Origin of the sequence: Burkholderia sp. Ac-20344, assembly GCF_017104975.1 — a bacterium.
Classification (GTDB): Bacteria; Pseudomonadota; Gammaproteobacteria; order Burkholderiales; family Burkholderiaceae; genus Burkholderia.
The window spans coordinates 1-42,754 of the sequence record NZ_JAAGPP010000076.1; the positions used below are offsets into that span (position 1 = coordinate 1).

The window sequence follows — 42,754 nt, forward strand, 5'->3', positions numbered from 1 at the left end:
CGGGCTTCACGCCCGCACGCTCCAGCACCGCGCGGATCACCGTCGCGCCCAGCTCGGGCGCCGCAATCTTCGCAAGCGAACCGCCGAATTTGCCGACCGCGGTCCGCGCGGCCGATACGATCACTACGTCCGTCATTTCCCTTTCCTCCAGGCCCGCACGACACGGCGCATCGCTACCGGCCCTGTTAAAAAAACTGCGGTGCATCGGACAGCGTGCGCCGCTGTCCGGTTTTCGTCAATCGCGCTGCAACACGTAGCGCCCCGGCGCCGGTTCGATCACCGGGAACTGCGCGGTGCCGGGCTGCGCCGGCGGCGCCACCTTGCGGCCGCCGTACTGGTCGAGCCATTCGACCCAGGTCGTCCACCAGCTTCCCGGCTGCTCGGTTGCACCGGCGAACCAGTCGTCCGCCGATTCGGGCAGGTCGCTGTCGTTGACCCAGTAGCTGCGCTTCTTCTTCGCCGGCGGATTGATCACGCCCGCGATGTGTCCCGACGCGCCGAGCACGAACTTCAGCGGGCCCGACAGGATCGACGTCGACGCATAGGCCGTCTGCCACGGCACGATGTGATCCTCGCGCGAGCCGTAGATGAAGGTCGGCACGTCGATCAGCGTCAGGTCGACCGATTCGCCGCACACGGTCAGCGCGCCCGGCTCGCGCAGCTTGTTCTCGAGATAGGTATTGCGCAGGTACCACGCGTACATCGGCCCCGGCAGGCTCGTCGAATCGCTGTTCCAGTACAGCAGGTCGAACGGTGCCGGCGTGCGGCCCTTCAGGTAGTTGTCGACGACGTAGTTCCACACGAGGTCGTTCGGCCGCAGGAACGAGAACGTGTTCGCGAACTCGACGCCGCGCATCAGCCCCGGTTGCGTGCCGTTCTTGCCGCCGATGGTCTGCTCGCGCATCTGCACGTGCGCCTCGTCGACGAACACATCGAGAATGCCGGTGTCGGAGAAGTCGAGCATCGCGGTGAGCAGCGTCATCGACGCAGCCGGATGTTCGCCGCGCGCGGCGAGCACCGCGAGCGCGGTCGCGAGCATCGTGCCGCCGACGCAGAAGCCGAGCGTGTTGATCTGCTCGCGGCCGCTGACCTGCTGCACGGCGTCGATCGCCGCGAGCAGTCCTTCGTTCATGTAGTCGTCCCACGTCTTGTGCGCAACCGATGCGTCCGCGTTGCGCCACGACACGAGGAATACCTGATGGCCGTTCGACAGCGCGTGCGCGACGAGCGAATTCTCGGGCTGCAGGTCGAGGATGTAGAACTTGTTGATGCAGGGCGGCACGATCAGCAGCGGCCGCTCGAACACCTTGTCCGTCTTCGGCGTGTACTGGATCAGCTGGATCAGGTCGTTCTCGTACACGACCGCACCTTCAGTACACCCGAGGTTCTTGCCGACCACGAACTGCGATTCGTCGGTCTGCGAAATCTTGCCGCGCTGCAGGTCGCCGAGCAGGTTCATCATCCCTTGCCGCAGGCTTTCGCCTTGCGTCTCGAGGATCGATTTCTGTGCATCGGGATTGAGTGCGAGGAAGTTGCTCGGCGCGGCCGCGGCCGTCCATTGCTGGACCGTGAAACGAATGCGCTCGCGCGTCTTCGGATCGGTCTGCAGCGCGTCGGCCAGTTCCTGCAGATAGCGCGCGTTGAGCAGATACCAGGCCGCCGCGAATGCATGCGCCGGCGACGCCTTCCACGCATCGCCGCTGAAGCGACGGTCCTTCAGTTCGGGCGACTCGAGCTTCGCGGCGGCCGCCTGCTGCATCAGCGCCATGCAATCGCGCGCGTAGTCGGCCTGCAAAGCCTGCAGCCGCTCCGGAGGAATCGCGGCGGCCGGCAGCTTCAGCCCGGCGAACGGCGACGCCATCGCGCCGAAATCGGGCATCGACGGCATCTGGAACGGAAACGATGTCGGAAACTGGAATGTCGCGAACGGATTCACGGTGGCCGACGCAGTCGCGGCGCGTGCCGGATCTGCAAAACCGCGCCACGCGTTCAACCACGACTCGAACATCTGCTGCATCGGCTGGGCGGCCGGATCGAAACCAATGCTGCCCGTGGAAGTGCCCGCCTGAGCGGACGTCGACGATTTTTTCGATGCTGTCATTACCTGCCTTACCGGTGATTCGTGAGCGTCTATCGTGAAATCCTGCTCGCGCGCGGCATGCCGGTTGCGAGCCGGGCCGTCATGCTCTGGAGAGGCGTCTCCAGATTCTGCCGCAGTGCGGTATTTTTATCATTATCGTTTTCCCCATGTGAAGCGCCATGTCAAACCACTGAACATTTCCGCTCGAAGATAATCCTTGCGCAACAGACGGGACAAGGGTTCCGGCGAAACATAAAACACTTTGTTTGACTTGACTTCACGATTTTTCATTCAATCGCGCATGCAGCGCGGCATGGCCGCCGAAATATCGAGATAACCCGATTTTGCGACGCAGAAACTCACGCGCATGCGCATCCCGTCAGTCGGCCAGCCAGATCGCCGCCGCCATGCGGCCCGTCACGCGGTCGCGCCGGTACGAATAGAAGCGCGCCTGCTCGGTAACCGTGCAGGCCGTCCCGCCGCTCACATGCGCAACACCCGCACGCGCGAGACGCAGGCGCGCGAGCGCATAGAGATCGGCGAGAAACTTGGCCGGCACGCCATCGATCGCGACGAACGCAAGCCGGGTTTCATCATGCTCCGACTGCGGGGCCGTGTCGAGAAACGCGTCACGCACGTCGGCGCCAACCTCGAACGCCCGCGGGCCGATCGCCGGCCCGAGGTACGCATGAAGCGCGTCCGTCGCGCCGCCCGCGAGTGCCGCGACACGCGCCGCGGTCTGCTCGACGATACCGGCCGCCAGCCCGCGCCAGCCCGCATGCGCGGCGCCGACCGCGCGGCCCTGCGTGTCGCACAGCAGCACGGGCAGGCAATCCGCGACCATCACGACGCAGACGGCGCCCGCCCGGTCGGTGACACTCGCATCGGCCTGCACCGGCGCCGCAGCCGCGGGCGCCGCCGCGATCACCTCGTCCGCACGCACGATCTGCGCGCCGTGAACCTGCTCGAGCCAGGCCGCGTTCGACTGGCCTGCCAGCGCGAGCAAGCGCGCGCGATTCCCCGCGACATGGGCCGGGTCGTCACCGGTATGCAGGCCGAGATTCATCCCGCCCGGCAGCGCGTCGCCGCCCTGCCAGCGCCCGTACGGGCCTTCGCTCACCCCGCCGTCACGCGTCGTGATCAGCGCGCGCACGCGCGGCGACACCTGCCAGTCGGGCTGCACGCAGTCCTGCCACGTCAACGGCGCCAGGTTCGTCATCGGCACTCACTCCTCCTCGTCGTCCAGGTACGGCTCGTCATCGTGATACTCGCCGCCGAAATCGTCATCGTCGTAGACACCGTCATCGTCGTCGAATTCCTCGTCGCCCTGCCCGAAGCCGAGCGCCGCGACGAGTGCGTTCATGTCGTCCGGCAGCGGGCAGCGCCATTGCATCGCCTTGCCCGTGACCGGATGCACGAGGCCGAGCCGCCATGCATGCAGCGCCTGTCGCGCGAACCCGTCCGGCAGCGGCGTGACCGAGCGCTTGCCGCGCGCGCGCCCGTACACGGGATCGCCGAGCAGCGGGTGCCCGGCGTGCGCGCAGTGCACGCGGATCTGGTGCGTGCGACCGGTCTCGAGATCGCACTGGATCGCCGAAACCGGCTGACGTTGCCACAGGCATGTGTCAACCGTGCGGAAATGCGTGCGCGCGGGCTTGCCCGATGCGCCGGTGACGACGGCCATGCGCGTGCGTTCACGCGGATCGCGGCCGATCGGCGCGTCGATCGTGCCTTCCTCGGGCATCGTGCCCCACACGAGCGCGAAATAGCGGCGCTTCACCGTGCGGGCCTGCAACTGGCGCACGAGGTCCGTCTGCGCGGCCAGCGTGCGCGCGACCACCATCAGGCCCGACGTCTCCTTGTCGAGCCGGTGGACGATCCCCGCGCGCGGCAGGCCGGCCGCCGCGTCGCCATAGCGATGCAGCAGCCCGTTGAGGATCGTGCCGCTCCAGTTGCCGGCGGCCGGATGCACGACGAGGCCGGCCGGCTTGTTGATGACGACGAGCGCGTCGTCCTCGTAGATCACGTCGAGCGGCACGGGCTCCGGCGTGAAGGCGAGCTGCTCGGGGAGCAGGTCGGGCACGAGCTCGATCTTCGCACCGAGCGGCACCGGCTGGCGGATCTTCGCCGGCGCGCCGTCGACGAGCACGCGCTGCGCCTCGATCCAGCTCTGCAGGCGGCTGCGCGAGAATTCGGGGAACAGTTGGGCGAGCGCCTTGTCGAGGCGTTCGCCCGCGAGCGACAGCGGCACTTCGACGACGCGCGGCGCGTCATCGACCGCCGCGGACGGCACGACGGGCGGCTGCATCGCGTCGCCGGCCAGATCGTCATCGAGGGAATCCCCCGAGGCAGCGTCGGCGGGCCGATCGCTTGGGCTATAATCTTCGCGATTTGGTGTGCCCGGCTGGGCATTCTGCGAACTTGAACGGGTCATTTAGACTGGGTCACCGAGACTTGAAGCTAGGACATGCGAGCATGATGAATTCGACCAAACGCACGGCCAGAACCGTCGCCGCCCGGGCTGCGGCGGTAGCGGCCGCGGCCCTCATCGCCGGCTGCCACGGCTTGCCGCAGAAGCAGGACGAGACGGCTACCTGGTCGAACAACAAATTATACTCAGAGGCCCAGGACGCATTGTCCGGCGGCGACTGGGGCAAGTGCGCGAAATATTTCGAATCGCTGCAAGGTCGCGATCCGTTCGGCCACTTCGCGCAACAGGCGCAGATCAACGTTGCATACTGCAACTGGAAGGATAACGAAGCGGCCGCCGCCGACCAGGCCGTCGATCGCTTCATCCAGCTCCACCCCGATCACCCCGATATCCCGTACGCGTACTACCTGAAGGGGATGATCCACTTCAACGACGATCTCGGCCTGTTCGGGCGCTTCTCCGGCCAGGACATGAGCGAGCGCGATCCGCAGGCACTGCGCGAATCGTACGATGCGTTCAAGGTCGTCGTCGACCGCTTCCCGAAGAGCAAGTACGCGCCCGACGCCGCCGCGCGGATGCGCTACATCGTCAACGCGCTCGCATCGCACGAAGTGCACGCGGCCGACTACTACTACCGGCGCGGCGCCTACGTCGCGGCGATCAACCGTGCGCAGCTCGCGATCAAGGACTACAAGGGCGCGCCGGCGATCGAGGACGCACTGCACATCATGATCCTGTCGTACGGCAAGCTGAACCAGCCGGAACTCGCCGAGGACACGAAGCGCGTGCTCGCGGGCACGTTCCCCGACAGCCCGTACGTCACGGGTCACTCGCGCCCCGGTGCGAAGAAGTCGTGGTGGCAGTTCTGACGCAAACACCATGCAGCGCCCGCTGCACGAACAAAAAACCCGGCCATCGAGCCGGGTTTTTTATTGGCGCCGCATTCAGGCGACGCCGGTGCGATCGCGCGGCGACCGCCGCGCGCGCCGTTACGTGCGCTTTGCCGAACGGTGCTCGTCGAAGAAGTCCTGGACGACCGCAATCTCGCGGGTTCGCTTGAACGGCGGCAGGCTCTGCCAGATCCGGCGCCCGTAGGGCTTGTCGACGAGCCGCGTGTCGCAGATCATCAGCACGCCGCGATCCGTCTCCGCGCGAATCAGCCGGCCCGCGCCCTGCTTCAGCGTGATCACGGCCTGCGGCAACTGGTGCACGGCGAACGGGCTCAGCCCCTTCTTCGTCAGCGCGTCGAGCCGCGCGGCCAGCACCGGATCGTCCGGCGGCGCGAACGGCAGCTTGTCGATCACGACGAGCGACAGCGCGTCGCCGCGCACGTCGACGCCTTCCCAGAAACTCTGGCTGCCGACCAGGATCGCATTGCCGTACGCACGGAAACGGTCGAGCAGTTCGGTGCGGCTCGCATCGCCCTGCACGAGCAGCGGCGTGTTCCAGCCGCGCGATTCGATCACGTCGCGCAGCTTCGATGCGATCCGGTCGACCGCGCGCAGCGTCGTGCACAGCATGAACACGCCGCCACCGGACGCCTCGATCGCCGGCAGCGCGGCATCGAAGACGGCATCGGTAAACGCGGGCGAAGACGGTTGCGGCAGGTTGCGCGGCACGTACAGCAGCCCTTGCGACTGGTAGTCGAACGGGCTTGCGAGCGTCATCGAGCGACGCGAGCTGAGGCCCATCTGCGCCGCGTAGTGCGTGAAATCGCCGCGCACCGACAGCGTGGCCGACGTGAACACCCATGCGCGCGGCACACCCGCGCGCTGCTTGGCGAAGATCGGCGCGACCGACAGCGGCGTTTCGTGCAGCTGGACGGTGTGCGCGAACACTTCGACCCAGCGCACCTTCTCGTTCGGATCGCCGTCGGATGCCGCCTTGTCGCCGGCCGCCGCCGCGTCGGCCTTCGCGGCCGCTTCCGTCGCGCCGGGCGCGACCCAGCCGGCCAGCAGGTCCTGCAGCTCGCGTGCGCGCCGCAGGCACGCGCCGAGCGATTCCGCCCGTTCGGCCTGGCTGGCAAGCGCCGACGCCAGCGCGTCGAGCGCGGCCTCGAGCGCGTCGAGCGCACCGAACATCGGGTGATCGTCGCCGAGCTGGGCGAGCGACATGCGGACGATCTGGTCGTTCGCGAACGCAAGGCGCAAGTCGCGCGCCGCGCGCTCGAGATCGCCGCCGAGCTTCACCCACTCGACCGCGTCGCGTGCATGGCTCAGGCCTTCCGCCACCGTGTCGCGTGCGAGCTCGAGAATCTGCGTCGTCGACAGCGTCTCGCCGAAGAACAGCGTCGCCGTTTCCGGCAACTGGTGCGCTTCGTCGAAGATGACCGTGTTCGCGTTCGGCAGCAGCTCGGCCATCCCCGTATCGCGCAACATGATGTCCGCGAAGAACAGGTGATGGTTGACGACGACGACATCGGCCTGCTGCGCCTCGCGCCGGGCCTGCATCACGAAGCATTCCTTGTAATGCGGGCACTCCTGGCCGAGGCAGTTGTCGCGCGTCGACGTGACCATCGACCACACGGGCGCCGTCTCCGGCACGCTCGCGAGCTCGGCCTTGTCGCCGCTCTTCGTGATCTTCGCGAAACGGACGATTTCCTGCAGATAGGCCGTATCCTGCCGCGACGGCAACCGGCCGTTGTCGGCCGTGCGTTGCAGGTAGTAGTGGCACAGGTAGTTTGCGCGGCCCTTCAGCATCGCGACCGACACCGGCACCGCGAGCGCGTTGCGCACGGTCGGGATGTCGCGCTGGAACAGCTGGTCCTGCAGGTGTTTCGTGCCGGTCGACACGATCACCTTGCCGCCCCACAGCATCGCGGGCACGAGGTACGCATAGGTCTTGCCGGTACCCGTGCCGGCCTCCACGATCAACGTGTTGTCGCCGGCATCGCCGTCGGGCTCGGCCGCTGCTGCGTCCGCGCCCGGTTCGGCCGTTTTGTCGCCGTCGCCGAGGCGACGCGCCGGCCGCTTGCGGGTTTCGAAGATCTCGGGCTCGGGCATCCGGCGCGCGGACGCTTCCATCGCGGACGCGACGGCGCGCGCCATCTCGATCTGCGATGTACGCGGCCGATAGCCGTCGAGCGCACGTGCCAGCAGTCCGCCTTCGCCGAAGATCGTGTCGAGTTCGTCGACGCGCTTGCGGCTCAGTTCAAAGGTGCCTTCGGGCGCACGTGCGCGCCCGGCGGACGACACGTCGCGCCGGGCATCGGGGGTGGCTTCAAGCGGTGAATTCAAGGCAAGCGTTCCTGTGTCCAGCGCCCGGGCGGCGCCGGCGCTTGCCAGGCCGCGCTCAGGCGCGCTTATCCGGTTCCAGCTGCGATTGCAGCAAAATGATTTTGTCCTTGGCCGCCAGCTTTTCCTTCTTCAGCCGGTGCAGCGTGATGTCGTCGATGTCGGAGTGTCCTTCCTTCAGCTCGATCTCCCGAGCGAGCTGCTGGTGCTGCTCCTGCAAGGCAGCCAAACGGTTGTGCAATTCCTGCTGCTGTTCCGTGGGACGGTTTTGCATACTTGCCTCCTCATCGAAGCAGCGCGCCGGCTGGCGTGCCAGCGCGCGAGACTGATTCCGGATCAATCCAACACGTTACTGCCCCTGCTGTTGCTTCTGCTGCGCCTTCTCCGTGGCTTCCTTCTGCCGCCGCTCGACATCCGCCTTGTGCTGCACGGCTTCCTTCTGTTTCTGCTCGTAGCGCGCGGCGTTGTCCGCCCGCTCCTGCGCCTTCTGCGCGGCCTGCTGGTGCGCCTGGTCGAGCTTGCGCTGGAAGTCGCCCTGCTTCTCGTCGTATGCCTGCTTGCTCGCCGCGCGCTGGGGCCCTTCCGCGCCGCGCTGCGCCTGCTTCAGCGCATTCTGCTCCTGCTTGTCGCGGAACGCAGCGGCGTTTGCCGCGTCGTTCGCTGCGCGCTGCGGCGCTTCCGCCGCATCCTGCGCCTGCTTCAGCGCCTGCTGCTGGTCGCGCTGCTGCGCGCGCACCGCGCGCTGCTCGTCGTTGAGCGCGAGCTGCTCCTGGCGGATGCTCGCCCGCTCGTCGCGCATCTGGTCGCGCGCCTTGCCGAGACAGTGATTGACAAAGAACTTGCTGTAGCAATCGTGCTCGGCCACCGCATAACGATAATCGTTTTCCGCGGAGCGTTGATTGAGCACTTTTTGACGGGCGTCGAAATCCGGTGCGGCCGTGGCCGTCACGGGTGCGGTCGCGGCGGCGGCCGGCGCGGTAGCGCCCGAAGCTTGCGCGAACGCGCCGGAAGGCCCGGCAGACAAAGCCGCGGCGAGCGCTGCGCCGAGCGCGACGAGAGAAATTCGGGAAGTTGGCAACGTCGTAGGAAAGCTGCGGGACATGTGTCAAATTCTATCACCCCCGGCTGGGCGCTCCGCCATTTATGGCAAAATGCCCCGCTTCACTCACCCGCGGCATCTGGCCCGTCGGGCCCGCCACGCAGCCCGTCGCTTCGGGCCTGCCGGCCCGCGCCGCGATTTCAGCAGGCAGATCATCCACGACATGACGGAAACCGTAGCACTCAAGATCGTACAGCGCATCGCCACCGAACTGTCCGTCCAGCCGCGCCAGGTCGCGGCGGCAGTGCAACTTCTCGACGAAGGCTCGACCGTTCCGTTCATTGCCCGGTACCGCAAGGAAGTGACCGGCAACCTGGACGACACGCAGCTGCGCCAGCTCGAGGAACGCCTCCTGTATCTGCGCGAGCTCGAGGATCGCCGCGCGGCGATCCTGTCGAGCATCGACGAGCAGGGCAAGCTGACCGACGAACTGCGCGCCGCGATCGACGCGGCCGACAGCAAGCAGGTGCTCGAAGACCTTTATCTGCCGTACAAGCCGAAGCGCCGCACGCGTGCGCAGATCGCCCGCGAGGCCGGCCTCGAGCCGCTCGCCCAGGCGCTCCTCGCGAACCCGCTGCTCGACCCGCAGGCCGAGGCAGCCGCGTACGTCGACGCCGACAAGGGTGTCGCCGACGTGAAGGCCGCGCTCGACGGCGCGCGCGACATCCTGTCCGAACAGTTCGGCGAGACGGCCGAGCTGCTCGGCAAGCTGCGCGACTACCTGCACAACCAGGGCGTCGTGTCGTCGGCCGTCGTCGAGGGCAAGGAAAACGAGGAAGGCGAGAAATTCCGCGACTATTACGACTACGCGGAAACGATCAAGACCGTGCCGTCGCACCGCGCCCTCGCGCTGTTCCGCGGCCGCAATGCGGGCGTGCTGACCGTCAAGCTCGGCCTCGGCGAAGAGCTCGACGCGCAGGTGCCGCATCCCGGCGAGGCGATGATCGCGCGCCATTTCGGCATCGCGAACCAGAACCGCCCGGCCGACAAATGGCTGTCCGACGTATGCCGCTGGTGCTGGCGCGTGAAGGTGCAGCCGCACATCGAGAACGAGTTGCTCACGCAACTGCGCGAAACGGCCGAAACGGAAGCGATCCGCGTGTTCGCGCGCAACCTGAACGACCTGCTGCTGGCCGCGCCGGCCGGCCCGAAGGCCGTGATCGGTCTCGACCCCGGCCTGCGTACGGGCGTGAAGGTCGCGGTCGTCGATCGCACCGGCAAGGTGCTCGCAACCGACACGATCTATCCGCACGAGCCGCGCCGCGACTGGGACGGCTCGATCGCAAAACTCGCGCGAATCGCCGCGCAGACGCAGGCCGAGCTGATCAGCATCGGCAACGGCACCGCGTCGCGCGAAACCGACAAGCTCGCGAGCGAGCTGATCGCGAAACACCCGGAACTGCGCCTGCAGAAGATCGTCGTGTCGGAAGCCGGCGCGTCGGTCTATTCGGCCTCCGAGCTGGCCGCCAAGGAATTCCCGGAGCTCGACGTGTCGCTGCGCGGCGCCGTGTCGATCGCGCGCCGCCTGCAGGACCCGCTCGCCGAGCTCGTGAAGATCGAGCCGAAGGCGATCGGCGTCGGCCAGTACCAGCACGACGTGAACCAGCGCGAACTCGCCCGCTCGCTCGACGCGGTCGTCGAGGATTGCGTAAACGCGGTCGGCGTCGACGCGAACACCGCGTCGGCCCCACTGCTCGCCCGCGTATCGGGCCTGAACGCGACGCTCGCGCGCAACATCGTCGACTACCGCGATGCGAACGGCCCGTTCCCGTCGCGCGAGCACCTGCGCAAGGTGCCGCGCCTCGGCGACAAGACCTTCGAACAGGCCGCCGGCTTCCTGCGCATCAACGGCGGCGAGAATCCGCTCGACCGCTCGTCGGTGCACCCGGAAGCGTATCCGGTCGTCGAGCGGATGCTCGCGAAGATCAGCAAGCGCATCGACGACGTGCTCGGCAACCGCGAAGCGCTGTCAGGTCTGTCCCCGACGGAATTTGTTGACGAACGTTTCGGCCTGCCGACCGTGCGCGACATCCTGTCCGAACTGGAGAAGCCGGGCCGCGATCCGCGCCCCGAATTCAAGACCGCGACGTTCCGCGAAGGCGTCGAGAAGGTGTCGGATCTCGTGCCGGGCATGACGCTCGAAGGGGTTGTGACGAACGTCGCCGCGTTCGGCGCGTTCGTGGACATCGGCGTCCACCAGGACGGCCTCGTCCACGTATCCGCGATGTCGACGAAGTTCATCAAGGATCCCCACGAAGTCGTGAAGGCCGGCCAAGTCGTCAAGGTGAAGGTGCTCGACGTCGACGTGAAGCGCCAGCGCATTGCGCTGACGATGCGCCTCGACGACGAAGCGGCAGCGCCCGGCACGTCGTCGCGCGGCAGCCAGGATCGCGGCAACGCGGGGCGCGGCGCCGCTCGCCCGCAGCGTTCCCGCGAGCCGGAGCCGGCCGGCGCGATGGCCGCGGCATTCGCGAAGCTGAAGCGCTGAGCACGCGAACGGTGTCGATGCACGAAAAAGCCCGCCTTCCGGCGGGCTTTTTCATTGGGTCGTCGTGCGCATTCCAGTATCCGTGATGAAAACCGAATATGTGCGTTTTCATCACCATTCCCCCACGTTTAATCGGCGAATTGAACAATCCGCGTTGTGACATGCGTTTTCTTGACGCTTCACAATTGATACATAAAATAAATTTGCGAACGGCCGTATTTTGATGCCTCCGTAATACGCGGCGATCTTTCCGCCCAGCGGCAAGGTTCTCCGCAGCCCTCGCGCATGCCGTGAATGTCCGGCCTCCCGTCTTTCAGTCTCGTTGATTGCAATCGATTCGCGACGCATTGCATCCGGTATTCGCCTGGCCGGCGAACCGGGACGGATTCGCGAAAAATGGATCGCGGAACCATGACAGAAGACCATCTGAAAACCGAACTGGCCGCATTGCACATCCCCGTTTTCGATGTGCCGTGGGTCGGGGCCTGTTCATCGCACGTCGAGCGAATCGAATCGCGCATGCTCGAATGGGCCGATGCATATGGCCTGTTCGTCAGCGACGCCGACCGGGAACGCGTCGCGCGCACCCGCTACGGCTGGCTCGCCGCGCGCTGCTACCCGAATGCCGCCCCTTCCCTGCTGCAGGCGATCGCGGACTATTTCGTGTGGTTCTTTCTCGTCGACGACCTGTTCGTCGATCGCGTGGAGCCGGTCGGCCCCGATACGTTGCGCAATCTGACCGCGATGATCAACGTGCTCGACTACGAATGCACCGGCCCCGAGCCCGTATATGGTGAGCGCGCGTGGCTCGATGTGTGCCAGCGCCTGCGCGCGCGCCTGTCGGCCGAACATTTCGCGCGCTTCGCCCAAGGGATGCGCCTGTGGGCCACCGCGGCAGGGCTGCAGATGCTCGGCCACCAGAGGGCCGAGCCGGTCGCAGAGCCGCAGTACGAAACGATCCGTCGCCACACGAGCGGGATGAATCCGTGCCTCGCGCTGGCGGACGCGGCCAATTCCGGTGCCGTCCCGCCCGATACGTTCCATCGGCCGGAAATCCAGACGCTGTGCCGGCACGCGAACCATATCGTCTGCTGGATCAACGACATCCAGAGCGCCGGCGTCGAGGCGCACCGGCCAGGGCAGTTCTGGAACATGGTGTTGATCCACGCCTCGCACGGCCATACGCTGCAGGCAAGCGTCGACTATACGGCCGAGCGTGTGCGCACCGAGATCGTTGAATTCGTACTGTGCGCCGATGCGCTCGCACGGCATGCCGACACGCGCGTGCACGGCCTCGTCGACGGCTGCCGATACTGGATACGCGGCTATCTGGATTGGGTGGCGCGGGATACGCAACGCTATACGGCTGCGTTCGCGGCCGGCGATGCGGACGATCGCGGCCTGTTTGCCGGGTCGGCGGACCCGGCGGCGCGCGGCTGAACGGCCCGCGCGCCGCACCCGGTCAGATCTCGATCTTCGTCCCGAGCTCGACCACGCGGTTTGCCGGGATCGAGAAGAAGTCGGTCGGCTTTGCGGCGTTCTGGTGCATCCACGCGAACACGCGCTCGCGCCAGATCGACATCCCGGGCAGATGCGTCGGCACGACCGTTTCGCGCGCGAGGAAGAACGACGTATCCATCAGCTCAAACGTCATGTCGTGCGTGCGGCCGAATTCCTCGAGCACGGCCTTCACGTCCGGCGTCTCGTTGAAACCGTACTCGGCCTTGACGATGTACAGCCCGCCGCCCGCATCGCGCGCGGTCTGGCGCTTGTCGTCGCGCACGTAAGGAATGTCGCGCGTGACGAACGTGAGGAAAATGGTCCGCTCGTGCAGCACCTTGTTGTGCTTCAGGTTGTGCAGCAGGCTGACGGGCACGAGCTTGTCGTTGCCGGTCAGGTAGATCGCCGTACCCGACACGCGATGCGGCGGATGCGCGAGCAGCCCCTGCAGGAACGGCTCGAGCGGGATACCGTCGGCGGCCGTACGTTCCTTGACGATGTGACGCCCCTTGTACCAGGTCATCAGCAGGAAGAACAGCAGCGCGCCGATGCCGAGCGGCAGCCAGCCGCCCTGCGCGACCTTCAGCAGGTTCGCGCCGAAGAAGCCGAGGTCGACCGCGAGGAACACCGCGATGATCGCGCCGACCAGCAGCCGGTTCCAGTTCCACACCTTCACCATCACGACCGCGGCGAGCACCGTTGTGATCACCATGGTCGCCGTCACCGCGATACCGTACGCAGCCGCGAGGTTGTCGGAGCTCTTGAAGCCGACGACGATGCAGAGGATCACGAACAGCAGCAGCCAGTTCACGACCGGCACGTAGATCTGGCCGATCGCGAGCTCCGACGTATGCAGCACCTTCATGCGCGGCACGTAGCCGAGCTGGATGGCCTGCGACGTCAGCGAATACGCGCCCGAGATCACCGCCTGCGACGCGATCACGGTCGCGACCGTCGACAGCACGACGAGCGGCAGCAGCCCCCATTCGGGCGCCAGCAGGAAGAACGGGTTCTCGATCGCCTTCGGGTTCTGGATCAGCAGCGCGCCCTGGCCGAAGTAGTTCAGCACCAGCGACGGCATCACGAGCCCGTAGGCGGCGATACGGATCGGCTTCGCGCCGAAGTGGCCCATGTCCGCGTAGAGCGCTTCCGCGCCGGTCAGCACCAGCACGACCGAGCCGAGCACGACGTACGCCTGCAGCAGGTGATCGGCCATGAACGACGCTGCGTAATACGGATTGATGGCCGCGACGATGCCCGGCACGCGCACGATGTGGTACACGCCGAGCGCCGCGATCACGACGAACCACAGCACCATGATCGGGCCGAACAGCTTGCCGACCAGCGCAGTGCCGTGACGCTGGATCCAGAACAGCGCGATCAGGATCACGATCGTGATCGGCATCACGAGATGGGACAGGTGCGGCGTCGCGATTTCGAGACCTTCGACCGCGGACATCACCGAGATCGCCGGCGTGATCACCGCGTCCCCGTAGAACATGCATGCGCCGAAGATCCCGAGCGCCATCAGCGCGCCCGCGACGCGGGTCTTCGAGTCGAGCGGCCGCAACGACAGCGCCATCAGCGCGAGCACGCCGCCCTCACCGTTGTTGTCCGCCCGCATCACGAACAGCAGGTACTTGATGCCGACCACCAGGATGATTGCCCAGAACAGCAGCGAGATCACGCCGAGAATTGAACTTTCGGTGAGCGGAATGCCGTGTGCGGGGCTGAACGCCTCCTTGAGCGAATACAGCGGGCTGGTGCCGATGTCGCCGAACACGACGCCGATGGCTGCTATCGCTAGCGCCCGCATCGAGTGTTGTTGCGTCGAATGCGGCGCGTGTGCTGCGTCGGTCGCGTGGATCGTGTCGTTCATATGAAGCGTAATAATCGGGTCCGGGTCGGACAAAACGAGCGCTATTCTACTCGCGCCCCCTTGAAACGCCGCCCTGCTCTGTTGCCATGGAGCCACGTGATCCACGCCGCGCATGCAATCCGGCGCGAGCTGTGGCAGGGCTGCCAATCATAGCCGGGGCAGCGCCGTCTGCCTACCGGCTGCGCGGCGTACGCGGCGCCGGCACGCATGGCGCCCTAATGAAAAACGGCGCCGCAAGCGGCGCCGTACAAGGCTTTCCTTCGATCGGCCGGCCGCTTACGCGCCCGAACCGTCGCGCTGTGCGCGACCGCGCTTGATCCACGCTTCGAGGTTGTGCGGGCGAACCGTGTCCCACTCCTCGAACGGCTGATGAATCCACGGATTCGTCGGCAGGAACTGCGTGTGATAGTCGGGCTTGACCTTCGAGCAACCCTTGTACCAGAGCACGGCCGAGCGCACGGCCGTCACGGCCGGATAACGCTCCTTCAGGTGCTCCTGCACGCGCGCAAGCGTGACGCCCGAATCGACGAGATCGTCGACCAGCAGCACGTTGCCCTCCAGGTTGCCGCGCGTCATCGTGATGTACTGCGCGATGTCGAGCTCGCCCTGCTCCGTGCCGGCCGCTTCCCGGTACGAACTCGTCGCGAGGATCGCGAGCGGCACGTCGTAGATGCGCGACAGTTGATCGCCGACGCGCAGGCCGCCGCGCGCGAGGCACAGGATCTGGTCGAACTTCCAGCCCGACGCATGCACCTGAAGCGCGAGCAGCTCGATCAGACGGTGATACTCGTCCCAGCCTACCCACAGGTTCTTGTCGTCGTTGCGCGGATCGGTCATCAAGTCTGCCGCCGTCATCGTGATTTGCTGCGTCATCTGGAAATTACACCTTGAACGGATGGCGGAGCAGGATCGTTTCGTCGCGGTCCGGGCCCGTCGACACCATGTCGACCGGTACGCCAGCTACTTCCTGGACGCGGGTCAGGTAAGCCTGCGCGTTCGCCGGCAGGGCTTCCCACGTCTTGATGCCGACCGTGCTTTCCTTCCAGCCGGCAAACGTTTCGTATACGGGCTCGCAACGGGCCACATCGGCGGCACCGCGCGGCAGGATGTCCACATCCTTGCCGTCGATCTTGTAGCCGACGCACAGCTTGACTTCGTCGAGGCCGTCGAGCACGTCGAGCTTGGTCATGCACAGGCCCGACACGCCGTTGATCTGGATCGAGCGGCGCAGCGCAGCTGCGTCGAGCCAGCCCGTGCGGCGCGGACGGCCGGTGACCGAACCGAATTCCTTGCCGACGTTCGCGAGCGTGACGCCGACCTGGTCCTGACGCTGCGGATTGTCCGCATCGTACAGTTCGCTCGGGAACGGGCCCGAGCCGACGCGCGTGCAATATGCCTTCGTGATGCCGAGGATGTAGTTGAGCTTCTGCGGACCCACGCCCGCGCCGGCCGACGCCGCACCTGCGACGCAGTTGCTCGACGTGACGAACGGATAGGTGCCGTGATCGATGTCGAGCAGTGTGCCTTGCGCGCCCTCGAACAGCAGGTTCTGGCCCGCATTGTTCGCGTCGTACAGGCGGCGCGACACGTCGGCCACCATCGGCTTCAGGCGATCGGCATAACCGAGCATCGTGTCGAGCGTGGCCTGGAAATCGACGGCCGCGCCGCCCAGGTACTGGGTCAGCACGAAGTTGTGGAAATCGAGGTTTTCGCGCAGGCGGTCGGCGAAGGTCTTTGCGTCGAACAGGTCCTGCACGCGCAGCGCGCGGCGGCCGACCTTGTCTTCGTACGCGGGGCCGATGCCGCGGCCCGTCGTGCCGATCTTGCCCGCGCCCTTGCGCGCTTCGCGCGCCTGGTCGATCGCGATGTGGTACGGCAGGATCAGCGTCGTGGCTTCGGAAATGAACAGGCGGTCGCGCACGTTCACGCCGGCCTCTTCCAGCTCGCCGATTTCCTTGAACAGTGCTTCGGGGGACAGGACGACGCCGTTGCCGATGTAGCAGGCGACGCCTTCACGCATGATGCCCGACGGAATGAGGCGCAAGATCGTTTTCTTGCCGCCGATGATGAGGGTGTGGCCGGCGTTGTGACCGCCCTGGAAACGCACGACGCCCTGAGCGTGGTCCGTCAGCCAGTCGACGATCTTGCCCTTGCCTTCATCACCCCATTGCGTTCCCACGACGACGACGTTGCGCCCGGGAGTCACGTTCACTGCGCTGGCAGACATGTTGATTCGTTAGCTGGTTAAAAACGTATTCTACCTATGTTCGCGGGCGATTCCGAATTTTTCCGTTTCGCTTCAACGATATGCACGCCGAAGCACGTCCCGCGAACGCCTGTTTATCGGGGTTCGACCACCCATGCACCGTTGCGCTCGACGAGCGAACGGTCGCAGGCGAATTCGTCGAGCACATGATCGTGGCCCGGCAGCGCCTGGATCACGACCTCGCCCGCATCGCGCAGCGCCGCCACGGCCGCGCTCAGTGCGTCGTCCTGCGCCCACGGCGCGAGAATCGCGGTGCCGCGCGCCTCGACCGGCGAAATCCGCGCGAGCTCGCGCAGGTCGAGCGAGAAGCCCGTGGCCGGACGGGCACGGCCATACGCCTGGCCGACGTGGTCGTAGCGGCCGCCGCGCGCGATCGCGTTCGGCACGCCGTCGATGTAGGCGCTGAACATCGCGCCGCTGTGATATGCGTAACCGCGCAGGTCGCCGAGATCGATCGCCACCTCGACACCCTTCGCCTGCGTCGCGAGCTGTGCCAGATCGTCGAGCGCCCGCGTGATTTCGGGCAGCACCGGCAACCGCGCACGCGCCTCGGCGAGCACGCTCGCATCGCCGTAGAGGTGCGGCAGCGCGCGCAGCGCGGCGCGCGTATCGGCACCGAGATCGTCGGTGAGTTCGTTCAGCAGCGGCACGTCCTTGCCCGACAGCGCGTCGTACAGCGACTCGCCGCGCTCGGCAGCCTGCGCGTCACGCGCCAGCAGCGCCGCGAGCACACCCGCGTGGCCAAGGTCGAGACGGATGCGCGACAGGCCCGCGAGATGCAGCGCATCGAGCATCAGTTGCTGGATCTCGACGTCGGCTTCCAGCCCGGCGTGCCCGTAGATTTCGGCGCCGATCTGGATCTGCTCGCGCGTCGCGTGCAGGCCGCGCGGACGCGTATGCATCACGTGGCCCGCATAGCAGAGGCGCGTCACGCCCTGCCGGTTCAACAGGTGCGCGTCGATCCGCGCGACCTGCGGCGTGATGTCCGCGCGCAGGCCGAGCGTACGGCCCGACAATTGGTCGACCAGCTTGAAGGTGCGCAGGCGCAGGTCGGCGCCGCCGCTCGTCAGCAGCGACTCGAGATACTCGAGCAGCGGCGGCATCACCATTTCGTAGCCATACGAACGGAAGCGGTCGAGCAGCCTGCGGCGCAGCTCCTCGATCTTGCGCGCTTCCGACGGCAGTACGTCGGCGATATTCTCGGGAAGTAACCAGGTCGACATCGGTACGGTCCTACGACGGGAAACGGCGCGCGACACGCGCGCCGCGATATGAATCGGAAATTCTGAATTCGGGCGGGACGAACGGCGGATGCGCCGTCCGGATCAAGTCGCGAGCAGCAGCAGTATGAGCCCGAGCACCATCACGATCAGCCCGCCGATCCGGATATGATGCGGCGGCCGCTCAGCTATTCTACGAAACGTGTCGCGCCAGGCGACGGGAAACACGAAGGGGAACGCCCCCTCGATGATCAGCATCAGCGCTACTGCGAGCAACAACGAGCCAGCCAGGTCCATGCGAGCGACGGCGCCGCTCGACGCGGCGCCCCAAGGTCAGTGTTTGCGGGGAGCAGGCGCCGCCGGTGCGGCACCGCCCGTCGGGCTGCGCATGAAGCGGAAGAACTCGCTGTCGGGATCGACGACGATGATGTCGTTGCGCTTGAACGTTTTCCGGTAAGCCTGCAGGCTCGCGTAGAACTGATAGAACTGCGGATCGCGGCCGAACGCGTCGGCGGCAATCGTCGCCGCCTTCGCGTCGCCCTCGCCCTTGATCGTCTGCGCGGACTTGTACGCGTTCGCGAGCACCGCCTGCTGTTCGCGTTCGGCATCGGCCTTGATCTGCTCGACGTCGGCCGCGCCTTGCGCGCGCACCTGCGCGGCCTGATCGCGCAGCGCGCCGATCATCCGCTGATAGACGGCGTCGGTCTGCGCAGCCGGCAAGTCGACGCGCGTCAGCTGGACGTCGACCACGTCGACGCCGAAACCGGACGCCTTTGCCTTCACTTCGTCGCGGGCCGCATCGGCGATCGCACGCTGGCCGCCGAGCGCGTCGTCGAGCGCGCGCTTGCCGAACGCATCACCGAGTGCGCTCTTCAGCACGCCGGCCAGACGTTCGCCGGCTGCCGCCGGGTCGCCACCCGTCGTCGTGAAATACTTCATCGGATCGCTGATCCGGTACTTCACCGCGTAGGCGACGAGCAGGTCGTGCTTGTCTTCCGTTGCCAGTTGCAGCGGATCCGACGACTCGAGCGATTGCAGGCGTGTGTCGATCAGCGTGGCCGTCTGCAGCGGCGGCGGCAATTTGAAATGGATACCGGGGCCGGCCAGTTCGGGCTGCGCGCCATCGCGCCCCGACAGCACGGCCGTATGGCGCGGATCGACGGTAAGGACTGTCGACGATGCCGCGAAGGCAACGATCACGATTGCGACGACGAGCGCAATGATTCGGTTCATGTTCTGCGCTCCCCGTTACTTCGTATCGTCTTCGCGCGACCGGCTGCGAAACGCTTCGCGCGATCGCAGCACGTCGTTGCCCGACGCCGCCGCGGCCGACGCCGCGCTCGCGGGTGCCGCTGCAGCCGGCGCGACGGCCGCCGGTGCCGACGTCGCATCAGGCGCGGATGCGCCGGTGGACCCCGCGGCGTTTTGTCGCCCCTGCTCGACGAGCTTGTCGAGCGGCAGATACACGACGCTGTTGCCGCCCTTGTTGCCGACGAACACCTTCGTCGAGTTCGAATAGATTTCCTGCATCGTCTCGAGATACATCCGCTCGCGGATCACCGCGGGTGCCTTCGAGTACTGCGCATAGACCTGCTTGAAGCGGTCGGCATCGCCTTCGGCTTCCGTGACCACGCGATCGGCATACGCCTTTGCTTCGTCGACGAGCTTCGCGGCATCGCCCTGCGCCTTCGGCAGCAAGTCGTTTGCATACGCCTGCGCGGCGCGCTTCGCAGCCTCGCGCTCGTCGCGCGCCTTCGCGACTTCGCCGTACGCGGCCTGGGTCTGCTCGGGCGCCGCAACGCTCTGCATCGTGACGGCCGTCACCTCGAGCCCCGACTGGTAGCGATCGAGATCACGCTGGATCGCGGTGGAGAGTTGCTCGCGCAGCGCGTCGCGGTCCTGATTCAGCACGTCGGCCGCGCTGCGCGTGCCAACGATCGCACGTACCGCGGCCTGGGCGGCCTGCGAGACGCTGCGCTCGGGATCGACGCTGCGGAACAGGTAGTCGGTCGCGGAACGGATCCGGTACTGGACGATGAAGCGCACGTCGACGATATCGGCATCGCGCGTCAGCATCGCCGCTTCCTTCACGTTCGCGAGACGCACGACGTTGTTGCGGCCGATCTCGATCGAGCGGACCTGCGACGTATCGACGATCTCGTGCGACGCGAACGGATACGGCGCGCGCCAGTGCACGCCCTGGCCGACCGTGCCCGACAGCTTGCCGAGTTGCAGCACGACACCCGTCTGCCCCTCCTGCACGACGAACAGCCCGCTGCCCGCGTAGACCGCGACCAGCACGCCGATCACGATGCCGACGCCGACTCGCGCGGCTCGCCCGTTGTCAGGACGGAAACCGTTGCCGCCCTTGCCGCCGAAAAGGCCATTCAGGCGCCGGTTGAAGTTGCGCCACATCTCGTCGAGATCGGGCGGACCATCGCCGTCGCCGCCTTGCGGACGCTTCGATTCGTTCGCACGGGGACGGGATCCGTCTTTGCCATTGCCTTCGCCGCGTCCCCAGCGGGGATCGTTGATCGACAGCAAGGCGCGCATCCGCCGCCAGGTACTCCGCTCGTTGTATTCGTTCACCAGAGTTTGTTCACCAGATTAGACGCCGGCGAACCGGCCGGGACCGGTTAGCGCCCGTGTTCGGAAATCGTGTGGTCTTCGTGTGGTTCAGCGGGGACGCCGTCGAGCGCGCCGTTGGGTAACGTCGCGCCGGAAAGTTGTTCCGCGGAGGCGATCTCGGCGATGGCGGCACGCAACGCGTCAAGACCCTGACCGGTGCGTGCGCTCAAAAAGACGCGCGAAATATTACCATACTCGTCCCGCTCGACCGCGTCGCCGCGGGCCGCCAGCTCGGGCACCGCGTCGATCTTGTTGAACACCAGCACCTGCCGGATCGTGTCCGCGCCGATCTCGTGCAGCACGCCGTTGACCTGCTCGATCTGTTCGAGCCTGACCGCGCTCGACGCATCGACCACGTGCAGCAGCAGATCCGCGTGGATCGTTTCCTCGAGGGTCGCGCGGAATGCAGCAACCAGCTGGTGAGGCAACTCGCGGATGAACCCGACCGTATCCGACACGACGATCTGACCGACCTCGTCGCCGAGGTACACGCGCCGCGACGTCGTATCGAGCGTGGCGAACAGCTGGTCGGCCGCGTAGGCCTGTGCTTTCGTCAGCGCATTGAACAGCGTCGACTTGCCCGCGTTCGTATAGCCGACGAGCGACACCGACATCGTGCCGCTGCGCGCGCGCTGCCGGCGTTGCGTGCTGTGTTGCCGGCGCAGCCGGTCGAGCCGCGACTTCAGCATCTTGATGCGCTCGCCGATCAGCCGGCGGTCGGTTTCGAGCTGCGTTTCACCTGGGCCGCGCAGGCCGATACCGCCCTTCTGCCGCTCAAGGTGGGTCCACGCACGAATGAGCCGCGTCGACAGGTACTGAAGCTGCGCGAGTTCGACCTGCAGCTTGCCTTCGTGGCTGCGGGCGCGCTGCGCAAAGATGTCGAGGATGAGGCTGGTGCGATCGACCACGCGCCTGTTAAGTGCCTGCTCCAGATTACGTTGCTGGGCTGGCGCCAGTGCGTGGTTGAAGATGACGATTTCGACGTTGTGCGCGTCGCAGGCGAGCCGAAGTTCTTCGGCTTTGCCGCTGCCGATGAACATCTTGGCATCGGGACTGGCGCGACGTCCGGTGAGGGTGACGGCGGGACGGGCCCCCGCACTGGAGGCGAGAAGACTGAGTTCTTCGAGACTGGCTTCGAAATCGGTCTTGCCGAAATCGATGCCGACGAGCGCTGCGTTGATCAAATTATCGGGTGTCAAGATAAGGCGGCTGGCATCGGTCGCTCGCGGCGACCGGATGCCGGCCGCTGCGATAGGTTAGGACGAGGCTTCCGCGTCCGGGTGGAAATTCACCGGGCGCGCCGGCACGACCGTCGAGATGGCATGCTTGTACACCATCTGGGTCACCGTATTACGGAGCAACACGACGTACTGGTCGAACGATTCAATGTTCCCTTGAAGCTTGATGCCGTTGACGAGGTAAATCGAAACGGGAACGTGCTCTTTGCGCAGTGCGTTCAAAAACGGGTCTTGTAACAATTGCCCTTTGTTGCTCATGGCGTACTCCATCTTTTTTTGCAGGTTGATCTGGATTGGCGGCGAAGAAAAAGAGATCCGGCGCCAATCGCTACACTATAGCCGATTTTGCCTGGCCCGCCCGGGGCATAGGCCTTGCGGCCAACCCCTTGCGCGACACGTGTAACAGGCGTCTTCAGCTCTTGTCCGCGTACGGATTGTTCGACGAACGGAACTCTATGCGCAATGGAGTCCCTGTCAGTGAGAAAGTTTCGCGGAACCGGTTTTCCAGGTAACGCTTGTACGTTTCCGTCACGGCGTCGAGCGCGTTACCGTGGATAACGATGATCGGCGGATTCTGGCCGCCCTGGTGCGCGTAGCGCAGCTTCGGACGCACCGGGCCGCGACGGCGCGGCTGCTGGAACTCGACAGCCTCGATCAGCGCGCGCGTGAGCTTCGGCGTCGGCAGCTTCGCCATCGCCGCCGCATACGCGTCGTCGACCGAGCGCATCAGCGTGCCGATGCCCGTCTTCTTCGTGGCCGAAATGAAGTGCGATTTCGCGAAATCGAGGAATTTCAGCTTGCGGGTCAAATCCGCTTTCGCCCGATCGCGCGCATGCTCGTCGAGCCCGTCCCACTTGTTGACGCCGATCACGAGCGCGCGGCCCTGCTCGACGACGAAGCCGGCGATGTGCGCGTCCTGGTCGGAAATGTCCTGCTGCGCATCCAGCAGAAGAATGACGACGTTCGCATCGGAAATCGACTGCAGCGTCTTCACGACCGAGAACTTCTCGATCGCCTCGAACACCTTGCCGCGGCGACGCAGGCCGGCCGTATCGATCAGCGTGTATTTCTTGCCGTTACGCTCGAAGTCGACGTAGATCGAATCGCGCGTCGTACCCGGCATGTCGAACGCGATCACGCGATCCTCGCCGATCAGCGCGTTCACGAGCGTCGACTTGCCGACGTTCGGGCGGCCGACGATCGCAATCTTGATGCCGCGCGACGGGTCGTTCTCGTCCTCTTCTTCCGGACGGTCCGCATACGCGACATCGAGCGCCTCGTTGATCATGTCGGTGACGCCGTCGCCGTGCGCGGCCGAGATCGCGCGCGGATCGCCGAGCCCGAGCTCGTAGAAGTCCGTCGCGACCGCCGTGTACTTCATCCCCTCGGCCTTGTTGACGACGAGGAAGATCGGCCGGCCGGTCTTGCGCAGGTAGTCGGCAATCGACTTGTCCTGCGGCGCGAGCCCGTTGCGGCCGTCGACGATGAACACGACGACATCGGCTTCCTCGACGGCCTGGCGCGTCTGGCGCGCCATCTCGTGCAGGATGCCGTCCTTCGCGACGGGCTCGAAGCCACCCGTATCGACGACTAGGTACGGCCGCTCGCCGACCCGCCCTTCGCCGTAATGGCGATCGCGCGTCAGGCCCGGCAAGTCGGCGACCAGCGCATCGCGCGAGCGCGTGAGCCGGTTGAACAGCGTGGATTTCCCCACATTGGGGCGCCCAACGAGGGCAATGACCGGTTTCATCTGTGTTTTCTACGGTGAAGCGCAGCAGCGGGAGGCCCGCTGCTGCGGGCGGCTGCGCTGAATGAAAATATCACGAATTCGCGCAGCGCCGGATGCGCGCGCCGGGCGCGCGTTGCGCGCCGTCGTCTTTCGTCTCGAACTGCCTTTCAAATACCGAGCGGCCGGGAGCACCGGCCGCCTTCAAGTTGCGCGGCCACGGCGCGCGGGACAAGCCCGCCGCGCCGCGGCCGCGCATGTTTGCCGAGCGTCAGCGCGGACGGAACCCGTACAGGCCGCCGTCCTTCGTCTGCACGACGAGCGTATTGCCCGCGAGGACCGGCGCCGCCGTGATCGCGCTGCCGTCGGTCTTCATCCGGGCGATGAAGCTGCCGTCTTCGCGCGACAGGAAGTGCACGAAGCCCTTGTAATCGCCCATCACGACCGCGTGCCCGAGCAGGTACGGCACGCCGACGTCACGGCTCTTCAGCTTGTCGTTGCGCCAGAGCTGGTTGCCCGACGCCGCATCGTACGCGGTCACGACCGACCAGTCGTCGCCGCCGGCGACCACCGAATCGTCCTGCGCGAGGCCGCTGCGGCTCGAGAACGCTTTTTCCCACAGCGGGCGGCCCGAGTTCGCATCGAAGCAGCCGAGCTGACCCTGGAACGTCACCGCGCAGGCTTCCGCGCCCACGAGCGTCGGCGGGCCGCTGACGTCGTTGATGCGTTCGACCTCGGTCACGCCCTTCGGGAACGACACCGGCGTCTGCCAGAACGGCTCGCCCGTCTGCAGGTTGATCGCGACCAGGCCGCCGCCGGGGAAGCCCGCCAGCACCGCCGCGTCACCCGCGAACGTCATGCCGGCCGACACGCGCAGGTTCAGCGGCACCGCACGGTTGCGGTAGTTCCACTTCTGCTCGCCCGTCTGCGCGTTGAACGCAATCACCTGGCCGTCGATCGTGCGGACGACCACGAGGCCGTTGCCGACGAGCGGCGGCGAGAAGATCTCGCCCTGCACGCTGGTCTTCCACAGTTGCTTGCCATCCGGGCCCAGCACGAACACGCCGCCCTTCAGCGCGCCGACCGCGGTCAGATTGCCGTCGCTGCCGACACCGGCCGACAGGTCGGAGCCGACCTTCGCGCGCCAGATCGTCTGGCCCGTCTTCGCGTCGATCTTCTCGACCGAACCGTTTTCGCCCGCCGCATAGACGGCGTCGCCCACGGCCACCGGCGAGAACAGGTAGCGCCCGCCCTTGCCGACGCTCGCCTTCCAGACCTGTTGCACGTCCATCACGGGCTTGAACTCGGTGAGCGGCGTCGGCACGCGGCGCGCATCCTTCGACGACGAGCAGGCCGCCAATGCGAGGACAGCCGCCGCGCAGGCAGCGGGCACAGCGTAACGTTTCAGCAAATTCATCGGTTAGCGAAGCAGAGTTAAGAGGTTGAGGGGACCGGGGTTCAGCCGCCGAGCGCGTCCAGCTTGAACTGCACGAGCTGGCGCGCAGACTGGTCGTCCTTCGACAGGCCGTCGAGCGCGAGCTTGTAAGCAGCGCGTGCGTCGTCGGTCTTGCCTTGCGCGGCAAGCAGATCGCCGCGGCGATCGGCCACGAGGCCCTTGAATGCATCGACCGGCGTACCCGACAGCAGCGCGAGGCCCGCGTCGTACGCCTTCTCGTCGAGCAGCAGCGACGCGAGACGCAGCTTCGCTATCTGCTTGTACTCATCATCCTTGGCGTGATCGGCGGCCCATTGCAGTTGCGCCTTCGCACCTGCCGTGTCACCGGCCGCGTACAGCGTCTTCGCAGCGGAGAGCGCCGCCATCTGTGCATACGGCGTGCTGCCGAACTTGTCTTCCATGTCGGCGGCCGCGCGAGCCATCGTCGCCTTGTCGTTCGCGGCGGCGGCCTTCTGGACCTGTTCGTACAGCCCGGACGCCTCGGCAGCCTGACGGCGCTGCCAGTAGTTCCAGCCGTTGAAACCGGCCGCGACGACGAGCGCCGCGAGCACGATCCACGTGGCGAGGTTGCCCCAGCGGGCCCACCACGCCTTGACACTTTCAATCGATTCTTGTTCGTCGTGATAACTCATCGGCGAGCGATTCCTTCCTGTTCAGGCCATTCTTGTCGAGCGGATGCCAGCGCGATCAGTCGTCGCCATCTTCGGCGGATGCAACCATCGCATTGATTAGGAATTCGGTCAAGCCTTCGACCGGTACGGTCTGCTGAACGTTCTTTTCCCCATCTCCGCCCGCACCGCGCAGTGCTTTCACACCCACCGTGCCGTTCGCAACCTCTTCTTCGCCGAAGATCACCGCGAACGCGGCGCCGCTTGCGTCGGCCCGCTTCATTTGCGACTTGAAGCTCGCGGGCGCGCCGTCGGCGCTGCAGTGGAAGATCACGTCGAGGCCCGTGTCGCGCAGGCGCTCGGCCGCGATGAACGCCTGTTCGCGCGCGGTCTCGCCCTGGTGCACGACGTACACGTCGACGCCTTCCTGCTCGGGCGCGAGATCCTCTTCCTTCAACAGTTCGAGAATCCGCTCGATGCCCATCGCCCAGCCGCACGCGGCGGTCGGCTTGCCGCCGAGTTGCTCGATCAGCGGATCGTAGCGGCCGCCGGCCGCGACGGTGCCCTGCGCGCCGAGCTTGTCGGTCACCCACTCGAACACGGTCAGGTTGTAGTAATCCAGGCCACGCACGAGACGCGGGTTGATCTTGAACGGGATGTTGTTCGCGAGCAGCAGGCGCTGCAGCCCTTCGAAGTGCGCACGGGATTCGTCGCCGAGGAAGTCGATCAGCTTCGGCGCGTTCTGTGCGATTTCCTGCAGCGCCGGATTCTTCGTGTCGAGCACGCGCAGCGGGTTCGTATACAGGCGGCGCTTCGCATCCTCGTCGAGCACGTCGGCGAACTGCTCGAGGTACTTGATCAGTTCGACGCGGTGCGCGGCACGCTCTTCGGCGAGGCCGAGCGAGTTGATCTCGAGCTTGATGCCGGTCAGGCCGAGGTCGTCCCACAGGCGCTGGCACATCATGATGATCTCGGCATCCGCATCGGGACCCGCGAAACCGAGCGCCTCGACGCCGACCTGGTGGAACTGGCGGTAGCGGCCGCGCTGCGGACGCTCGTGACGGAACATCGGGCCGATGTACCACAGGCGCTTCGGGCCGTCGTACAGCATGTTGTGCTCGATCGACGCGCGCACGACGGCCGCGGTGTTTTCCGGACGCATCGTCAGGTTCTCGCCGTTCAGCGCGTCGATGAAGCTGTACATCTCTTTTTCGACGATGTCGGTGACCTCACCGATGCCGCGCGTGAAGAGCTGCGTGTGCTCGACGATCGGCGTACGGATGTTCTGGTAGCCGTAGGCGCGCAGCAGCGATTTCACGGTAGCTTCGAAGAACTCCCAGAGGCCGGCATCCTGCGGGAGGATGTCGTTCATGCCCTTGACGCCGGCGAGCTTCTCGATCTTGCGTTTTTGTTCAGTCATCGTGTGTGTGGACGAATTAGTTCAGGGCCTCGGTGCGGCCGTAATTGCGTGCGACGTAGTCGCTGACGATCTGCTGGAATTCCTCGGCGATCCGCTCGCCGCGCAGCGTCTTGACCTTCTCGCCGTCGATGAAGACGGGCGCTGCCGGGTTCTCGCCCGAACCCGGCAGGCTGATGCCGATGTTTGCATGCTTCGATTCGCCCGGGCCGTTGACGATGCAGCCCATCACCGCGACGTTCATCTTCTCGACGCCCGGATATTCCTTGCGCCAGGCCGGCATCTGTTCGCGCAGGTAGGTCTGGATCTGCATCGCGAGCTCCTGGAACAGCGTGCTCGTCGTACGGCCGCAGCCCGGGCACGCGATCACCATCGGCGCGAACGAGCGCAGGCCCATCGTCTGGAGGATTTCCTGGCCGACGATCACCTCGCCCGTGCGCGACGCGCCCGGTTCCGGCGTCAGCGAGATGCGGATCGTGTCGCCGATCCCTTCCTGCAGCAGCACGCCGAGCGCAGCCGTCGACGCGACGATGCCCTTCGATCCCATGCCGGCCTCGGTCAGCCCGAGGTGCAGCGCGAAGCCGCAGCGGCGGCCGAGTTCGCGGTACACGGCGATCAGGTCCTGCACGCCGCTGACCTTGCACGACAGCACGATGCGGTCGCGGCCGAGGCCCAGTTCGACCGCACGCTCGGCCGAGCCGATCGCCGACTGGATCAGCGCCTCGTACATCACGCTCTGCGCATCCCACGGCTGCGAGCGCGCACCGTTCTCGTCCATCATGCGCGCGAGCAGGTCCTGGTCGAGACTGCCCCAGTTCACGCCGATCCGCACCGGCTTGTCGTACTTGGCCGCGGCCTCGATCATCTGCGCGAACTGCGTATCGCGCTTCGCGCCCTGGCCGACGTTGCCCGGGTTGATCCGGTACTTCGACAGCGACTCGGCGCAGCCCGGGTAGTCACGCAACAGCAGGTGGCCGTTGTAGTGGAAATCGCCGACGAGCGGCACGGTCACGCCCATGCGGTCGAGCTGCTCGCGAACCGCCGGTACGGCGGCGGCGGCCTCGGGCGTGTTGACCGTGATGCGCACCAGTTCGGAGCCCGCGTTCGCGAGTTCCTTGATCTGGATTGCCGTGCCGATCGCGTCGGCCGTGTCGGTATTCGTCATCGACTGCACGCGCACCGGCGCGTCGCCGCCGATCGTCACGAGCTGCCCGCCCCAGCGGACATCCACCGCATGCGATACGCGGCGCGGCTGATGCCCGCCGAACACCGGCTCGGTTGAACAAATCTGACTGCTGCGTGGGGATTGAGCTTCGGATTGCATCGATAGATCCATTTACGCGGAATGCGCCGCGACGCGGCGCATGAATTGAAAAAGCGCCGTGCCCTCACGGCCTGCCGATATCGACGACAGGCCTTCGCCACGGCGCTTGACGTCAGGGCAACGTGAATCGCGCCACGTTACCCCGCGCTGCCGAATATTTTGCCGGATCGACAGGTTTTCCGTCGAACGCAACCGCGTCGAGGCCTGCCTTGTTGCCGATCGTGACCTTGAACGGGCCGTCGCCCGCGACCTGCTTCGCCTCGCCGCCGTGCACCAGCCCGGAGAACAGCTCCTTGCCGTTCTTGTCACGCACGCTGAACCAGCTGTCCTGCTTGACCTTCAGTTCCACCATCGACTGGCCGGCCGCGACCGCGACGTTCGCCGGCTGGACCGGTGCCGCGGCGCTTGCCGCCGTCGTTGCCACGACGGGCTGCGATGCAGCCGCCGTCACGACCGGTGCCACGGGCGCGGGGGCCGGAACAGCCGACGCAACGGCCGGCGCCGGGGCTGCGGAGGCAACAATCGGGGCCGGAACTTCATTCGCAACCACAGCAGACGCACCGCTCGAGGCCGCCTCTTCGACAGACGACGAGGATGCCGCCGCCGGCGCGCTCGCAGCCGACGCATGCTCCGCATCGCCGCTCTTGAAGCGCGCGAGCAGGCTCGACGAATCGCCGCCAGTGTGCCACATCAGTACTGCAGCCACCGCGACGACGACGATCCCCGTGCCCCACAGCCATGGGTGATGGCGCGACGACCCGCCCAGCGGAATCGACACGCGGCCGCGCGGCAGATCCGTCCCCGACGACGCAGGCATCGACAGATCGACTTCCGGCACCCCGCGCTCACGGCGCAACGCCTGCGCGAACGGTTCCGGATCGACGCCGAGCATCTTCGCGTAGCTGCGCACGACGCCGAGCGCGAACGTCACGCCGGGCAAATGGCTGATGTCACCGGCCTCGAGCGCCCGGAGCTTCTGCGGTGCGACCTTGAGTCGCGCCGACACGTCGTCGACGGTCCAACCCCTCGTCTCCCGAAGCTGCGCCAGTCGGCTGCCGACCGCCGCAAGCGATTCCAACCCTGCCGGTGCCGGCTTCGCGCCATTCGTCTCTGCGCCGTTAGACGGCTGCGGCTCACTCATCCTTGTCCTCGCGTCGATTCTTCTTCACTGGCGGCCGCCTCCGGTTCCCACCGGCCGGCACCCGCAACTGTCCATATCATGCGCGACGCCGAGGCGCCGCGACCGATCGCTATTCGCGTGTTGTACCGCTTAAAGGTCCTAGCATCCCCGGCTAGGCGTTCCCGTCAAATCGCCCGAACTTCGATGATTTTTCCTGCTGTGCCCGTTCGCTCCGCGAGACGCGTGCGGTCCTTCACCGCGCCGGCCAGCTGGCCGCACGCAGCATCGATGTCGTCACCGCGCGTCTTGCGCACGGTCGTGACGACACCCGCGTCGATGAGGACCTGCGCAAAACGCTTGATCTGCTCCGGCTTCGAGCGGATGAGGCCCGATTCCGGAAACGGATTGAACGGGATCAGATTGAACTTGCACGGCACGTCGCGCGTGACGGCCAGCAGTTCACGTGCATGCGCTTCGGTGTCGTTGACGCCGTCCAGCATGCAGTATTCGAAAGTGATGAAGTCGCGCGGCGCGACTTTCAGATAACGCTGGCAAGCCGCCATCAGCTCGCGCAGCGGATACTTCTTGTTGAGCGGCACCAGCTCGTCGCGCAGCGCATCGTTCGGCGCGTGCAGCGAAACCGCCAGCGCGACCGGCAGCTCGGCGCCGAGGCGGTCCATCATCGGCACCACACCGGACGTCGACAGCGTGACGCGGCGGCGCGACAGGCCGTACGCGTTGTCGTCGAGCATCAGCCGCATCGCCGGCACGACCGCGCTGTAATTCAGCAGCGGCTCGCCCATGCCCATCATCACCACGTTGGTGACGACCCGTTCGGCCTTGCCGTTCGGGCCGGGCGCACGGCCCAGTGACGCTCGCAACGCAAATTCGGCCATCCGCAGCTGGCCGATGATTTCAGCTGTCGACAGGTTGCGGGAAAAGCCCTGCTTGCCCGTCGAACAGAAGCGGCAGTTGACCGCACACCCGGCCTGCGACGACACGCACAGCGTGCCGCGCGTCTCTTCCGGGATGAACACGGTTTCGACCGCATTGCCGTTTCCGACGTCGATCAGCCACTTGCGCGTGCCGTCGGCGGAAACGTGATCGCTGGCGATCTCGGGCATGCCGATCGACGCGCGGCCCTTGAGTTTCTCTCTCAAGGACTTCGCGAGATCGGTCATGCCGTCGAAGTCGCCAGCGTTGTACTGATGGATCCAGCGCTGCAACTGCTTGGCGCGGAACGGCTTCTCGCCGAGGCTGCCGCAGTACGCGACAAGACCCTCGGCATCGAAGTCGAGAAGATTGACGGAAGTTTCGCTCGTCATGATGTGCTGCCTTGCCGCGTGCGCTGAATCCTGCCTACTTGCTGCCAGCCAGGGCTTAGCGCGAGTAAACGTTCATTTCCGGGAAGAAGAACGCGACTTCGACCGCTGCCGTTTCTGCAGCGTCCGAGCCGTGCACGGCGTTCGCGTCGATGCTGTCGGCGAAGTCGGCGCGGATCGTGCCCTTTTCCGCCTTCTTCGGATCCGTTGCGCCCATCAGGTCGCGGTTCTTCAGGATCGCGCCTTCACCTTCCAGAACCTGGATCATCACCGGGCCCGAGATCATGAAATCGACGAGGTCCTTGAAGAACGGACGGGCTGCGTGAACCGCGTAGAACTTCTCTGCGTCAGCACGCGACAGGTGTGCCATGCGCGATGCGACGATCTTCAGGCCGGCGCCTTCGAAACGGCTGTAGATCTGGCCGATCACGTTCTTTGCCACCGCATCCGGCTTGATGATCGACAGGGTGCGCTCGATTGCCATAAAAACTCCAAGAAATTAAGAAGTTACAGGTTCAAATGAATCCGCTATTGTAGCACGAACCCGTGTATCATTGCGATTGAACCCTTACACGCATGAAAGGTTCAGAATCCATATGTTTTGTGCCGCCCGGCCATTGAAACCTCCCGGCACGGAACGTATCTTAGCCATAGCTGCTCCGGTTTGCTGCGCCGCACACCGCGCGCGCCGAACCGGCCCCGGACGCCCATGCGTTCCATGTTAGGAGAAACCATGAACGACTATCCGTACAATTTCGGCCGCGGCGGTTCCGTCAGCACCGCCGAGGTTCGCAACCGCGTGCTGCGGAACACGTACTGGCTGCTCGCGCTGTCGATGGTGCCGACCGTACTGGGCGCCTGGGTCGGCGTCGCGACGGGCTTCTCGCTGTTCGCGGCCACGAGCCCGATGATGAGCCTGCTCGCGTTCTTCGCGATCGCGTTCGGCTTCATGTTCGCGATCGAGCGGACCAAAAACAGCGCGGCCGGCGTGTTCGTGCTGCTCGGCTTCACGTTCTTCATGGGCCTGATGCTGTCGCGGCTGCTGAGCTTCATCCTCGGCTTCTCGAACGGCCCGTCGCTGATCATGCTCGCGTTCGGCGGCACCGGCATCATCTTCGCCGCGATGGCGACGATCGCCACCGTCAGCAAGCGCGACTTCTCGGGGCTCGGCAAGTGGCTGTTCATGGGCGTGATCGTGATCCTGCTCGCATCCGTCGCGAACATCTTCCTGCAGCTCCCGGCGCTGATGCTCACCGTGTCGGTACTCGCAATCGCGATCTTCTCCGCGTACATGCTGTTCGACGTCCAGCGCGTCGTGAATGGCGGCGAGACGAACTACATCTCGGCAACGCTCGCGATCTACCTCGACCTGTACAACGTGTTCACGAACCTGCTCGCGCTGCTCGGCATCTTCGGCGGCAACCGCAACTGACGTTCACCACGCACCATTAAAAAACCGGCCCGCAGGCCGGTTTTTTTTGTCCGCCGCCCGGGGTTCAGTCGCGCTCGAACAGCGCGATCGATTCGACGTGCGACGTATTCGGGAACATGTTCACGACACCGGCCCCCTTCAGGCGATAGCCGGCCTCGTGCACGAGCAGGCCCGCGTCGCGCGCCAGCGTCGACGGGTTGCACGACACGTAGACGATGCGCTTCGGCAGCGGGCCTTCACCGCTCTGCGCGATCTCGGCCAGCGCCTTCGACACCGCGAGCGCGCCTTCGCGCGGCGGGTCGATCAGGAACTTGTCGAATGCGCCGAGCGCGCGGATGTCGTCGCCCGTCACTTCGAACAGGTTCCGGCATGCGAACGTCGTATGGCCGTCGACACCGTTCTCGCGCGCGTTCGCCAGCGCGCGCGTCGTCAGCGTATCGCTGCCCTCGATGCCCATCACTTCGCGCGACAGCCGCGCGAGCGGCAGCGTGAAGTTGCCGATCCCGCAGAACAGGTCGAGCACGCGGTCGTCGCGCGACGGCGCGAGCAGGCGCAGCGCACGACCCACCAGCACGCGGTTGATCTGATGGTTGACCTGCGTGAAGTCGGTCGGCTTGAACGGCATGCGGATACCGAACTCCGGCAGCGTGTAGTCGAGCGACACGTCGAGCGGATAGAACGGGGTCACCGTATCGGGGCCCTTCGGCTGCAGCCAGAACTGCACTTTGTGCTCGTCCGCGAACGCGCGCAGCAATGCTTCGTCGTCCGCGTTGATCGGCTCCAGCACGCGCAGCACGAGCGCCGTGACTTCCGAGCCGACCGCGAGCTCGATCTGCGGCATCCGATCGCGGATCGACAGCCCCTCGACGAGCCGGCGCAGCGGCACGAGCATCGCCGACACGTGCGGCGGCAGCACTTCGCAGCTCGTCATGTCGGCGACGTAGCTGCTCTTCTTCTCGTGGAACCCGACCAGCACGCCGCCCTTTTTCGCGACGTTGCGTACGGTCAGGCGTGCACGGTAGCGATAGCCCCACGACGGGCCGTGGATCGGTGCAAACATCGTTTCCGCGCGCAGCTTCGCCAGGTGCCACAGGTTGTCTTCGAGCACGCGCTGCTTGACCGCCACCTGCGCGCGCATGTCCAGATGCTGCATCGAGCAGCCGCCGCAGGTGCCGAAGAACGCGCATTTCGGCTTCGTGCGCATTACGCTCGGGCGCAGAATGTCGACAACCGTCGCCTGCTCGTAGCTCGGCTTGCGGCGGAAGCTCGAATAGGTCACGCGTTCGCCCGGCAGCGCACCCTCGACGAAGATGACCTTGCCCGGCTCGCCGTCCTCGGTGATCGTGCGGCCGACACCGCGCGCTTCCATGTCGAGCGATTCGATCTCGAGAACCGGGGCGATTCCGGGCGCGACGGGCGCATTTCTTGATTTGCGCGCAGAAGTGGGGACGGCTTCGGACACCAGCTTTTCCTGACAAACGTTGAAGAAGGCGAGATTGTAGACGACGAAGGCCCGCATCGCCCGCTTTGCATGTCGCAAGCGTCGATACTTAAGCATAGACGGCCCGGCATGGCGCCGGAACGGCCATGCAGAGGCCCGGGAGCGCCCGAGGCCGTGCCGGCCGATGAGGCGATCGGGAGCGGCCATCGGCCCGTAATCCGCCCGACAGGAGGTTCGACCATGCGACTGATCGACTGGAACATCCAATGGGGTCGGGACGCGGACGGGGTCGTCGATCTTTCGCGCACCGTTGCGACGATCCGCGCGCTCGGCGACTTCGACGTGCTATGCCTGCAGGAGGTCACGCGCGGCTTCGGCACACTGCCCGGCCGGCCCGGCGCCGACCAGTTCGCCGAACTCGCGGCGCTGCTGCCCGGCCATACGATCGTCGAAGCGATCGGCGCCGATCTGCCGGCCATCGAACCGGGCGCGCCGCGCCGCCAGTTCGGCAATGCGATCGCGACCCGGCTGCCGGTCGGGCGCGTGCTCCGCCAGTTGCTGCCGTGGCCGGCCGACGCCGGCGCGCCGTCGATGCCGCGCGTCGCGCTCGACGTCGAGTTGCAGGCGCCCTTCGGGCCACTGCGCGTGGTCACCACGCATCTGGAATATTATTCGGCGCGCCAGCGGCTCGCGCAGGTCGACGCACTGCGCGGCCGGCACCGCGAGGCCTGCGCGCACGCGGTACGACCGGCGCCCGCCGAATCCGCCGAGGGGCCGTTCAGCGCGACCGGCCAGCCGTGCGATGCGATCGTCTGCGGCGATTTCAACAGCGCGTTCGGCAGCGATGCCTATTGCCGCTTCCTGGCGCCGATCGCTGACGCGCCGCGCTTCGTCGACGCATGGATCGCTCGGCACCCCGGCAGCACACCACCGCCGACAGCGGGTGTCTACGATACGGTGCAATGGTCGGACGGGCCGCTCGCGTGCGACTTCGTGTTCGTGACCGATACGCTGCTGCCGCGCGTCATGCGCTGCGAGATCGACGGCGACGTGCGCGCGTCGGATCACCAGCCGGTGCTGCTCGAACTCTCCTGATTGCACCGGCCGCGGCGCGACCGGCCCGCGCTACGCGTCGAAGCCTGCCAGGTATTCGGCCCAGTGCGACGCAGGCTCCTGCGCAAGCGAGTTCTTCACGAGCAGGATCTCGTCCGCGTACTCGCTCGGCGTCAGGCCGCCGCGCATCAACTGGAACCGGCAATACAGCAGGTAGGTATTGACGACGTCGGTTTCGCAATAGTTGCGGATTTCCTCGATCCGCCCGTCCTGGTACGCCGGCCAAACCTGGCTGCCGTCCATCCCGAGCTTGCCCGGAAAGCCGCACATCTTCGCGAGCGCGTCGAGCGGCGCGTTCGCGCGCGCCTGATACATCGCGAGCACATCCATCAGGTCGGTATGCCGCGAGTGATAGCGCGAGATGTAGTTGTTCCACTTGAACTCGCGGTCGTCCTCGCCGAGATCCCAGTAGCGGGTCGCGGGGACGCCGTGCACGAGCGCGCGGTAATGGAGCACCGGCAGATCGAAGCCGCCGCCGTTCCACGACACGAGCTGCGGCGTGTATTTCTCGATCACGCGGTAGAACGACTGGATCAGCGTCGCTTCGTTGTCCTGCGGCGTGCCGAGCGAGCGCACGCGAAAACCGTTGCTGTCGCGGAACACGCACGAGATCGCTGCGATGCGCTGCAGGTGGTGCGGCAGGAAATCGCCACCGGTCTTCTCGCGACGGGCGGCGAACGCATGTTCGGCCACCGCGGCATCGTCAAGCGTGGCGGGCAGGTCTTCCAGACGGCGAATGCCGTCGACATCGGGAATCGTCTCGATGTCAAAAACAAGAATCGGAGTCATCAGTTACAGAACGGCGTCCTTGCGCACGCCGTTGGAGGCGAAAAACCGCTTGAGTCGCACCAGCGCTTCCTGCTGGATCTGGCGCACGCGCTCGCGCGTGAGTCCCATCTCGTCGGCCAGCTCCTCGAGCGTCGCCGGTTCGATGTGGTTCAGGCCGAAGCGGCGCTCGATCACGTGCCGATGCTTGTCGGACAGCCGCGACAGCCACGCGCGCGTCAGCGTCTCGAGTTCGCGGTGCTGCACCTCGGCGTCGGGCGACTGGCTCTGGTCGTCGGGCAGCAGGTCGAGCAGGCTGCTCGCGGGATCGAGGTCGAGCGGCGCGTCGAGCGACGCCGTGTGCTCGTTGAGCGCGAGGATGTCGGTGACTTCCTCCGCGGTCTTGCCGGTGAGATAGGCGATGTCGTCGATGCTGGCTTCGCGGCGCTCGGCCGCTTCGCCCGTCGACATCGAGTTCTTTTCGAGGTGGCGCTTCGCGCGCAGCACCTGGTTCAGTTCGCGGATCACGTGCACGGGCAGGCGCACCGTGCGGGCCTGGTTCATGATCGCCCGCTCGATGCTCTGCCGGATCCACCACGTCGCATAGGTCGAGAAACGGAAGCCGCGCGTCGGGTCGAATTTCTCGATCGCGTGCATCAGGCCGAGGTTGCCTTCCTCGATCAGGTCGAGCAGCGGCACGCCGCGATTCAGATACCCCTTCGCGATGCTGACGACCAGGCGCAGGTTGCGCTCGATCATCACCTGCCGCGCCTCGAATTCGCCGGCCTTGGCCAGACGCGAGTAGCGCTGCTCCTCCTCGACGGTGAGCAGCGGCTTCACGCTGATGCGGTTCAGGTAATGCTGGATCGTGTCGGCCGTGAGCTCGGCCTGCAGCAGCGTGCGGAAATCGTCGACATCGGGCGCCGCCTCGGCGCGGCCTTCGCGCTCGTCGTCGCCACCGTCCGCGTCGGCGTCGCGTGCCTCGAGGTCACGCTCGTTGTCCGCGACATCGTCTTCATCGTCCGTCGAAGCACCCGCTCGCCCCACCGATGCTTGCGTGGCGCGACTGATCTTCTCAGACTCGGCTTGCGGCTCGTGGCGCTTCGATTTCGGCATGGTCGTCTCGGTTATTGAGGCGGCAAATACTTCAGCGGATCGACAGGTTTACCCTGCCGGCGAACCTCGAAATGCAGCATCACGCGGTCGGAGTCGCTATTACCCATCTCGGCGATCTTCTGCCCCTTCGTTACCGCGTCCCCCTCTTTTACCATCAAAGCGCGATTATGTGCATACGCCGTGAGGTAAGTTGCATCGTGTTTGATGATAATGAGGTTGCCGTAGCCGCGCAGTCCGTTGCCGGAATATACGACGCGGCCGTCGGCGGCCGCCTTCACGGTCTCGCCGGCCGTACCGCCGATATTGACGCCCTTGTTCTTCGCGTCGTCGAAACCGTTCAGCACGGGACCGCGAGCAGGCCACGCAAACGTCACAGGGCCGCTCGGCGCGGCTGCCGTATCGCTCGATGCGGCTGCCGCGGCAGGCGGCGTCGCGACCGACGACGTACCCGCGGCCGGCGTGGCCGGGCCGCTGCTGAGCGGCGCGGTAGCAACGGCGGCGCCCGCGATCGGCGCGGCGGCCTGCGTGCCCGCAACGGCGGCGCCGGCCTGCGGCGACACGCGCAGCAGCTGGTCGACTTCGATCTGATTCGGGTTTGCCAGGTTGTTCCACGCGGCGATGTCGCGATAGTTCTGCCCGTTTTCGAGTGCGATCCGGTACAGCGTGTCGCCCGGCTTCACCCGGTAGTAACCCGGCGGCGCCGGAGGGAGCGGCACCGCAGGCTGCGCGGTGCCGGTCGTGCCGAGCGAACCGGAGCGATCGACGACGGGCGCGTTGTCGAGCCGCGTCGCACAGGCGGCCAGTAGCGTGGAGAACGCAGCTACGCAGATCGCGCGCTGGGCGAGCGTGAGCGGTTCCCTGGAACGGTTGTTTTGCATCGCGCGCAACATACTCATCGGTTTCAAATTACTCCGGATTTTAAAGGGACAAAGAAAACGCGATCAAGCCGTGACTCTCGCCATTGCGCGTGCGCGACGCGCTCGACGAGCGTGAGCACCTGATGCTGCCCGCTCTGCGCGCCGACCGGCGCGACGAGCAGCCCGCCGATCGCGAGCTGCTCGAGTAGCGCCTGCGGCACGTCGAGCCCCGCCGCCGCGATCACGATCGCGTCAAACGGGGCCGCGGACGGCAGGCCGACACGCCCGTCGCCGTAGTGCAGACGGATGTTCGGCACGCGCAGCGGCCGCAGGTTCAGCTTCGCGCGCTCGTAGAGCGGCTTGATGCGTTCAATCGAATACACGTCGCGTGCCACGTGGCTCAGCACGGCGGCCTGATAGCCGCAGCCCGTGCCGATCTCGAGCACGCGCTCGAGCGTGCGGCCGGCCATCGCGAGCTCGATCATGCGCGCGACGACCGACGGCTTTGAAATGGTTTGCTGGTGGCCGATCGGCAACGCCGCATCCTCGTAGGCCTGCGTCGCGAGCCCCGGATCCACGAACATGTGACGCGGCACCGCGGCCATCGCTTCCAGCACGCGCGCGTCGGTCACGCCGTTCGCGCGCAGCCGTTCGACCATCCGCTCGCGCACACGTTCCGACGTGAGCGCAAACGCGCCGGCCGGCGCGACGCTCGGCGCAGCCGGCTTCGGCAATGCGGGCTTCAGCGCGGTCGGCTTCGGTGCGGTCGCGGGCTTCGCGGCAGCGGAGCCGGGCAACACCGTTCGCGCTGCGGCGGGCTTCACCGCAACCGGTTTCAGCACGGCTGCGGGCTTGTCGGCGGCCTTCGATACCGCGACCGCCGCATGGCGTTCGCCGGCCCGACCTTCCGACTTGCGTGGCGCTCGCTTGAGATCTTCGAGCGCGAGCGGGAACCGCTTCGCGCGCTCGCCGCTCATGAAGCCCGCCCTCCGGCGCGCGCCCATTCGCGCGTCGCGGGCAACATCTGCGTATGCGTGAGGTCCAGCTGCAGCGGCGTGATCGACACGAAACCGTTTGCCACCGCGTGGAAATCGGTGCCCTCGCTCGCGTCCAGCGCTTCGCCCGCCGCGCCGATCCAGTAGATCGGTTCGCCACGCGGGTCGGTCTGGCGAATCACCGGCTGCGACGGATGACGCTTGCCGAGGCGCGTGACCTTCCAGCCTTTCAGTTCGCCGTACGGCAGGTTCGGAATATTGACGTTGAGCAGCGGCTGGCCCGGCAGCGGATGCGCGAGGTAGTGCTCGACGATTTCCGCGGCGACGCGCGCAGCGTCCGCGAGATGGGCCCAGCCCTTGTCGACCAGTGAGAAGGCGATGGCCGGCACGCCGAACATGATGCCTTCGGTGGCGGCTGCAACTGTCCCCGAATAGAGCGTGTCTTCGCCCATGTTCTGGCCGTTGTTGATCCCGGAAACGACGAGGTCCGGCCTGGCGTCGGCCATCCCTGTCAACGCGACGTGCACCGAATCGGTCGGCGTACCGTTCACGTAGAAGAAACCCGTACTCGCCGCGCGCTGCACCGACAGCGGCCGCGACAACGTGAGGGAATTCGACGCGCCGCTGCAGTTCTGCTCGGGCGCGATCACCGTGAGTTCGGCCAGCGGCTGCAGCGCGTCGCTGAGCGCGGCGAGACCGGGGGCGAGATAGCCGTCGTCGTTGCTGAGTAGGATTCGCATCCGGCGATTGTAACCGAGGAAAGATGGCGCGAGAGCGACAGTCCGGCGACTGCGGATGGACGGCTGCGGGCACCCGCACATGCTGCGCCGCCGCGTCGCGCGGCGGCGTTCCGCGTGCTCAGGAAAACGCCGGGCCGCCCCGGGTTTTCCCCCGCCAACGAAGCCGCCTTGGGGAATGCTCCGTTCGGAGAGCCTGGCGCGAAGCGACGGGCTCGAGGACGCTCAAATCGCGCCCGCGTCGCGCAGTGCGGCGATCGCCTGCGCGTCGTAGCCGAGGCCGCACAGCACTTCGTCCGTATGCTCGCCGAGTTCAGGCCCGAGCCAGCGCGTTTCGCCGGGGGTGTCCGACAGCTTCGGCGTGATGTTCGGCAGCGGGATGTCGGTGCCGTCGGCCAGCTTGAAGCGCTGGATCATCTGCCGCGCGACGAACTGCGGATCGGTGAACATGTCGGCGGCGCTGTAGATGCGCCCGGCCGGCACGTCGGCCGCGTTGAGCACGACGAGCGCTTCGTCGATCGTGCGCGGCGCGAGCCATGCGGCAATCGCGTCGTCGATCTCCTGCGTGCGCGGCACGCGCCCGTCGTTTTGCGCGAGCGCGGGATCGTCGGCTAGGTCGTCGCGCTCGATCGCCTTCATCAGCCGCTTGAAGATCGGATCGCTGTTGCCGCCGATCACGATGCTGCCGTCGCGGCACGCATACGTATTCGATGGCACGATGCCCGGCAGCGACGCGCCGGTGCGCTCGCGCACCATCCCGTACACGCCGTATTCGGGCACCACGCTTTCCATCATGTTGAAGACGGCTTCGTACAGTGCAACATCGACCACCTGCCCCGCACCGCCGTTGACCTTGCGATGATGCAGTGCCATCAGTGCACCGATCACGCCGTGCAGCGCGGCAATCGAATCACCGATCGAGATGCCGATGCGCGGCGGCGGCAGATCGGGATAGCCGGTGATGTGACGCAGCCCGCCCATCGATTCAGCGATTGCGCCGAAGCCGGGCCGGTCGCGATACGGGCCCGTCTGCCCGTAGCCGGACAGGCGCACCATCACGAGGCCCGGGTTGTCGGCCGACAGCACGTCGTAGCCGAGCCCGAGCTTTTCGAGCAAACCCGGACGGAAATTTTCGATCACGATGTCAGCCTCGCGCGCGAGCTGCCGCGCGATCGCCTTGCCGGCGTCGGCCTTCAGGTTGAGCGTGACCGATTTCTTGTTGCGCGCCTGGACGGACCACCACAGCGACGTGCCGCCCTGCTCCGGATGGAGCTTGCGCCACTTGCGCAGCGGGTCGCCGCCGTTCGGATCCTCGATCTTGATCACTTCCGCGCCGAATTCGGCGAACAGCCGCGACGCGAACGGCCCCGCGATCAGCGTTCCGAATTCGAGCACTTTGACGCCCGCGAGCGGGCCCTGGCTGGTGCTCATGTGTCTCCCTGGCATGAGGAACGGCGCCGCCTGGCAGCGGCGCCCGGCTTACATCGTGCGGCGGTCGAGCATTGCGCGGGCGATGGTGCCCGCGTCGACATATTCGAGCTCGCCGCCCACCGGCACACCGCGCGCGAGGCGCGTGACCGCGAGCCCGCGCGCCTTCAGCGTCTGGCCGAGGTAGTGCGCGGTGGCTTCGCCCTCGTTCGTGAAGTTGGTCGCGAGCACGACCTCCTTGACGACGCCGTCGGACGCGCGCCGCACGAGGCGGTCGAAATGGATTTCCTTCGGGCCGATCCCGTCGAGCGGGCTCAGCCGCCCCATCAGCACGAAATACAGCCCGCGGTAAGTCATCGTCTGCTCGAGCATGATCTGGTCGGCAGGCGTCTCGACGACGCACAGCAGCGTCGGATCACGCTCTTCGTCGCTGCAGACCTCGCAGATCTGCGCTTCGGTGAACGTGTTGCACTTCTCGCAGTGCTGCAGGTGCTCGGTCGCAAACAGCAGCGACCGGCCGAGCCGCTCCGCGCCCTCCCGATCGTGCTGCATCAGGTGGACCGCCATGCGCTGGGCGGATTTCGGCCCGACGCCGGGCAGCACGCGCAACGCTTCGACGAGAGCGGACAGGGCGGACGGCTGTTTCATACGGCGGCAAAAAGTGGCACGGACACCGCGCTCAGAACGGCAGCTTGAAGCCCGGGGGCAGCGGCAGGCCCGACGTCATGCCGCTCATCTTTTCCTGCGACGTCGCCTCCGCCTTGCGCACGGCGTCGTTGAACGCAGCCGCGACGAGATCCTCGAGCATGTCCTTGTCGTCCGCGAGCAGGCTCGGGTCGATCGACACGCGACGCACTTCGTTGCGGCACGTCATCGTCACCTTGACGAGGCCGGCGCCCGACTGCCCTTCGACTTCGATCAGCGCAAGCTGCTCCTGCATCTTCTTCATGTTTTCCTGCATTTGCTGCGCTTGCTTCATCAGTCCGGCGAGGTTGCCTTTCAACATGGGAATACTCCTTCTTGATCGTGTGAAAACCGGCACGCGGCGCGTGCCGGTCAATGTGTGGGCGTGATTGTGCCTGTCGCGGGGCGGTCAGTTCAATGCAGCGTCGGCGGCGGGCCGTCCGGCGCCGCGTCGGCAAGCGGGCGCACCGAACCCTCGACGATGCGCGCATCGAAGTCGCGCACGAGCTGCTGGACGAACGGATCGCCGTGAATCTCCTGCTCGGCCTCGCGCTGGCGCGCCGCGCGCGCGGCCGCGTCGAGCGCCGCCGCCGTACGCCGTGCGGGCCCGACCTCGACGGCCACCTCGACCGGCTTGCCGAGCGCATCGGCCAGCGCGGCCTTCAGCTTCGCCACCTGCGCGGCGTCCGCATATTGCGGCACCGGCACGGAAAGTTTCAACGTCGTCGCATCGACGGCCGTCAGTTCGCTGTTGAACGCGAGCTGGTACGCGACACCCTTGAGCGGCAGCCGCGCGGCCAGCGCCGGCCATTCGCCGTCGAAGCCGACCGGATCGAGCGCGATCGCGGGCGGCAACGGGCGCGTGTCGACCGGTGCGGACGGACGGGTTTCCGCCGGCCTCGGCGTCACGCGCACATCGTCGGGGCCGCTGTCGAACACCGGCACGAAGCCATCGTCGGGCGGGCCGCCGAACATCTCGTCAGCGCTGAGGGGTACGTAATCGTCTGGCGGGATGTCCTCCCACGGCGGCGACGACTGGCGCGAATCGGCCGCCTGCGGCGCACGGGCCGCAGCGCGCGGTGTCGGCACCTGTACGGCGGCGGGCCGCGGTGCGGCCGGCTTCTCGGCCGCCGGCTGGGCTGCCGGTTTCG

At 66.3% G+C, this 42,754-nt stretch carries 38 protein-coding genes and 1 pseudogene; 5 read left to right on the plus strand and 34 right to left on the minus strand.

What is annotated here, in order from left to right; translation table 11 throughout:
• The 4 genes and pseudogenes from G3N64_RS22665 to G3N64_RS22680 all read right to left on the minus strand — a co-directional run.
• Window positions 1-136: pseudogene (locus G3N64_RS22665) on the minus strand (acetyl-CoA C-acetyltransferase); the annotation flags it as partial.
• A gap of 99 nt (window positions 137-235) precedes the next feature.
• Window positions 236-2,101: a class I poly(R)-hydroxyalkanoic acid synthase gene (gene phaC, locus G3N64_RS22670; RefSeq protein WP_205785915.1), complete on the minus strand. Its 1,866-nt coding sequence runs from the start codon at window positions 2,099-2,101 to the stop codon at window positions 236-238.
• Between the two features lie 358 nt (window positions 2,102-2,459).
• Window positions 2,460-3,299 (minus strand): peptidoglycan editing factor PgeF, encoded by an 840-nt coding sequence (gene pgeF, locus G3N64_RS22675; RefSeq protein WP_205785916.1) that lies wholly within the window; start codon window positions 3,297-3,299, stop codon window positions 2,460-2,462.
• 6 nt (window positions 3,300-3,305) lie between these two features.
• Window positions 3,306-4,514: an RluA family pseudouridine synthase gene (locus tag G3N64_RS22680; RefSeq protein WP_205785917.1), complete on the minus strand. Its 1,209-nt coding sequence runs from the start codon at window positions 4,512-4,514 to the stop codon at window positions 3,306-3,308.
• Window positions 4,515-4,555: 41 nt separating this feature from the next.
• Here G3N64_RS22680 and G3N64_RS22685 point away from each other — a divergent pair, with 41 nt between their 5' ends.
• On the plus strand, window positions 4,556-5,380 hold the full coding sequence (locus G3N64_RS22685) for an outer membrane protein assembly factor BamD (RefSeq protein WP_011549700.1): 825 nt from the start codon (window positions 4,556-4,558) through the stop codon (window positions 5,378-5,380).
• 120 nt (window positions 5,381-5,500) lie between these two features.
• Here G3N64_RS22685 and G3N64_RS22690 read toward each other — a convergent pair whose 3' ends face one another.
• From G3N64_RS22690 to G3N64_RS22700, 3 genes are all read right to left on the minus strand, one after another.
• Entirely contained in the window at window positions 5,501-7,747 is a 2,247-nt protein-coding gene (locus G3N64_RS22690; protein WP_205785918.1) for an ATP-dependent DNA helicase, read from the minus strand.
• A gap of 55 nt (window positions 7,748-7,802) precedes the next feature.
• On the minus strand, window positions 7,803-8,018 hold the full coding sequence (locus G3N64_RS22695; RefSeq protein WP_006755091.1) for a YdcH family protein: 216 nt from the start codon (window positions 8,016-8,018) through the stop codon (window positions 7,803-7,805).
• Window positions 8,019-8,093: 75 nt separating this feature from the next.
• Entirely contained in the window at window positions 8,094-8,846 is a 753-nt protein-coding gene (locus G3N64_RS22700) for a hypothetical protein (RefSeq protein WP_205785919.1), read from the minus strand.
• Between the two features lie 160 nt (window positions 8,847-9,006).
• On the opposite strand from G3N64_RS22700, the gene G3N64_RS22705 reads away from it, so the two are divergent.
• Window positions 9,007-11,331, plus strand: a complete 2,325-nt coding sequence (locus G3N64_RS22705) for a Tex family protein (RefSeq protein ID WP_205785920.1) — start codon at window positions 9,007-9,009, stop codon at window positions 11,329-11,331.
• Between the two features lie 411 nt (window positions 11,332-11,742).
• Complete coding sequence (locus tag G3N64_RS22710) at window positions 11,743-12,771, plus strand: hypothetical protein (RefSeq protein ID WP_205785921.1); 1,029 nt, start codon at window positions 11,743-11,745, stop codon at window positions 12,769-12,771.
• Window positions 12,772-12,793: 22 nt separating this feature from the next.
• Here G3N64_RS22710 and G3N64_RS22715 read toward each other — a convergent pair whose 3' ends face one another.
• The 17 genes from G3N64_RS22715 to ndk all read right to left on the minus strand — a co-directional run bounded on the left by G3N64_RS22715 (window position 12,794) and on the right by ndk (window position 31,519).
• Window positions 12,794-14,710, minus strand: a complete 1,917-nt coding sequence (locus tag G3N64_RS22715) for a potassium transporter Kup (RefSeq protein WP_205785922.1) — start codon at window positions 14,708-14,710, stop codon at window positions 12,794-12,796.
• Between the two features lie 276 nt (window positions 14,711-14,986).
• On the minus strand, window positions 14,987-15,583 hold the full coding sequence (locus G3N64_RS22720; protein WP_205785923.1) for a phosphoribosyltransferase: 597 nt from the start codon (window positions 15,581-15,583) through the stop codon (window positions 14,987-14,989).
• Between the two features lie 7 nt (window positions 15,584-15,590).
• A complete protein-coding gene (locus G3N64_RS22725; RefSeq protein ID WP_039360238.1) occupies window positions 15,591-16,937 on the minus strand; it encodes an adenylosuccinate synthase in 1,347 nt (448 codons plus the stop codon).
• Between the two features lie 113 nt (window positions 16,938-17,050).
• Entirely contained in the window at window positions 17,051-18,199 is a 1,149-nt protein-coding gene (locus G3N64_RS22730; protein ID WP_205785924.1) for an ATP phosphoribosyltransferase regulatory subunit, read from the minus strand.
• 102 nt (window positions 18,200-18,301) lie between these two features.
• Complete coding sequence (locus G3N64_RS22735) at window positions 18,302-18,493, minus strand: DUF2065 domain-containing protein (RefSeq protein WP_011352254.1); 192 nt, start codon at window positions 18,491-18,493, stop codon at window positions 18,302-18,304.
• 36 nt (window positions 18,494-18,529) lie between these two features.
• Complete coding sequence (locus G3N64_RS22740; RefSeq protein ID WP_205785925.1) at window positions 18,530-19,429, minus strand: protease modulator HflC; 900 nt, start codon at window positions 19,427-19,429, stop codon at window positions 18,530-18,532.
• A gap of 15 nt (window positions 19,430-19,444) precedes the next feature.
• On the minus strand, window positions 19,445-20,785 hold the full coding sequence (hflK, locus tag G3N64_RS22745) for an FtsH protease activity modulator HflK (RefSeq protein WP_205785926.1): 1,341 nt from the start codon (window positions 20,783-20,785) through the stop codon (window positions 19,445-19,447).
• A 47-nt stretch (window positions 20,786-20,832) separates the two neighbouring features.
• Entirely contained in the window at window positions 20,833-22,008 is a 1,176-nt protein-coding gene (gene hflX / locus G3N64_RS22750) for a GTPase HflX (protein WP_205785940.1), read from the minus strand.
• Window positions 22,009-22,080: 72 nt separating this feature from the next.
• Entirely contained in the window at window positions 22,081-22,320 is a 240-nt protein-coding gene (gene hfq, locus G3N64_RS22755) for an RNA chaperone Hfq (protein ID WP_006399927.1), read from the minus strand.
• A gap of 154 nt (window positions 22,321-22,474) precedes the next feature.
• Window positions 22,475-23,812 (minus strand): ribosome biogenesis GTPase Der, encoded by a 1,338-nt coding sequence (der, locus tag G3N64_RS22760; protein WP_046197066.1) that lies wholly within the window; start codon window positions 23,810-23,812, stop codon window positions 22,475-22,477.
• Between the two features lie 247 nt (window positions 23,813-24,059).
• Window positions 24,060-25,205: an outer membrane protein assembly factor BamB gene (gene bamB / locus G3N64_RS22765; protein ID WP_205785927.1), complete on the minus strand. Its 1,146-nt coding sequence runs from the start codon at window positions 25,203-25,205 to the stop codon at window positions 24,060-24,062.
• Window positions 25,206-25,246: 41 nt separating this feature from the next.
• Window positions 25,247-25,876, minus strand: a complete 630-nt coding sequence (locus G3N64_RS22770) for a tetratricopeptide repeat protein (RefSeq protein WP_205785928.1) — start codon at window positions 25,874-25,876, stop codon at window positions 25,247-25,249.
• Between the two features lie 55 nt (window positions 25,877-25,931).
• The gene (gene hisS, locus G3N64_RS22775; RefSeq protein ID WP_205785929.1) at window positions 25,932-27,272 is read right to left on the minus strand and encodes a histidine--tRNA ligase; all 1,341 of its coding nucleotides are present in this window, start codon (window positions 27,270-27,272) and stop codon (window positions 25,932-25,934) included.
• Between the two features lie 16 nt (window positions 27,273-27,288).
• A complete protein-coding gene (ispG, locus tag G3N64_RS22780) occupies window positions 27,289-28,593 on the minus strand; it encodes a flavodoxin-dependent (E)-4-hydroxy-3-methylbut-2-enyl-diphosphate synthase (protein ID WP_205785930.1) in 1,305 nt (434 codons plus the stop codon).
• 112 nt (window positions 28,594-28,705) lie between these two features.
• The gene (locus tag G3N64_RS22785; RefSeq protein ID WP_205785931.1) at window positions 28,706-29,734 is read right to left on the minus strand and encodes a helix-turn-helix domain-containing protein; all 1,029 of its coding nucleotides are present in this window, start codon (window positions 29,732-29,734) and stop codon (window positions 28,706-28,708) included.
• A gap of 164 nt (window positions 29,735-29,898) precedes the next feature.
• A complete protein-coding gene (gene rlmN, locus G3N64_RS22790; protein WP_205785932.1) occupies window positions 29,899-31,038 on the minus strand; it encodes a 23S rRNA (adenine(2503)-C(2))-methyltransferase RlmN in 1,140 nt (379 codons plus the stop codon).
• A 55-nt stretch (window positions 31,039-31,093) separates the two neighbouring features.
• Window positions 31,094-31,519, minus strand: coding sequence for a nucleoside-diphosphate kinase (gene ndk, locus G3N64_RS22795; RefSeq protein ID WP_011352265.1), 426 nt, complete (start codon window positions 31,517-31,519; stop codon window positions 31,094-31,096).
• Window positions 31,520-31,768: 249 nt separating this feature from the next.
• Between ndk and G3N64_RS22800 the strand changes: the two genes are divergently transcribed.
• Complete coding sequence (locus tag G3N64_RS22800; RefSeq protein WP_006761414.1) at window positions 31,769-32,467, plus strand: Bax inhibitor-1/YccA family protein; 699 nt, start codon at window positions 31,769-31,771, stop codon at window positions 32,465-32,467.
• A 64-nt stretch (window positions 32,468-32,531) separates the two neighbouring features.
• On the opposite strand, the gene rlmD is transcribed toward G3N64_RS22800, so the two are convergent.
• Window positions 32,532-33,929 carry a 23S rRNA (uracil(1939)-C(5))-methyltransferase RlmD gene (gene rlmD, locus G3N64_RS22805; RefSeq protein WP_081052719.1) on the minus strand — a complete coding sequence of 466 codons (1,398 nt, stop codon included), beginning with the start codon at window positions 33,927-33,929 and terminating at the stop codon, window positions 32,532-32,534.
• A 219-nt stretch (window positions 33,930-34,148) separates the two neighbouring features.
• Between rlmD and G3N64_RS22810 the strand changes: the two genes are divergently transcribed.
• Entirely contained in the window at window positions 34,149-35,003 is an 855-nt protein-coding gene (locus G3N64_RS22810) for an endonuclease/exonuclease/phosphatase family protein (RefSeq protein ID WP_205785933.1), read from the plus strand.
• A gap of 30 nt (window positions 35,004-35,033) precedes the next feature.
• Here the strand turns inward: G3N64_RS22810 and G3N64_RS22815 are convergent, their stop codons facing one another.
• The 9 genes from G3N64_RS22815 to G3N64_RS22855 form a co-directional block, all read right to left on the minus strand.
• Window positions 35,034-35,810 carry a 3'-5' exonuclease gene (locus G3N64_RS22815; RefSeq protein WP_205785934.1) on the minus strand — a complete coding sequence of 259 codons (777 nt, stop codon included), beginning with the start codon at window positions 35,808-35,810 and terminating at the stop codon, window positions 35,034-35,036.
• Between the two features lie 3 nt (window positions 35,811-35,813).
• Window positions 35,814-36,902: an RNA polymerase sigma factor RpoS gene (gene rpoS, locus G3N64_RS22820; protein ID WP_205785935.1), complete on the minus strand. Its 1,089-nt coding sequence runs from the start codon at window positions 36,900-36,902 to the stop codon at window positions 35,814-35,816.
• A gap of 11 nt (window positions 36,903-36,913) precedes the next feature.
• A complete protein-coding gene (locus G3N64_RS22825; RefSeq protein WP_205785936.1) occupies window positions 36,914-37,798 on the minus strand; it encodes a peptidoglycan DD-metalloendopeptidase family protein in 885 nt (294 codons plus the stop codon).
• A 5-nt stretch (window positions 37,799-37,803) separates the two neighbouring features.
• Complete coding sequence (locus G3N64_RS22830) at window positions 37,804-38,736, minus strand: protein-L-isoaspartate(D-aspartate) O-methyltransferase (protein ID WP_205785937.1); 933 nt, start codon at window positions 38,734-38,736, stop codon at window positions 37,804-37,806.
• Window positions 38,733-39,494, minus strand: coding sequence for a 5'/3'-nucleotidase SurE (surE, locus tag G3N64_RS22835; RefSeq protein WP_205785938.1), 762 nt, complete (start codon window positions 39,492-39,494; stop codon window positions 38,733-38,735). The genes G3N64_RS22830 and surE overlap by 4 nt, the downstream gene beginning before the upstream one ends.
• 222 nt (window positions 39,495-39,716) lie before the next feature.
• The gene (locus tag G3N64_RS22840; RefSeq protein ID WP_205785939.1) at window positions 39,717-40,922 is read right to left on the minus strand and encodes a CaiB/BaiF CoA-transferase family protein; all 1,206 of its coding nucleotides are present in this window, start codon (window positions 40,920-40,922) and stop codon (window positions 39,717-39,719) included.
• 48 nt (window positions 40,923-40,970) lie between these two features.
• Entirely contained in the window at window positions 40,971-41,567 is a 597-nt protein-coding gene (gene recR / locus G3N64_RS22845; RefSeq protein ID WP_006478665.1) for a recombination mediator RecR, read from the minus strand.
• 31 nt (window positions 41,568-41,598) lie between these two features.
• Entirely contained in the window at window positions 41,599-41,925 is a 327-nt protein-coding gene (locus G3N64_RS22850) for a YbaB/EbfC family nucleoid-associated protein (RefSeq protein WP_006482124.1), read from the minus strand.
• A 92-nt stretch (window positions 41,926-42,017) separates the two neighbouring features.
• The coding region (locus G3N64_RS22855) for a DNA polymerase III subunit gamma/tau C-terminal domain-containing protein (RefSeq protein ID WP_277399124.1) at window positions 42,018-42,754 on the minus strand (737 nt) is incomplete at its 5' end.

Coding starts and splice junctions, on each gene's coding strand:
- G3N64_RS22705 (WP_205785920.1), top strand. CDS start 9,007: ATGACGGAAACCGTAGCACTCAAGATCGTACAGCGCATCGCCACCGAA.
- G3N64_RS22840 (WP_205785939.1), bottom strand. CDS start 40,922: ATGAGCACCAGCCAGGGCCCGCTCGCGGGCGTCAAAGTGCTCGAATTC.
- phaC (WP_205785915.1), bottom strand. CDS start 2,101: ATGACAGCATCGAAAAAATCGTCGACGTCCGCTCAGGCGGGCACTTCC.
- G3N64_RS22715 (WP_205785922.1), bottom strand. CDS start 14,710: ATGAACGACACGATCCACGCGACCGACGCAGCACACGCGCCGCATTCG.
- G3N64_RS22785 (WP_205785931.1), bottom strand. CDS start 29,734: ATGAGTGAGCCGCAGCCGTCTAACGGCGCAGAGACGAATGGCGCGAAG.
- hfq (WP_006399927.1), bottom strand. CDS start 22,320: ATGAGCAACAAAGGGCAATTGTTACAAGACCCGTTTTTGAACGCACTG.
- hisS (WP_205785929.1), bottom strand. CDS start 27,272: ATGACTGAACAAAAACGCAAGATCGAGAAGCTCGCCGGCGTCAAGGGC.
- G3N64_RS22695 (WP_006755091.1), bottom strand. CDS start 8,018: ATGCAAAACCGTCCCACGGAACAGCAGCAGGAATTGCACAACCGTTTG.
- G3N64_RS22700 (WP_205785919.1), bottom strand. CDS start 8,846: ATGTCCCGCAGCTTTCCTACGACGTTGCCAACTTCCCGAATTTCTCTC.
- G3N64_RS22725 (WP_039360238.1), bottom strand. CDS start 16,937: ATGTCTGCCAGCGCAGTGAACGTGACTCCCGGGCGCAACGTCGTCGTC.
- G3N64_RS22825 (WP_205785936.1), bottom strand. CDS start 37,798: ATGAGTATGTTGCGCGCGATGCAAAACAACCGTTCCAGGGAACCGCTC.
- recR (WP_006478665.1), bottom strand. CDS start 41,567: ATGAAACAGCCGTCCGCCCTGTCCGCTCTCGTCGAAGCGTTGCGCGTG.
- ndk (WP_011352265.1), bottom strand. CDS start 31,519: ATGGCAATCGAGCGCACCCTGTCGATCATCAAGCCGGATGCGGTGGCA.
- rpoS (WP_205785935.1), bottom strand. CDS start 36,902: ATGCCGAAATCGAAGCGCCACGAGCCGCAAGCCGAGTCTGAGAAGATC.
- G3N64_RS22720 (WP_205785923.1), bottom strand. CDS start 15,583: ATGACGCAGCAAATCACGATGACGGCGGCAGACTTGATGACCGATCCG.
- G3N64_RS22815 (WP_205785934.1), bottom strand. CDS start 35,810: ATGACTCCGATTCTTGTTTTTGACATCGAGACGATTCCCGATGTCGAC.
- G3N64_RS22850 (WP_006482124.1), bottom strand. CDS start 41,925: ATGTTGAAAGGCAACCTCGCCGGACTGATGAAGCAAGCGCAGCAAATG.
- G3N64_RS22680 (WP_205785917.1), bottom strand. CDS start 4,514: ATGACCCGTTCAAGTTCGCAGAATGCCCAGCCGGGCACACCAAATCGC.
- pgeF (WP_205785916.1), bottom strand. CDS start 3,299: ATGACGAACCTGGCGCCGTTGACGTGGCAGGACTGCGTGCAGCCCGAC.
- G3N64_RS22710 (WP_205785921.1), top strand. CDS start 11,743: ATGACAGAAGACCATCTGAAAACCGAACTGGCCGCATTGCACATCCCC.
- G3N64_RS22740 (WP_205785925.1), bottom strand. CDS start 19,429: ATGAACCGAATCATTGCGCTCGTCGTCGCAATCGTGATCGTTGCCTTC.
- surE (WP_205785938.1), bottom strand. CDS start 39,494: ATGCGAATCCTACTCAGCAACGACGACGGCTATCTCGCCCCCGGTCTC.
- ispG (WP_205785930.1), bottom strand. CDS start 28,593: ATGCAATCCGAAGCTCAATCCCCACGCAGCAGTCAGATTTGTTCAACC.
- G3N64_RS22810 (WP_205785933.1), top strand. CDS start 34,149: ATGCGACTGATCGACTGGAACATCCAATGGGGTCGGGACGCGGACGGG.
- G3N64_RS22770 (WP_205785928.1), bottom strand. CDS start 25,876: ATGAGTTATCACGACGAACAAGAATCGATTGAAAGTGTCAAGGCGTGG.
- der (WP_046197066.1), bottom strand. CDS start 23,812: ATGAAACCGGTCATTGCCCTCGTTGGGCGCCCCAATGTGGGGAAATCC.
- G3N64_RS22800 (WP_006761414.1), top strand. CDS start 31,769: ATGAACGACTATCCGTACAATTTCGGCCGCGGCGGTTCCGTCAGCACC.
- G3N64_RS22735 (WP_011352254.1), bottom strand. CDS start 18,493: ATGGACCTGGCTGGCTCGTTGTTGCTCGCAGTAGCGCTGATGCTGATC.
- bamB (WP_205785927.1), bottom strand. CDS start 25,205: ATGAATTTGCTGAAACGTTACGCTGTGCCCGCTGCCTGCGCGGCGGCT.
- G3N64_RS22830 (WP_205785937.1), bottom strand. CDS start 38,736: ATGAGCGGCGAGCGCGCGAAGCGGTTCCCGCTCGCGCTCGAAGATCTC.
- rlmN (WP_205785932.1), bottom strand. CDS start 31,038: ATGACGAGCGAAACTTCCGTCAATCTTCTCGACTTCGATGCCGAGGGT.
- G3N64_RS22730 (WP_205785924.1), bottom strand. CDS start 18,199: ATGTCGACCTGGTTACTTCCCGAGAATATCGCCGACGTACTGCCGTCG.
- G3N64_RS22685 (WP_011549700.1), top strand. CDS start 4,556: ATGATGAATTCGACCAAACGCACGGCCAGAACCGTCGCCGCCCGGGCT.